The following is a 50,000-nucleotide window of genomic DNA, read 5'->3' on the forward strand; positions in this document are numbered from 1 at the left end:
AACCCGAACACCACGAGCGCACCCAGATTCGTACCCGCGTTCACCACCTTCGCCATCGCCGAGGCATGCACGAAATCCGACCCCAGAACCGCCGTGAACGCCAACACCAGGAACGTGCCCGTACCCGGCCCGATCAACCCGTCATACAGAGCGATACCCAGACCCGCCACCCCCACCGCCACCACCACCCGCACCGGCGTGCGCCGCTGCGGTGCCGCCACCACACCCAGCGACGGCCGCGCCAGCACGAACACCGCCACCGCCACCAGCACCACCAGCACCACCGGCCGGTACACGCCACCCGGCACCGCACCCGCCAACGCCGCACCCAACCCCGCCGTCAACACCGCCAACCCGGCCGCCGGCCCCGCCACCGCCCAGTCCAGCCTCGTCCGCCGCGCATACGTCACCGCCGCCGTCGACGTACCGAAGATCGCCGCCACCTTGTTCGTCCCCAACGCCGTCGCCACCGGCACCCCCGGCGCCGCCACCAACAACGCCGGCAACAACAACAACCCACCCCCACCCACCACCGCATCCACCCACCCCGCCAGGGCAGCCGCAGTCAGCAGAGTCGTCAACGACACAGGATCCACGGCCGGCCATTCTCCCCGCCCCACCCGGCCACCCACCCGCCCAGGTGGCCCACCTCACCGCCCACGCCGCCGCCGCAACCACACCCCCACCACACCCACCGCCACGAACACCAGCACCGAACAACACAGCAACTTGATCATCCAGCAACTGTCCCACGCCACGTAGGGTGCACACGTGCGCCTGGCCACCTTCAACCTGCTCCACGGCCGCTCCCTGACCGACGGACTCGTCGACCCCGACCGGCTCACCGCCGCCGTCCACGCCCTCGACGCCGACATCCTCGCCCTCCAGGAAGTCGACCGCGACCAGTCCCGCAGCGGCCACCACGACCTCACCACCATCGCCGCCCACGCCCTCGACGCCCCCGAACACCGCTTCGCCGCCGCCGTCGTCGGCACCCCCGGCGAACACTTCCGCCCGCTGCGCCACGACGACGACGGCCACGGCGAACCCTGCTACGGCATCGGCCTGATCAGCCGCCACCGGGTCCGCAGCTGGCACGTCACCCGCCTCAACCCCGCACCCGTACGCTCACCCCTCTACGCCCCCGGCCCCGGCGGCGGCCTCATCCTCCTGCGCGACGAACCCCGCGTCGTCCTCGCCGCCGTCCTCGACACCCCCCACGGCCCCCTCACCGCCGCCGCCACCCACCTGTCCTTCGTCCCCGGCTGGAACGCCTACCAACTCCGCCGCGTCGTGCGCGCCCTGCGCGCCCTACCCGCCCCCCGCATCCTCCTCGGCGACCTCAACCTCCCCGCCGGCCCCGCCCGCCTGCTCACCGGCTGGCAACCCCTCGCCCGCCACCCCACCTACCCCGCCACCGCCCCCCGCGTCCAACTCGACCACATCCTCGCCGACCCCCACGACCGGCACCGGCTACCCCCGGTCACCGCCACCGCCACCCCCCGCTCCACCATCTCCGACCACCGCCCCCTCGTCGTCGACCTCGGCTGAACCGCCCCCACCCGGTCACCCCCGTCCCACCGCCCGCTGCGCCGCCCGCAACGCGTTACGGAACAACATCGCCACCGTCGTCGGACCCACCCCACCCACCCGCGGCGTGATCGCCCCCGCCACCCGCGCACACGACTCGTCCACATCCGGCAACAACCGACGACCCTCATACCGCACCCCACCACCCACCACCACCGCACCCGGGCGCACATGCTCCGGCCGCACGATCCCCGGCACCCCCGCCGCCGCCACCAGGATCTCCGCCCGCCGCGTGTACCGCGGCCAGTCCGCCACCCCCGTGTGCACCACCGTCACCGCCGCGTTCGCCGTCGGCCGCTTCTGCGCCAACAACATCGCCAACGGACGCCCCAACGTCGCACCCCGACCCAGCACCACCACCTCCCGCCCCGCCACCGGCACCCCGTGGAACGCCAACAACGCCTCGATCCCCGCCGGCGTACACGGCAACGGCCCCGGCAACCCCAACGCCAACCGGCCCATGTTCACCGGATGCATCCCGTCCACGTCCGAATCCGGATCCAACACCTCCAACGCCCGGTCGTAATCCAGATGCCCCGGAACCGGATGCTGCACCAACACCGCGTGCACCCCGGCGTCGTCGTTGAAATCCCGCAACACCCGGTGCAGATCGGCCTGCGACGCCGACCCGGGCAGCCGCACGTGCGGCGACGCGAACCCCAACTCCGCCGCCTGGCGAGACTTGATCCGGATGTACCCGACGCTCGCGTCGTCGTCACCCACCAGCACCGTCGCCAACGCCGGCACCACCCCGGCCGCCCGCAACGCCGCCACCCCCTCGGCGACCTCGGCGAGAATCCGCTCCGCCACCGGCCCACCCGGCAACAACCGGGCCGTACCGGACATGGGGGAGAAGGACGAGGAAACAGACATGACCCACCTCGACCACGGAGGCCCAGGCGGTCGACCCCCGCGACGAGCTCCCCGATGGTTGACCCATCCCCGTGCCGCCAGTCGCATCCACCACCACCATGCCACAAACCCGCCGCACACACCGCCCGCCACCACCACACGCGCCGGGCCCGGCCGCCACACGACGACCGGGCCCGGCTGACCGACCCGCTACGAGACCGTGATCTGCGCGACCCCACCAGCCGGATTGCTGATGATGCCGACCATCGACCGGCGACACGACCCGATGAGCGGATCGTTCGCACACCCCGGGGCGCTGTAATCCACCGCCACCACCTGGATCCGATGATTGGCCACCGTCGGCGAGTAGTTGAACGGCGAACCCACCGGACAACTACTGCCGCTCCACTGCGAACCCAGCAGACCCAGATCCGTCCAGACACCCCCGGCATCCATGTCGTTGATCCAGATCCGCAGCGGCCGCCGGTCGTTGTGACAGTTGTACGTCAACAACGTCCGCACCCCGGTCACCCCCGAATCCGGCGGCGTGACCATCGCATCACCCGACCAGATCAGATTGACCCCCCACGGCCGACTGCCGTACACCACATAGTCGTTACGGCTGCGGTTGAACAACGCCTGACCACCCGCCGTGGTGATCAGATTCCACTCGTACACCGCGGTGGCCGACCACACCAGGTCGATGCCGTAACTCTGCGCACCCCACCGCAGGTAACCACCGCCCGGAACCCGCAACGCCACCTTCGTGGTGCTCGTGATCGGCGCATTCGTCGGCAGACCCTCCCCGTACACCTCCCACCGGGAATTCGGCCAGTCGGTCCAGTTCAGATTGATGCCGTAGTCGCGCTCCGCATACCGCAGCGCCTTCAGACCATTGCTCTGGTTACGCATCGGGCCGTACCCACCACTCCACGTCGGCAGGCCCTCCCAGTCGACGACCGCACTCGGCGGCGCCGCCGCCGACACACCCGACGCCGGAACCGCCGACACACCCGACCCGGCCGACGCCGGCACCGCACCGGTCAACCCGGCGAGGACCACCGCCACCACCAGGCAGAGCACTCTGTGAACACGGGACATGTCTCCTCCGAATCAAGACACCAGCACGGACACCCCTAACGGCGTTCCACCCCGTGCCATCCCGTTCCACCTCCCTCAGTACGCCGCACCCACCTCCTCCGGCGCCCGCCGCGCCATCGCGGCCAACAACGCCACACTGCCCCGCAACGTCTCCACATCCGGCGACGACGTCGACAACCGCACCGCATCCGGCACCGGCACCCCCACGACCGCATAGTCGGCCGCCGGACTGATCACCACCCGCTGCCGGGCCGCAGCGGACACGAACGCCCCCGCCGACCACCCACCCGGCAACCGCCACCACACGTGGTACGACCCAGGATCAGCACGCACGTCGAACCCGGCCAACACCTCCGCCACCACCGCCTGCCGCAGCCGCGCATCCTGCTGCTTGAGCCGCACGATCCGCTGCGCCGTACCATCGGCCAACACCGCGGTCGCACACGCCAACGCCACACCCGGCACCCCCCACGTACCGGAACGCACCGCCGCCGCGACCCGCCCGCTCAACCTGGCCGGACACACCAGCAAACCCAGATTGAGCCCCGCACCCACCCGCTTGGACAAACTGTCCACCAGGATCGTCTGCTCGGGAGCATGCGCGGCCAACGGCAACTCCCCGTCGCACAGAAACGAATTGATCCGGTCCTCGATCGCGACCAGACCCAACCGCGCGAGCCGCCCACCCAACTCGGCCCGCCGACCCGCCGACATCGTCATCCCCAACGGATTGTGCAACGAGGGCTGAAGGTAGACCGCCGCGAGCGGAGCCCGACGATGCGCCTGCTCCAACGCCGACCCACTCAACCCCTCCCCATCCATACCGATCGGCACCAACGTCACACCGTGCCGCGCCGCGATCGTCTTCACCACCGGATACGTCAACTCCTCCACCCCGAGCCGCTGCCCCGGCGCCACCAACGCCACCATGGCCGCCGCGATCGCCTGCCGCCCACTACCGGTGAACAGCAACCGCGCAGGATCCACCACCCACCCCGGCCGAGACAGGAAGGACGCACCGACCCGCCGCGACTCCCGCGTCCCGTCCACCGGCACCGGATGCATCGCCGCCTCCAAGCCCGCCGGCACCAGCACCCGCCCCAACGCCCGCGCCACCATCGACGACTGCCCCGGCAACACCGGAAAGTTGGCCTCCAGATCGACCAGGCCCACATCCCCCGACCACACCGAGGAATCCGCCACGAACGTGCCCCGCCCCACCGCCCCGGCCACCAGACCCCGCCGCGCGAGCTCCTGATACACCCGAGCCGCCGTCGACACCGCCATACCGTGACGCCGGGCGAACTCCCGCTGGGGGAGCAGCCGCTGCCCCGGCCGCATCCGCCCCGACCGAATGTCGGCCGCCACCGCATCGGCCACCAGCCGGAAATCGTCGCGCACCGTCACCCTCACCTCCACCGGACCAGGCACACCCACGCCCCCGCAGCGCCTCCGATCAATCCGACCACAACCTCGGTGCAATAAACAGACGCCCAACCACGGAAAACCCCCGAATGTCAGATTCCCGGCCGCAGACGCCGTTGACGCCACCAACCAAACCGATGCGAGACTCACCTCAATCACCCCATTGACTCGGTTCATTGAGAGGTGTGACCCGTGAGGACACCCACCACCACCCACCCGACCGAACTGCTCCGCCGCGCCACCGACGCCCTGTGGACCGACGGCGACCTCACCACCAGCCGCATCCACTTCGACGCCGCCTACCGCGCCGCAGAAGCCGCCGACGACCACCACACCCGCACCCTCGCCGTCACCGGCATGGGCGGCCTCTGGGTCCACGAACACCGCACCACCAGCGACGCCACCCTCCTCCTCCACCGCCTCCACCACGCCATCGCCACCACCGACCCCCACACCCCCCTCGGCATCCGACTACGCGCCCGACTCGCCGCCGAACACGACTACCGCACCGCAACCCACACCGACACCCTCACCCTCGCCACCCAGGCCCGCACCACCGGCGACCCCGTCACCATCACCGAAACCGCAAGCCTCGCCCACCACTGCCTCCTCGGCCCCGACCACACCCGACTACGCCACGAACTCAGCCAACACGCCCTCACCGCAGCCCTCGCCACCGGCCGCCGCAGCGACCTCCTGGTCGCCCTCCTCTGGCGCACCGTCGACCAGTTCCTCGACACCCACCCCCAAGCCGAACGCAGCCTCACCGAACTCCACACCCACCTCACCCACCGCGACCACCTCGCCGTGTCCTACGTCGCCCACGCCATCGACGTCATGCTCACCATCCGCGCCGGCAAACTCACCGAAGCCCACGCCCGCGCCGCCACCTGCGCCCAACGAGGCATCACCGCCGGCGACGCCGACACCACCGGCTGGCACGGCGCCCACCTGACCACCATCGCCTGGTACCAAGGCCACCTCGCCGACCACCTCCCGACGCTGCGCGAACTGGCCGTCTCACCCACCCTCAGCGCCGTCGACCACTCATACCAGGCAGCACTCGCCGTCGCCTCCGCCCTCGCCGGACACCGCCGCGAAGCCACCGCCGCCCTCGCCCGCCTCCGCCAACCCGACCTCACCACCCTGCCCCGATCCAGCAGCTGGCTCGTCACCCTCCACGGCATCGTCGAAGCAGCCCACCTCCTCGACGACGGCCACCTCGCCACCGAGGCCTACAACCTCCTCACCCCCTACGCCGACCGACCCATGCTGGCCAGCCTCGCCATCACCTGCTTCGGCAGCACCCAGCACGCCCTCGGCACCGCCGCCCTCACCGCCGGCGAAACCGACCGCGCCATCACCCACCTCCACGCCGCCGTACACGACAACCTCAGGCTCGGCCACCTCCCCGCCGCCACCCTCTCCCGCGCCCGCCTGGCCCAGGCCCTCGACCAGCGCCCCGGCCAACACGACCGCCGAGAAGCCGAACGACAACGCCACCTCGCCCACACCGACGCCACCGAACTCGGCATGACCCTCCCCACCCCACCACCACGCCCCCGCACCCCCCACCGCCCACACATCCGGTGCCACCGCCACGGCCGACACTGGCAGCTCAGCCTCGGCCACCGCACCGCCACCATCGACGACTGCGTCGGCGCCCGATACCTCGCCACCCTCATCGCCAACCCCGGACACGACATCCCCGCCATCCAGCTCGCCGGCGGCACAGCACCCACCACCGACCACCAACCCGTCCTCGACGACACCGCCAAACGGGCCTACCAGCGACGACTCCGCGACCTCACCGCCGCCATCGACGAAGCCGACGACGCCCACGACCCGCGCCGCGCCGAACAGGCCCGCACCGAACGCCAGTGGCTCATCGACGAACTCGCCGCCCACACCGGACTCCACGGTCGCGACCGCACCTTCACCGACAACACCGAACGGGCCCGCATCGCCGTCGGCAAGGCCATCCGCCGTGCCCTGGACCGCATCACCATCAGCGACCCCGTACTCGGCGACCACCTACGCACGACGATCAGCACCGGCACCCGCTGCTCCTACCGCCCGAGCTGAACCCGACACCAACCCCACCAACACCCGGTTCGTCCGGTTCGACCGCACCGCCGCCCGCTGCTGACCCGCCGTCACCTCGATGTACGTCTGCGACGACGCCAACGACGCATGCCCCAACAACCGCATGATCTCCGCCGCCCCCGCCCCGTCCTCGGCCAACCGGGTGGCGAACGTGTGCCGCAACGCGTGCAACCGGGCCCCCGCCGGCACCCGGTCGGTGATCCCCGCCCGCCGGTAACAGGAATCCACGAGATACTGCAACCCGCCCCGCCGCAGCGGCTCACCCCGCCGGTCCACCAACAACACCCCGTCCCGGCGTACGCTGCGCGCCCCGAACCGCCGCCGCCGACTGTCCAGGTAGGCCGACACCACCTCGTCCAGCTCCGGCTCCACCGGCACCACCCTCGGCCGGCCACCCTTGCCGTCCACCGCCACCCGCCGCTCACCGACCCGCCCCGACACCGACGACACCCGCAACGCCAACAGCTCCGCCAGGCGCAGCCCCGCGCACAACGCCAACGCCAGCACCGCCACGTCCCGCTCCGGCCACGGATCGCGCTGCCGCGCGTCCTCCCGCGACACCGATTCCAGGAGCACCTCCGGCGTGTCCTCACCCCGCAACGGCTTGGGCTGGGGGAGCGGGGTACGGGGACGCCCCACCGCCGGCATCGGGTTGCCCGCCACCACCTGCTCGGCCACCAGGAACGAGAAGAACCCGTTCCAGCTCGACCAGGCCCGGTGCACCGACGCCGCCGCCCGGGGCGCGGCGAACCGGGCGAACGCCGCCCGCATCAACCGCGGGGAGAGAGCGGAGATCGTCAGCTCGTGGGGGGACAGGGGAGGGGTGCACTCCTCGCCGGCCAGCGCCGCGACGGTCCGCAGATCCCGCCGGTACGCCTCCTGGGTGTGCGGTGAGGGTTTGCGGGCGGCGCGCGCGGTCAGGAACTCCTCGATGAGCAGCCCTACCGATTCGTCCTGTTTGTCATGCATAAGGGATATTATGCAGCTTTCTCGGGTTGTCGGCGACCGAGGGGAGGGGAGCGACGTCAGGCTGCTCCGCGGTGCGTGCGGACCGGGTCGCACCCGCCGACATCGCCCACGCTCTCGGCGGAGCACCAGCGCGTGGGGTCCTACGGCTGGACGTTGGTCCGGTCGGCAGTGGAGGCCGGCCATGCGCGGCCAACTGGCGCGTCCTGCCGCCTGGAAGACCGACGGCTCGCCCGTGGGGCCGGCGGCGGTGCGACCCCGCTGCTGCGGGTTTCCATCGCGCGGGTGTGAGAAGCAGCGGGGCGTGGCTGTGGAGACGGGCAGTCCGCCACCCGGGGGTCCGAATGCCGGCAGGGGCCCCTCTCCCGGTCAACTTTACATAATGTACATTATCGAATCGAGGCCATGGTGGTGGCGAGGGCGGTCGGGTGACCGTTTGCTCACCACGATGACCCGGCAGCCGCCGGGTCGACGGTCTCGGGGTCGGTGCCGGCGAGCACGCTCGATGATCACCTTGGCCAGGTCGAAGTAGCTCCACCACAGCGCGAAGACCACGGTGATGCCCAGCACGGCCCCGACGGCCAACTGTGAGGTCACCGGGCGGTCCACGCCGAGCCCTTCGCTGGCGCCGATCGAGATGATCGTCTCGCCGAGCGCGATGAGCACGATCAGGGCGTGCCGTTCGGCCAGGTGCCACGGCGAGACCACCCGCCAGCCGCCCCTGCTGGCCACCACGAGGATGAGAGAGTCGATCAGCAGAGCGCCCGCGAACAGCGCCACCTGCACCAGGGCGGCGTCGACGGTCGTCGGCAGCAGGGGTGGCACCAGGGCGGAGGCGAGCAGCACCAGCCCACCGGTGATGAAGATCAACCAGGCGGCGACCACCGACCGCCGTCCGCCCTCGCCCCGGTGGCTGACGAACGTGAGGACGACCATGGTGACCGCCCGGATCAGCAGGTATCCACAGATCAGCACCAGTGGGCCGGGTAGCCCGCCCGGACGGTCGGTGAACGCCTCGGGTATCGCGACCCCGATCACCAGCAGGGCGGCGGCGATGCCGAGCATGATCGGGGGCATGATCCCCCGGTCGAGGTGCACCACGTTGCCGAGCCAGACACACGGCGTCCAGCAGTGCCAGATGAGCAGGACCACGAGCGCGCCCTGGACCAGCCCGAGCGGGCTGAAATGCTCACCCATCAGGGTGGTGACGGCCAGGAACGCGAACACGAAGAGCAGATCGACGAAGAGTTCGACCCAGCTCACATCGCCGATGGCCTCAGGGTCACGGGCCACCAGACGCCGACCCCCGGCCGTCGGGTGTGGCGCGGGATCATCCCTCCGCACCCGATAAGCCTCGCAAACCGGACACGGCTTGTCCCGCCAACGTCGATTAGCGCAGCGAACGGTCGGAGCCGAGCGGACGTCACCTCCGCCGCGTACGCCACCGGGGGCGGGCCGGTGCCTCCCCGGGTGTGGGAGACACCGGCCCGGTCCGCGTGGTGCGGGAGCGGTCGCCGCTCGGGCCGTCAGGTCAGGGGCGTCAGGGTGAACCGCTGGTTGGTCTGCCCGTGACAGTCGTAGAGCTGGACCTGGGCCCCGTTGGCCGTGCTCCAGACGTCCAGGCACCGCCCGGACTGCACGCTGCTGACGGTGCCGTTGGCGTTGATGTTCCACTGCTGGTTGGTCTGGCTGTGGCAGCCGTAGATCTGGACCGCCGCACCGTTGCCGGAGCCGGCCGCGTCCAGGCACATGTCGCCGTACACCCGGAGTTGTTTGTTCGTGGTGTACGTCCACGACTGGTTGGCCTGCCGGTTGCAGTCCCACAACTGCACCCGGGTGCCGTTGGCGCGGGAGGCGTTGGGCACGTCGAGGCACCGGTTGGACTGCGCGCCGACGATCAGGCTGGCCGCGCCGGGCGGGTTGCTCGGCGGCGGCGTGGTCGGTGGCGGGGTGGTCGGGATCGGCGGCGGGGTGTCCGACGGGATCGGCGGCGGGGTGGTCGCCGTCGGCGGCAGCAGCGGGCAGGTGCTGCGGTAGCTGACCACGCCGTTGTTGTCCGCCAGCGGGCAGAGGAACTGGCTGTACCGGGCGTCGTTGTCGACGAACATCTTGAGGAACGGCAGCATGGTCCGGATCAGCACCGGGTTCGACCGGCCGACCATGAACCCGTGGTCGGCCCCCGCGACCTCCAGGTAGGCGCTCTCGGTCGTGGCCGGGAGGCTGTTGTACAGGCCGGAGGCGTAGGACGGCGTGACCACCGTGTCCGCCTGCCCGGCGAAGACCATCGTGGGCACCCGGTCGTTGGCCAGGTTCGACGACGGCGAGTACGGCGCGATGCCGACCGCCGCCTTCAACGCAGGGCGGCGCAGGGCCGCACTGAGTGCCCCGCCGCCACCCATCGAGTGACCGGAGACGGCCAGCCGGTTGGGGTCGATCCGGTCCCGGACCGGGCTCTGCTGCACCAGGTAGTCCAGCGCGGCGAGCAACTGGGTGCCCCGGGCGGTGTCGAAGTCGTTGCGGCTGTTGGTTTCGATCCCGATCACCACGAAGCCGTGCGAGGCCAGCCACGGCCCCATCCAGGCCAGCTCGACGGAGAACAGCGCGGTGTAACCGGGTGAGATGGCGACCGCTCCGAAGGTGCCCTGGCTGGTGTCGGTCGGGTAGTAGATCCGGCCGCCGTTGAAGCCGTACCCGGTCGGGACGGCGACCGAGGTGTTGGCGAACGGGCCGGTCACGGACGCGACGCTGCTCCGGGTCGGGTCCGGGCCCCGCTGGTACGGGTTGTCGGCGGCCGACGCCGTCCCGGTCGTCACCGTCATGGTGAACAACCCGACGACGGCGGCGGCGATCCCGGCCGCGGCGAGCGTGACCAGCCGGCGTCGCCGACGGGGGGAGACCCGGGCCGGGCGGGGCTGTGCCGGGGGCGGGGAGTGCGGTGCGTGTCCTCGCACTGTCGGTACCTCCTGGTGGTCGGTGGTGGTGGGTGGCCCGTGCCGTGCTGTGAACGTTCACTTCCATCGATGGATTTCAGGTTGGCAGGTAATCCCGGGGTTTTCAACCGGTAGTTTCGAGCAGGTGACCCGATAGTTTCGGGTCACCGCGCCGGGCGGTTACGCACCGGCCCTCCCCGGACGCCGTGACGTCCGGGGAGGGCCGGTGGTGGGGGCCCCGTCGGGTGGCCGCCCGTCGCTCAGCCGGTGGTGCAGGAGCGGATCTGCGGCCGGGCGCTGCTGTTGCCGTTCATCATCGTGGTGAAGCCGAAGGTGTTGCCGCTGCCGTTGGACCGCATCGTCATCACGTAACCGGAGCTGTCCCAGCTGGGGGTGCCGTTCCAGGTGGTGTTGACCCGCTGCGGCGCGGTCAGCGCCACCACCACCGTCCAGTTGCTGCCGCCCTGGACCGTCACCGAGGTGTTGTACCGGTCGCCCCACACGTTCGGGTACGTCGCCGTCGCGGTGCACCCGCCACCGGCCGGCGGGGTGGTCGGGGTGCCGGTGGGCGGGGTGGTCGGGGTGCCGGTCGGCGGGGTGCCGTCCGGGGCCACCGCCCGGCCGGTGCTCGGCGAGATCATGCCCGGGCAGAGGCCCCGGCTGTTCAGGTTGGCCATGATCTGCGGGATCGCGTCGCGGGTGTTCTGGATGCCGTCGTGCATCAGGATCACCTGGCCGTTCTGGAGCCGGCCCGCGTTGGAGACGATCTGGCTGACGCTCGCGCCGTTCCAGTCCTGGGAGTCGACGTCCCAGATCACCTGGCGCATGCCGAGCGACGAGGCGACCGACTGGAGGGTCGAGTTGGTCTCGCCGTACGGCGGGCGGAACAGTTGCGGCCGTACGCCGGTCGCCGACTGGATCGCCGAGTTGGTCTGGGAGAGGTCGGACTGCATCTGGCTCTGACCCATCGAGGTCATGTGCGCGTGGTTCCAGCTGTGGTTGCCGATCCACATACCGGCGTCGACCTGGGCCCGGGCGGCGGACGGGTTGCCCTGCACGTTCTGCCCGACGTTGAACATGGTCGCCCGGACGTTGTTGGCGCGCAGCACGTTCAGCAGCGCGCCGGTGCTGCCGGTCGGGCCGTCGTCGAAGGTGAGACCGACGTAGCCGTTGCAGGCGGCGGCGCTGGACGGGGTGGCGGAGACCGCGACGCCGACGGCGCCCAGCGCCACGGTGGTGGCGAGCACCGCCAGCCGGACGGTCAGGCGGGAGGCTCGGGAGCGGGACGGGTGACCGGAGCCACCGGTGCTGGAGATCATGCGCAGGTCCTCCTGGGGGTGGTGCTGCCTGGGAATGCGGGGTTCTATCGAGATGCGTTGATGTCGCTGTGGATCGGAGTATTGCAGCGGCATTTCGAACGCGTCAACGACTTTCGGAAACTTTCGGAAACGTGTCAGATTCGGGCCGCCCGGTACCGCCGTCGTGACTGGCAGAGCGCCCCGCCGCCCGGGGTCGCTCCGTGCCGGCTACTGCCGGACAGTGGAACCGTGGACACCGTCGCGGAGCTGACCATCGTCCGGCACGGGCAGAGCGTCGCCAACGTCGCGTTCGCCGACGCCCACGCCCGGGGTGTCGCCACCCACGGGCTCACCGGGCGCGACGCCGACGTCCCGCTGTCACCGCTGGGCCGGCGGCAGGCCACCCGGCTCGGCCGCTGGCTCGCGGCGCAGCCCGCCGACCGACGTCCCGACCACGTGGTCTGCTCGCCGTACCGGCGGGCCCGGCAGACCTGGGCCCGGGTGGCGGACACCGCCGCCGACCTCGGCGTCACCCCGGTCGACCTCGACGGGCGGCTGGTCGACCGGCTCATGGGCGAGCTGGAACTGCTGACCCCGCTGATGATCGCCGAGCGGTTCCCCGCCGAGGCGGCCCGGCTCGCCGCCGACGGCCTCTACGCCTACCGGCCACCCGGTGGCGAGACGTTCGACGACGTCGCCGCCCGGGTCCGTGCCGCCCTGGCCGACCTGCACCGCCGGCACGCCGGCCGCCGGGTGTGGGTGGTGGCCCACGACGCCGTGGTCGTCGCCGCCCGGCACGTCCTGGAGGGGCTGTCGTTCGCCGACCTCGACGCGATCCTCGCCACCACCCCGGTCGCCAACACCTCGCTCACCCGCTATGCGTTCACCCACGGCCGCCTCGACCTCGTCGAGTTCGCCGCCGTCCCGCACACGCCGTGACCGGGTCGGGCCACGACCGGACGGCGTCGGGCACCCCGGCCGGCCGGGCGAACGCCGCCCTTGCGTGGTCGGGCCGTCGAGCAGGGTCCACCCCCGCCGGACCGGGCCGGACACCTGTCGCAGATCGAATCCATTCGATATAGCATCACGGCAGGGCAGCGTCACCCCGCACGGGCGTAGGGCGCGGAGTGTTCGCCATCCACCTGTCGGACCGGGCAGCCGACCGGTGGTCACCGATGAGGGCGCGGCCGGATAGACACCGGCTCGACGTCCCCTGTGACGTGCTGGTCCCGCCGCAGGCGCGGTGTCCCGGTCGTCGATCCCACGAGCGGTCGACCGGTCGCGTGCCCGTCCGGCGGTGACCGGACGGAACACCGAGGAGGAAACGCACAGATGAACGACGTACCCGCTCGACCGCAACGCCGTGGCAGGAGGGCCACCCGGCTGCTGCTGGGTGGCGCCTGCGCCCTGGCGATCACCGTGTCGTCGATGGCCGTGGCGACCCTGGCCCACGCCGACCTCAGCGGACCGCCCGGGACCACGCTGAAGGCCGCCGCCGAACGCAGCGGCCGGTACTTCGGCGCCGCCATGGGGTCGGACCGGCTCAGCGACTCCGGCTTCCTGAACATCGCCGCCCGCGAGTTCGACATGATGACGGCCGTCAACGAGATGAAGCCCGACGCGACCGAGCCCAACCCCGGGCAGTTCGACTTCAGCAGGGGCGACGCGATCTACAACTGGGCCACCCAGCGCGGCATGCGGTTCCGGGGCCACACCCTGGCCTGGCACGCCCAGCAGCCGAGGTTCTGGGGCAGCCTGAGCGGCAGCGCCCTGCGACAGGCGATGATCAGCCACATCAACGGCGTGATGGCCCACTACAAGGGCAAGCTCTACGCCTGGGACGTGGTGAACGAGGCGTTCGCCGAGAACGGCAGCCGACGGTCGTCGAACCTGCAAGCCACCGGCAACGACTGGATCGAGGTGGCGTTCCGCACCGCGCGGGCCGCCGACCCGTCGGTCCAGCTCTGCTACAACGACTACAACATCGAGAACTGGACGTACGCCAAGACGCAGGGCGTCTACAACATGATCAGGGACTTCAAGGCGCGGGGCGTGCCGATCGACTGCGTCGGTCTACAGACCCACTTCACCGGCGGCAGCTCGCTGCCGGGCAACTTCCAGCAGACGCTGTCCAGCTTCGCCGCCCTCGGGGTGGACGTGGCGCTGACCGAGGTCGACGTCACCAACGCCTCGACCAGCCAGTACCAGGGCCTGACCCAGGCGTGCATGAACGTCCCGCGCTGCGTCGGCATCACCACCTGGGGCATCCGGGACAGCGACTCCTGGCGGGGCAACGAGAACCCGCTGCTGTTCGACCGCAACAGCAACCCGAAGCCGGCGTACACCGCCGTCCTCAACGCGCTCAACTCGGCCTCCACCACGGTCCCGGGGACCTCGACCCCGCCGCCCACCACCCCGCCGACGACGCCACCGACCACGCCGCCGACCACCCCACCGACCACCGCTCCGCCGACCACGCCGCCGCCCACCGGACAGCCGGGCGGCTGCACCGCGACGTACCGCACGGTCAGCAGTTGGAACGGCGGCTTCCAGGGTGAGGTCGTCGTGGCCAACACCGGCTCCGCCGCCATCTCCGGTTGGACGGTGCAGCTGACGCTGGCCGGCGGGCAGACCATCGCCAACGTCTGGAACGGCAGCAACACCGGCACCAGCGGCACGGTCAGCATCCGCAACGCCGCCTACAACGGCTCGGTGAACCCCAACGCCTCGACCACCTTCGGGTTCCTGGTCAACGGCAACAGCAGCACCGCGCCCGGCAACCTCTCCTGCACCAGTTCCTGACGGCTGGTGCGGCGCGCCGCCGGCCGGGCCCGGAGCATCCGCTCCGGGCCACGGTCGGCGTCGCGCCGCCGGTGCGATTCTTGCCGATGCTTCTGCCTGTTCCCGGGGCGGCGGAGTCACTTGACTCATGGTCATGACGCAAACCTGGAACGCGACCCGCCGCTCGGTGGTCGCCGGCGTGCTGCTCGGCACCACGGTGGTGGTCGGTCCGCTGACGGCACCCTCGAATGCCGCCCCCAGCCAGCCGTTCGGCACGTCGGCGACCGCGCCGACCGCCGAGAACGACCGCTCCATCCTCGACCTGATCCCGGCGCAGGCCCGGGACCGGATGCTCGCCCAGGCCCCGCTGGTCGACGCGGCCAACGTCGTGCGCACCGCCGTCGAGGCCGGCGCGCCGCGTGGCTACGCCGGCATCGGACTGGTGGACGACCACGTCACCCTCTGGTGGAAGGGCACCCTGCCCGGTGAAGTCGCGGCGGCGGTGGCGACCGCACGCCGTACCGCCCCGGTGGAGGTCGTCGGGGCCACGTACTCGCGCACCGAGTTGAAGAAGGCGGCGGCGAAGATCACCCCCGTCGTCGACGCCGACCCGAAGGACGCCGCGCACGCCGTCCGGCTGCGGACCGACGGCTCCGGGATCGAGGTGGCCGTCGACCCGAAGATCAGCGCCAGGCAGCCGAAGCTGCCGGCGACCGGGGTCAGCACCCGCACCGTCGTCCGCCAGCGGATGGTCGAGCGGTCCCGGTACAACGACTCCGCGCCGTACGACGGTGGGATCGGCATCGGGCTGACCACCTACGCCTGCACCGCCGGCTTCGGCGTCCGCAACCACACCACCAACGTGGGCTACCTGCTCACCGCGGAACACTGCGGCCCCATCGGTCAGCCCTGGCACGTCGGTTGGAACACGAACACCAACACCGGCACGCTGATCGGCTACGGGGTCGCCAGCAACGACGACCACGACACCATGCTGGTCTCCACCTCCTCGCCGGGCAGTCACATCTACGTCGGTGGGCAGAACGACGAGGTACGCGCCCAGGTGACCGGCTGGACCGAGGTCTTCCCCGGGCAGCTGCTCTGCCAGTCGGGGTACACCTCGGCCGGTGAGATCGGCGGGCCGGTCTGCAACCTGCGGGTCGACTTCCACTACGACGACATCGAGGACCTCGTCGAGGCCACCCAGCTCGACGGCGACGAGTCGGCCCGGGGCGGCGACAGCGGCGGACCGGTCTACTACGTCAACGCCAACGGCACCGTCCTGGCGGCGGGCACCACCACCCGGTCGGCCGGTCCCGGCTTCGGCTTCCAGGACTTCGCCACCGCCCGGGACGACTACGGCGACATCCGGCCGGCGACCGCCCTGGCGAGCACCTGCCGGGTGTCGTACGTGGTGACCAACTCGTGGGGCACCGGCTTCAACGCCAGCGTCACCGTCTACAACGACGGCCCGGCCGTCAACGGCTGGTCGCTCGGCTGGACCTTCCCCGGCAGCCAGCTCATCCAGGGGCACTGGAACGGTGTCTTCCAGCAGACCGGCGCGGCGGTCACGGTGGGCAACGAGAGCCACAACGCCAGCATCCCGACCAACGGCGCGGTGAGCTTCGGCTTCACCGCCGACGGTTCCCCCGCCGTCCCGGTGCCCTTCACGCTCAACGGCACCACCTGCAACTGACCGGCCCGGCTGCGGTGGGACGCCGCAGCGGATGAGCACCTGAGGGCCCCGCCGGGCTGACCGGCGGGGCCCTCAGCCGTGCTGCCGGTCAGCCCGGCCGGCCGCCTCGCCGGGATGAGCTGTGCTGATGGTTGTCGATATTGCTAGGGCGGGACGGCCGTGCTGGAATGGCTCACAGCACCGCAGCACGGGGGCAACCGCGCTGGGGAACCGGTGTACGCGGGAGCAGCGCGGTGCCGGCCGCACGTCGTCTCGGCCGGCGCGTGCCGTACGCCGGGCCACCGCCACGACGCCGGGCCGTCGACCCGCCGGCCGGCAGTTCCACCGGCCCGCCCACCCGGCAGCGACCACCCCCTCATGGAGGACGACCATGCGCAGTTCCCTCGCGGTACTCACCGCGGCCCTGATCCTCGGCGTCACCGCCGGCAGCGTCCCGGCCGGTGTCTCGGACGCCGCCCCGCGCTCGTGCCACCGCGACCTGTTGTTCTGCGAGGACTTCGAACACCTGCCGCCCGGGGGCCCCAGCACGCTGAAGTGGGGCGTCGACACCCGCCACGGCTCGCTCACCGTCGAGCGCGCCAGGCACGGCAACCAGGTGCTGCACGTCCGGACCGTCGACAACGGCCGGGCCTTCCTGCGCGTCGACGACTTCGCGGCGCCGGGCAACCGCTTCTACGGCCGGATGCGGCTGCGCGTCGACGCGTTCCCCACCGCCCCGGACTGGGCGCACTTCACGCTGGTGGAGGCGACCGGCAGCGGCAGCTCGGAGGTCGTCCGCCCGATCGGCGGCCAGTACGCACCCACCGTCCCCGGCACCTTCTGGGGGGTGGGCGCGGACGGCGGCCCGACCGGCGACTGGACCAACTGGCGGGAGTCGGCCCCGGTCACCGAGGACACCTGGCAGTGCTTCGAGTGGAAGCTCGACCCGACGGACAACCGCGTCGCGGTGTGGATCGACGGGGTGGCGAACCCGGAGTTGACCGCCTCCACCACCGACCACGGCGGCAACGACGTCCCGTTCGTCCTGCCGGCGGTGGACACCGTGAAGATCGGCTGGCAGCTCTACCAGGGCGGCACCACGCCCAGCGAGTTCAACCTCTGGATCGACGACATCGCGCTGTCCACCAAGCGGCTCGGCTGCTGACGACCGGTCGCGGCGACCGCCGACGGGCGGACCGGCCGGGGACCGATCGGTCCCCGGCCGGCACCGTCCGATCCGGAGGGTCGGGGCTCCGGTTCCGTGCCGGAGCGGGTTTCCCGACCGGGGCGACGGGGGTAGAGACGGCACCGTCCGTCAGCCCACCGTCGAGGAGAGTGTCATGTCGGTACAGGCGTTCCTCTATGTCGTCGCGGTCATCCTGCTCGTGCTCGCCGCGCTGCCCATCCCCAGCCGTGGCGTCTCGCTCGCCCTGCTCGGGGCGGCGTGCGCCCTGCTGGCGTACGCCTGGCCGGTGATCACCGGTTGACCGGCGGCGGGTGGTGGTGCGGGCCCAGGTGACTGCGCCCACCCTCGTGGTCGAGGATGCAGAGGATCTCGGCCGGGCCGTCGTGCGCACCGAACGCGTGCGGGACCAGGGTGGAGAACTCGGCGGCCTCGTTGGTGCCGACGAGGATCGTCCGCTCGCCGAGGCGCAACTCGACGGTGCCGGAGAGCACGGTGAACCAGTCCCGCCCCGGGTGCACCCGCAGGTCGGTCGGGACGTCCCGGGTGATCCGCAGCTTGGCGACCGTCTGGTTGCTGTCCCGGGACAGCAACCAGGTGGTGACGCCCCGGTTCTCGTCGCAGTGCGGGCGGATCACGACGTCGTCGTCGGCGTCGGACCCGACCAGCCGGTCGAGCGTGATGCCGAGCACCCGGGCGATGGTGGCGACCTGGTCCAGGGCGATCCGGCGGTGCCCGGTCTCGATCCGGCTGAGCGTGGAGGGGCTGATCAGGCAGCGTCGGGCCAGCTCCTCCAGTGACCAGCCGCGGGCCAGCCGCGGGCCAGCCGCAGGCTGCGTACGCGCTGGCGCACCAGGTCCTCCAGATCCCTGTCTTGCCTCATACGCAAGATGCTATGCCGTACGGGCATGACCCGGCTACCGTCGTCGCATGGCACACGACCACCTGATCGAGCTGCTCGACCTGGACGCCGAGGTCCTGCACGACCACTTCCGCGACGTGATCGGCTGGGTCGGCCGGGAGGCCGGCGGGCAGCCCCACGTGGTCGACCTGGGCGCCGGCAGCGGTACGGCCTCCCTGGCCCTCGCCCGGGAGTTGCCCGACGCCACCGTCACCGCGGTCGACCTCTCCCCGGAGATGCTGGCCCATCTGCGTTCCCGGGCCGACGCCGCCGGGCTGGGCGACCGGATCCGGACGGTGCAGGCCGACCTCGACCAGCCCTGGCCCGACCTCGGGCCGACCGGGGTGATCTGGGCCGCCGCGTCCCTGCACCACCTGGCCGATCCGGCGACCGCGCTCGCCCGCGCGTTCGACGCGCTGCGGCCGGACGGACTGCTGGTGGTCGCCGAGGTGGACGCGTTCCCCCGCTTCCTCACCGGCACGCCGGACGAGCAGGTCGAGCGGCGGGTGCACGCCGAGGCGGCGAAGCGCCGGCACGAGGCGGGGATGCACATGCACGAGGACTGGGGCGAGCGGATGACGCAGGCCGGCTTCCGCCCGGTGACCGAGCGACGCTTCGACATCGACCTGCGTCCGCCGTTGCCCGCCGCCGCCGTCCGCTACGCGCAGGTCTCGCTGGGCCGGGCGCGGCACGGGCTCGCCGACCGCCTCTCCCCGGCCGACCTCGCCGCCCTCGATGAGGTCGTGGCGGGGCTGCCGGGCCGGGACGACCTCAGCGTGCGTACCGAGCGGACGGTCTGGCTGGCCCGCCGCTGACCACCGGCCCGTGCCGCCGGGTCCGCGCCGGTTCGACGGTGGACCGGCGCGGGCCCGCTGCGGGATCGGTGCCCGCGGCGACCGGGCGGGTCAGGCGCAGCCGCGGTACTGCAACGCGGCGTCCTTCATGTAGGCCCAGAGCGGCAGGCCGTTCCAGTAGTCGTAGGTCAGCGTCCAGCCGTTGGCGGTGTTGCCGGTCGGGCCGGTGACGACCTGCCCGTAGCGGCGGGTGCCGTACAACGTCGACTCGTTGGGCGCGGTGTACATGCCCGCGTAGTCCCAGACGACGGTGAAACTGCTCGTCGTGCAGGCCGCCTGCGCCGTCCCGGCCGGTGCCAGGGCGGTCAGGGCCGTCGCCGCCACGCCGGCCGCGAGCGTACGCAGCAGGTGTCGTCGTGCGGTCATCGTTTCCTCCACCGGATCGTCGGGGATGGATCTGTCACTGGGAGGCTAGACCATCGGACCGAACGGAGGAGCCGCTCACAGCCGCCCTCCCGCGTGGGCGCCCATCACTATTGTCCGGCCATTATGATCAATTGTGCCGACGGCAGGATCGGCCGGTGTTCCAGTGGTCGAGCCGGGTAACTGGTCGGGACTCGTCGCGGTACCCGGAGACCGAGCTGATGGCGGCGCGCGACGAGTCTGCCGATGCGCGCGCCGTGCAATCATGGCGTCGAGACCGACCCTTCAGGAGATCCTGTGACTACCGCCGTACCCCAGACCGAAGACGCCGGTGCCGCCGCCGCGGCCGGGCCGACCGACGCGCTCGGGACGTCCGCCGCGCAGGCCCGTAGCGCCGTGCTGGAGGAGCTGATCCGCAAGGACCCGGGGCGGTTCCGGGTGCTCACCGGGGACCGCCCCACGGGCCGCCTGCACCTCGGTCACTTCTTCGGCACGCTGCACAACCGGGTCCGGCTCCAGGAACTCGGCGTGGAACTGTTCGTGATCATCGCGGACTACCAGGTCCTCACCGACCGCGACGTGGCGGACAATCTGCTCCAGCACGTCGAGGAACTGGTCCTGGACTACCTGGCCATCGGGGTGGATCCGGCCCGCAGCACGATCTTCACGCACGGGGCGGTGCCGGCACTCAACCAGTTGATGCTGCCGTTTCTCAGCCTCGTCTCGGTCTCTGAACTCAACCGCAATCCCACCGTCAAGGACGAGATTTCCCACTCGCGGCAGTCGGCGGTCAGCGGGTTGATGTTCACCTATCCCGTCCACCAGGCCGCCGACATCCTGTTCTGCAAGGCGAATCTGGTTCCGGTCGGCCAGGACCAGCTTCCGCACCTCGAACTCACCCGGACGATCGCCCGTCGTTTCAACGACCGGTACGGCGCCGGTTCGGTGGTGTTCCCCCAGCCCGACGCGTTGTTGTCGAGCGCCCCGCTGTTGCTCGGCACGGACGGCACCAAGATGAGCAAGAGCCGGAACAACGCCATCACGCTCGCCGCCACCGTCGACGAGACCGCCCGGCTGGTCAAGGGGGCGAAGACGGACTCGGAGCGGCACATCAGCTACGACCCGGCCACCCGTCCGGAGGTGTCGTCGCTGCTGCTGCTGGCGGCCCTGTGTCAGGGGCGCAGCCCGGAGCAGGTGGCCGCCGACATCGGGTCGGCGGGGGCGGCGGCGCTCAAGAAGGTCGTCACCGAGTCGGTCAACGAGTACCTGGCCCCGATCCGGGCCCGCCGGGCCGAGTACGGGCAGGACCGGGCCCACCTGCGGGCCGTCCTGAGCGAGGGCAACGAGCGGGCACGGGCGGTGGCCGACGCCACCCTGGCCGAGGTGCGGGCGGCGATGAACACCTGCTACTGACGTCGGGGTCTCCGCTGGGCCGGCGGCGGGAGGGACCCGCATCGTCGGGGTCGCCACCCGTACCGGTGAACCTGTGGCATCACCGCCGGGACGCCGACGTCCCGCGGGCTACGTTGCCTGTGGCGGGGTGTCCGCCCAACCCATCGGAGCCACGAGCATGTCACCTGTCGGCCAGGACCTCGCTCTCTTTCGGGCGCGCAGCGAGCTGGGGAGCAAAGGTGAACTCGACCTGGGCCTCGCGGGTGGCCGACGGGGCCGCATAACGTCGGCCGTCGTACGGGAGCTCTGCCTCAACCCCGGCGAGAAGCCCAAGCAGCTGAAGCTGAGCAACGCTACGGTCGACGGCTGTTTGGACCTCTCGGGCAGGCTGATCGAACATCCGCTGACCTTCGTCGACTGCACGTTCGGTGACGGAGTGCGCCTGTTGCGGGCCCGCGCCGAGAAGCCCGTCGAATTCCACGCCTGCGAGATCGAAGACGTCGAGGCCACGCTGCTGAAGAGTGAGTGCGACCTCGTGCTCCGTCGGTGCAGTACCCGCGTCACACTCACCGGTGCCGAGATCAAGGGCGACCTCGTCCTCACCGACAACCTGCTGCGGGCCGCCGGTGGCGCGGCGCTGAACGCGGCCGAGATGCTTGTCGAGGGGAGCCTCCATCTCAACGGGACCGAGGTCCACGGCGCGGTGAACCTCGCCTCGACGCGGATCCGGCAGGTGCTGGACTGCCGGGGCGGCCAGTTCCACAACCAGGGCGGCCTCGCGTGGGACGCACCCCACCTGGATGTCGGCGACGACCTGGTCTGCGAGGCCGGATTCGCCGCGTACGGCGCGTTGTCGATGCCGTCCGCGCGGGTCAAGGCGCTGCGCTTCGGCGGTGCCACCCTCGTCCACCCGGAGGGGGTGGCGTTGCACGCGGACAGCGTGACGGTGGACACCAGTGTCTACCTCAACCACGGCTTCCACGCCACCGGATCCGTGCGCCTGGTCGGCGCGCGGATCGGCGGCGAACTCCTGTGCAGCGGCGGCGTTTTCGAGAGCCGGGCCCGTAAAGCGATCGAGGCGGAACGTCTCGACGCCGGGGACATCTACCTCGACTGCGGGTTCGTCGCCCGGGGCGGTGTCGGCCTCGCCGGCGCAACGGTGGCCCGGCAGCTGACCTGCACCGGTGGTCAGTTCGACAACCCGGGCGGGTACGCCCTCGATGCCGACGGGTTGTCGTGTGGACGCAGCGTCTTCCTCGACGCGTACCCGGACGGCAGGGGCTTCACCGCCAACGGTCAGGTCCGGCTCATGGGCGTCAGCGTCGGGGACGAGCTGAACTGCACGGGTGGCTACTTCAACTGCCCGGCGGGGATCGCGCTCAACGCGGACGGCCTGACCACCGAGGGAAACGTCTTCCTCGACGGGCAGTTCCGGGCGGTCGGTGAGGTACGGCTCGCCCGGGCGACAGTGGGACGGCAGTTGCGCTGTACGGGTGCGTCGCTGGACGGGTGCGGCGGTCTCGCGCTTGACCTCTCCGGCGTGGTGGCACAGGGCGACGTCGAACTCAACGACGGCTTCCAGGCAGACGGCGAGGTACGCCTCTACGGCGCCCGGGTGGCCCGTAACGTCGACTTCACCAACGGTCGACTCACCCGGGTGGGGAACCGGGCACTGCAGGCGAACAAGCTCCGGGTGGGGGGCAGCCTGTACTGGCGGCTGGTCGAGGCGCCGGCCGGGCTGGTGGATCTGTCCTTCGCGGAGCTCAACACCCTCGCCGACGACGGCAGGAGTTGGCCGACCGGCAGGGACCAGGTGATCATCGAGGGGTTGACCTATCTCTCCCTCGACAGCGGGATCAGCCTGACCGACCGCCTCACGGTGTGGAACAACACGAAGATCTACTCGTTGCAGCAGTACAAGGAACTCGCCAGGGCGTACAGCGCAGCCGGCCGGGAGTACGACGCCCGGGACGTCCTGATCGCCGGGTTTCAGCAGCAGCGCGCCCGGGGGTCACTGAGGTGGCCGTCGAGGGTGTGGAACTTCCTTCTCGACCATTCGGTCCGGTTCGGCTACAAGATGTGGCGCCCGGTCCTTCCGCTCGTCGTGCTCGGCGCCATCATGGGATTCGTGTTCCAGGCGGCGTTCGATCCGTCGGACCAGTTCACCCACTCGCTCGTCGTGCCCATCAATCATCAGGTTCATGATCCGAACGACACGCAGCGACCCCCCTACTCGGACTATCCCGACTTCCACCCCTTCATCTACTCGTTCCAGTTGCTGGTTCCGATCATCAACGTGCGTCAACTGGACTTCTGGATAGCCAGCGGCAGAGGGTTCTGGGGAACGGCGCTGTTGTACTACACCTGGGGCGCCATCGTGCTGGGCTGGCTGGTGGGTATCGCCTTGGCGGCGGGGGTGAACCACGTCCTGCGGCACCGGTAGGCCGGCCGGCGGTGGGCCGGACCGCACCCGGAGCCGGCCGCCGGCCGGGGTCGTCCCCGGGTGGGGGCCGGATACCCGGCCGGCGGCAGCGCCGGGTCTCAGGGCTTACGGGCCACCCCACCGACGATCGTGTGGTAGGTGGCGGTCTGCCGGGAGTCGTCCTCGCCGTCCGGGTGCCACTCGGCCAGCGGAACCAGCCCGGGCGGGATCAGCTCCAGGTCGCCGAAGAAGCCGAGAATCTCGTCCCGGGTACGCCACCGGCCGGTGCCCAGCGTCTCGTTGAAGACCTTCTCCACCGCCCGCGCCCTCGCCGAGACCTCCGGCTGGGCCGCGCCCGGGTCGTAGAAGTGCGAGATGGCCAGGTAGCTGCCGGAGGGGAGGGCGTCGATCAGCCGGCGGGCCACCCCGGCGGGGTCGTCGTCGTCGTGCAGGTGGTGCAGGATCGCCAGGAGCAGCAGCCCGACCGGCTGGTCGAAGTCGATCAGCTTGCGGTCGCGCATCTCCGCCAGCAGTTCGTCCGGCTGCCGGACGTCGGCACCGACCACGGTGGTGGTCCGGGCGTCGGCGAGCAGTGCCCGCCCGTGGGCGAGGGCCATCGGGTCGTTGTCCACGTAGACCACCCGGGCGTCCGGGTCGACCTGGTGGGCGATCTCGTGCACGTTGCCCCGGGTGGGCAGGCCGGAACCGAGGTCGAGGAACTGGCGGATGCCGGCCTCGGCGGCCAGGTAGCGCACCGACCGGCGCAGGAAGGCCCGGCAGGCCCGCCCGGCCTCCGGGCCGTCGGGGGTGACCTGCATCGCCATCTGGGCGGCTTCCCGGTCGACCGCGAAGTTGTCCTTGCCGCCGAGGTAGTAGTCGTACACCCGGGCGATGCTGGGTCGGGTGGTGTCGACGCCCGGCGGCGCCGCCTTGTCGCTCGTCAACGCTTCGATCCCTCCGAACAGGGCCATGGTCGGTGAATACTGGCGGGGAGACCACGACACCCATGGCTGCCGAACCGGTGCCGGCCCACGACGTGGGTCGGATCTGCCCTGAGGGTAGATGAGCGCGCTCCCAACGTCGATTCCGCCTCTGTCGGGATCGCGGCAGGTGGGCACGAATCGGAACCGTCGGTGGGCCACGCGGCCCGTCCGGGGTCCACAGTCGAGCCGTCCACGGTGGCCGGTGACGGAACGTCGTACCGGCGGCGGCGACAGGTCGTGTCGGAAAGGCCGGACGGCCCCGGGCGGCTCCATCGATCAGCCCCGATCAGCATGTGGACTCCGCCGCCGGTCGGTTCTCGGGGGGTGGCGGACAATCCGACTGCATTGACCAGCATCTTAGTGAGAAATCCGGATCCCGGCCGGGATCGGCTGATCGCCACCCATGCGGTGCGGTGGTTCCTAATTTATGCTCCCCCATGATGCATCGATGTCCGTAGATTAGTTGCCACCACCCCGCGACCGCCGCCGACGACGGCGGATCCGCTCGCCGATCGGAGTTCCCGATGGTCCTGCAACCGGCCGCCACCGCGCTGGCCAGCCTGCTGCTCGCCCTGCCCGCCGCCGTCCCGGCGGGCCCCGACACCGCGCCCGCGCCGTCCCTGCGGGCCGTACCGTCGACCGGGCAGTCCGCCACCCTCGCCGGCCCGCCCGGCGCGCCACCCGGCGTCTGCCCGGCCGGCACCGGCTACGGCCCGCCGCTGCCGTCGACCTCGGTCACGGCCACGAAGATCCGTGGCGGCTTCGCCTTCCTGGAGGGGCCCGTCTGGATCGCCGACCGGGGCTACCTGCTCTTCTCCGACATGGCCGCACCGACCGGGTCGGAGTACGTCCAGCCGTCGACGATCCGGCGGTTCACCCCGCCGGCCACCTTCGACACCTTCCTCGGCAACGCCGGCAGCAACGGGCTCGCGCTCACCCCCGACGGGCAGCAGCTCGTGGCCGCCACGCACGACCAGCGCAGCGTCTCGACGTACCGGCTCGACAACCTGGCCCGGGGGGTGGTCGCCGGCAACTACCAGGGCCGGGCGTTCAACTCTCCCAACGACGTGGCGGTCCGCTCGGACGGTGTCGTCTACTTCACCGACCCCAACTTCCAGCGGGGCAACCGCCCCGACCAGATGGGCGGGCGGACCAGCGTCTTCCGCGTGTCCAACGGCCAGGTGTCGCTGGTCGACGACGCGCTGCGCCAGCCCAACGGCATCGCACTCTCCCCGGACGGCGGCACCCTCTACGTCGGCGCCTACGGCGAGAACAAGATCTACAAGTACGCCGTCCAGCCCGACGGCAGCACCGGCCCCCGCAGCGTGTTCGTCAACTACGTCGGCGGCCCGGACGGCGGCACGATCGACTGCGCCGGCAACGTCTACTGGACCTCCGGCGGCGACGGGCTGGTGCACGTCTACTCGCCCACGGGCAGCCAACTCGGCACGATCCGCTCCGGCGTAAGCGGCACCACCAACGTGGCGTTCGGCGGGTCCGACCGGCGCACCCTCTTCGTCACCTCGGGCCGGACGAACGACTCCGGGCTGTACAGCGTGCGGCTCAACGTGCCCGGCTACCCGTACTGACCACGACCGGGCTTCCAGGAAGGGACCACCGCGTGCGAACCAGTTACCGCCATCCCCGTCGCATCGTCGGCCTCGCGCTGCTGACCAGCGCCTGCACCGTCCTGGCCGGCGCCCCCGTCACCGCCGGCCCGCCGGCCGCGCCGGGCGGGACGACCCTCGTCCGGGCCGCCGCCGACACCCGGCCGCCCACCGCGCCGGGCTACCTGCGCAGCACCCGGCTGACCTGTCAGTCGGTCACGCTCGCCTGGTCGGCGTCCCGGGACGACGTCGGGGTCGCGTACTACGACATCTACCACGACGGCCAACTGGTCACCTCGGTCGCCGGCAACACGCTCACCGCCACCCTCACCGTGGCGCAGGGCGTCACCTGGGGGTGGTACGTCAACGCCCGGGACGCCGCCGGCAACGTGTCGCAGGCCAGTGCCACGCTCTCCGTGACGCCGCCGTTCTGCCAGGCGGACACCCAGCGGCCCACCACCCCGACCAACCTCGCCGCCACCGCCAACGGCACCGACGTGACCCTGACCTGGACGGCGTCCACCGACAACGTGGCGGTCACCCGGTACGACATCCTGCGCGGCGGGGTGACGGTCGGCTCGGTCACCGGCACGGCCGGCAACCCGCCGGCGACCTCGTTCACCGACACCGCACTGGCCGCCGACACCGAGTACCGCTACACGGTCGTCGCCCGGGACGCGCAGGGCAACACCTCCACGGCGAGCAGCGCGGTGACCGTGCGTACCGGGTCGGCCTGCACCAGCGCGGTCTGCGGCACGACGGTGGTCACCACCGAGCGGGACCTGCCGTGGGGGCTCGTGCAACTGCCGGACGGCACGGTGCTCTACGGCCGGCGCGACCTGTTCGACGTCGTCGCGATGAACCCGGACGGCAGCAACAAGCGCAGCATCGGCACGGTGCCCAACGTGGCCGGCACCAACGGCGAGGGCGGGGTGCTGGGGCTTGCCGTGTCGTCGAGCTTCAGCACCGACCGGTGGCTGTACATCTACCACACCACCACGACCGACAACCGGATCGTCCGCATCCGCTACGACGGGACGTTGCAGACCGGCACGGTGCAGGTGCTGCTGACCGGCATCCCGCGCAACAAGTACCACAACGGCGGGCGACTGCGGTTCGGCCCCGACGGGATGCTCTACGCCGCCACCGGCGACGGGCAGAGCCCGGACCGCGCCCAGGACGTCAACGACCTGGGCGGCAAGGTGCTCCGGATCCGCCCCGACGGCACCGTGCCGTCGGACAACCCGTTCGGCAACGCGGTCTGGAGCTACGGGCACCGCAACCCGCAGGGGCTGGCGTTCGACTCCCGTGGCCGGCTCTTCGAGCAGGAGTTCGGCAACAACGTCATGGACGAGACCAACATCATCGTCCGGGGCGGCAACTACGGGTGGCCGGCCTGCGAGGGCACCACGGGGTCCTGCGCCAACCCGAACTTCATCGCCCCGATCCGCACCTACCCGGTGGCCGAGGCGTCGTGCAGCGGCCTGGCCATCGTCCGGGACGTGCTCTACCTCGGCTGTCTGCGGGGCAACCGGATGTACCGGGCGGTGATCAGCGGGAACACCCTCACCGACGTGCAGCAGTACTTCGTCGGCACGTACAGCCGGCTGCGGACCGTCGAGCCGACCCTCGACGGGAACCTGTGGCTGACCACGAGCACCGGCGGTGACAAGGACAGTATCCCCAACAACAGCAACGAGCGGATCCTCAAGGTGACCCTGGGCAGGTAGCCCACTTTCCCGGTGACCGCCCCCGGCCCACCCGGGGGCGGTCACCGGGTGTGGACCAGGTCCGTGCCAAGAATTTACAATGGTCGTTGTTAACGCTCACAAACCGTCCCAGTGTCGAGGGCGTGGTGGTGCCGAAGCGGCGACCGGCGTGACCGGTGGGTCCGGGTGGCCGTAGGCCGCCGTACCCACCGGCCGGCCCGCCCGGACGTGTCGCCAGACCACCATGGCGGCCGACCGGCCACGTTCCCCGGCCAGCTCCACCGATCCAGGGGAGAAAGTCCATGCGAACGAGGGCACGATGGCTCGCGGCGCTCGCCGTACTCGGTGTCATGACCGCCGGGGTGGTGACACCCACCGGCCCCGCCCACGCCGAATCCAACGGCGGGGTACGGGTCATGCCGCTCGGCGACTCCATCACCGAGGGCACCCAGGTGCCCGGTGGCTACCGGATCGGGCTCTGGCAGCGCCTGGCCGCCGGCCGGTACACGATCGACTTCACCGGATCGCAGTTCAACGGACCGGGCAGTCTCGGTGACCACGACCACGAGGGGCATCCCGGCTGGCGCATCGACCAGATCGACGCCAACATCGTCGGTTGGCTGAACAGCCAACGGCCGCAGAGCGTGCTGCTGCACATCGGCACCAACGACATCCTGCAGAACTACAACGTGGGCACCGCGCCGAACCGGCTCTCCACCCTGATCGACAAGATCACCACCACCGTGCCCACCGCCGAGGTGTTCGTCGCGCAGCTCATCCCGCTGTCCAACAGCAACCAGGCGGCCGCCGTACGGACCTTCAACGCGGCGCTGCCCGGAATCGTGTCGAGCAAGGTGAACGCCGGCAAGCGGGTGCACCTGGTCGACATGTACAGCGCCCTGTCCACCGCCGACCTGATCGACGGCATCCACCCCACCTCCGGCGGCTACGACAAGATGGCCGCCCGCTGGTACAGCGCCCTGCAGTCGGTGCCCGGCAGCATCGGCAACCCGGGCAACAGCGGCGGACAGACCACCACGATCGTCGGCACCCCGTCGGGCCGGTGCGTCGACGTGCCCGGCTCCGCCACCACCAACGGGCTCCAGGTGCAGCTCTGGGACTGCCACGGCGGCACCAACCAGCAGTGGACGTACACCTCCGGCCGGGCGTTGACCGTGCTCGGCACCAAGTGCCTGGACGCCGCCGGCTACGGCACCACCCCCGGCACCCTGGTCACCACGTACGACTGCCACGGCGGCACCAACCAGCAGTGGAACGTCAACGCCAACGGCACCATCACCGGCGTGCAGTCCGGCCTCTGCCTCGACGCCAACGGCGGGGCCACCGCCAACGGCACGAAGCTCGTCCTGTGGACCTGCAACGGCCAGGCCAACCAGCAGTGGAGCCGGCGGTAGCCCGCAGCCCCGTCCAGCGAAGGAGATGCCTGAAGTGACGCTACCGACAGATCGACCCCCCACCCCACCCCCGGCCGGCCGCCGGACCTCCGTAGCCCGGTCCGTGAGCTGGCTCTCGGCCGGCCTCGCGGTGCTCCTCGGCCTCGTGGTGACCGCGAGCACGCCGCACGCCGCGGTGGCGGCGGCGGACAACCCCTACCAGCGCGGCCCGGACCCGACCCCGGCCAGTGTGGCCGCCACCCGGGGTCCGTTCGCCACCACGCAGGCGACCGTGCCGGCGGGCAACGGCTTCAACGGCGGGTTCGTCTACTACCCGACCGACACCAGCCTGGGCACCTGGGGCGCGGTGGCGATCGTGCCCGGGTACTCCGCCCTGTTCGCCAACGAGGAGGCCTGGATGGGCCCCTGGCTGGCGTCCTTCGGGTTCGTGGTGCTCGGGATCGAGACCAACAGCCGGACCGACGGCGCCGACGCCCGGGCCACCCAGCTGCTCGCGGGGCTGGACTACCTCACCCGGACCAGCCCGGTGCGCAGCCGGGTGGACCCCAACCGGCTCAGCGTGATGGGCCACTCCGCAGGCGGCGCAGGCACGCTGCTGGCCGCGCTGCGGCGGCCGTCGCTGCGGACCGCGGTCGGCCTCGCCCCCGGTACGCCCGGCAACAATCTGAACATGTCCACCACCCAGGTCCCCACCCTGCTCCTGTCGGGGCAGAACGACGGCACCGTCACCCCGTCCTACGTGCAGGGCATCTACAACACGCTGCCCGCCGGGGTGGAGCACGCCTGGGCGGAGCTGGCCGGCAACGACCACCTGTCGTTCACCCGGCCGAACCCGACCGAGATGCGGCTGCTGATCCCCTGGCTCAAGATCTTCCTGGACTACGACACCCGCTACACGCAGTTCCTCTGCCCGTTGGCGAACAGCACCGGCGTCTCCCGGTACAGCTCCACCTGCCCCCTGGTGCCGCCGGGCGGGCCGACGATCCCGCCCACGACCACCCCGCCGCCGACGACCCCGCCCCCCACCACGCCGCCGCCCACCACGCCCCCGCCCACCACGCCGCCGCCGACGACCCCGCCGCCCGGAACCGCCTGCACCGCGACGTACCGCACGGTCGGCTCGTGGTCCGGTGGCTTCCAGGGCGAGGTCACGGTGACCGCGGGTAGCGCCGCCGTCAACGGCTGGACCACCCGCTGGCAGTTGGGCAGCGGACAGGGCATCAGCCAGGTCTGGAACGGCACGCTGAGCACCAGCGGCACGACCGCGACCGTGCGCAACGCCGACTACAACGGCACCCTCGCCCCCGGCACCTCGACGACCTTCGGCTTCCTCGGCACCGGCACGCCGGCCAGCCCGTCGCCGACCTGCACCAGCCCCTGAACGCCGCCGCCGCCCACCCGACGCCACGTCGGGTGGGCGGCGGCGGGCGACCGTCCGGTCGTCGGTGGCAGGTCGTTCACAGCTGATCCACAGCCGACTGCGAGGCCGTTCCCCACCATGTCCCGTACGAACAGTGCGTGATTTCCCCGATGTCCAGGGTGCTCGTCGTGGACGACGATCCGAACCTGCGGATGCTGCTCTCGGCGACGCTGGGCAGACACGACTTCGAGGTCCGGGTGGCCGCCGACGGCCGGGAGGCGCTGGTCGTGGCAGCGGACTTCGACCCGCACCTGGTGGTGCTCGACGTGATGCTCCCGGACGTGGACGGTTTCCAGGTCGCCCGCAGCCTGTGGGCCGGACCGGGCCCCGGGGTGCCGGTGCTGTTCCTCACCGCCCGCGACGAGCTGGCCGACCGCATCGCCGGGCTGGCCGCCGGGGCCGACGACTACGTCACCAAGCCGTTCAGCCTGGAGGAGCTGGTGCTCCGGGTGCGGGCGGTCCTACGGCGGTGCCGGGCCGACCAGGAGGCGCGGGCCGACGGCCTGCTGTGCTTCGCCGACCTGGAACTGGACGAGGAGGCCCACGAGGTGCGCCGGGGCGGGCACCCGGTCCCGTTGTCGCCCACCGAGTTCAACCTGCTGCGGTTCCTGCTCGCCAACGCGGGCCGGGTGGTCAGCAAGGCGCAGATCCTCGACGGGGTGTGGCAGTACCGCTTCGGCGGCGACGGCCGGATCGTCGAGTCGTACGTCCACTGCCTGCGCCGGAAGATCGACCGTTGGGACCCGCCCCTGATTCACACCGTCCGGGGCGTCGGATACGCGTTGCGGCTGCCGCCGGGGCCGGCGGCGACGGCTCCTCCGGGGTGAGGCGTCCCCTGCCCGGCGGGTGTGGGGTGGAAGTGCCGGCGCAGGGTGCGTCGCCAGCGTCCGGCAGGTAGTTCGGGGTCGAGCGCGGCCAGCCCGGTCGCGTACTTGGAGATGGCCACCGGGCGGTGACCCTGCCGCCAGAGCAGCCGGTCGACGTGGGAGGCGGTGGAGCCGGTCTTGGTCTCGATGATGGCCAGGTCGGGCAGGGCCAGCCGTCGGCCGCGGTGGTCCTCCCAGCGCAGCGCGACGTCGATGGTCGCCCGGCTGGCGGTCGCCGGCAGGTAGAGCGTGCTGCGCAGGTAGCTGGTGGTGAGGGTCGGCGCGAAGGTCAGGTCGGGACCGGTGCTCAGCGCCGCGAGCACCCCGTCGACGAACGGCCGGCCGGGGGCGAGGGTGCCGCTGTCGTCGGGGCGGTAGGGCAGCCGTTCCTTGACCGTGCCGCCCCGGGTGCCCTCCGTCTTCACCTCCAGCCAGCACAGGCCGGAGTCCAGGTAGGTCCGTGTTCTGATCTTGAAGCGGCGGCGGCGTCGGCGGGCGGTGAGCCGGAAGCTGACCAGGTCGGCGGTGTCGAAGTAGATCGACTCGTAGCGGAACGCGCGCCTGCCGTCGATCTCCAGCACCTGGTCGGTGTGGTCGAGCCCGGCGAGCAGGCGCGGCAGCTCGGCGAGCGGCAGGAGGTACTTGCGGTCGAACCGGGTCTGTAGCGCGGCGCGCTCGGTCAGTTCCGCGAGGCCGATCGGCGTGAGCTGGGTCAGCGCCGTGGCGGTCGGGTCGACGGCGGTCACCGTACGGCCCTCGCGTCGACCGGCCGCCGCCCGCCGGTGGCGGTGACCCGGGGTCGCGAGTAGCGGACGTCCACGACCGTGGTGTCGTTGACCAGGTCGACCCGCTCGACGTTGACGTTGTGCACCCGGGCGCCGAGCAGCTGCTCCAGGTGCGCGGTGAGGGCGACCGAGTCGGTGACCGCGCTGTCCAGCACGATGACGTGCCGCCGGTAGCGGCGCAGCAGCCGGGGGTGGTCCCCGACGAACATCACGGCGAGGATCAGCGCCGTCAGCGCGCCGACCGTCCAGACCGAGGTGCCGGCGAGCGGGCCGAGGATGCCGAGCGCGAGTGCCGAGAAGTAGTACGCCACCTCGTGCTGGTCGAGTTCCGTGGAGCGGAGCCGGATGATCGACAGCACTCCGAACAGGCCCAGCCCGAGCCCGGCGCCGACGGTGCTGCTGCTCAGTGAGCTGGCCACCGCGAAGACGCCGACGTTGACGCCGAGGTAGGCCACCACCAGGTCCCGCCGTCGGTGGCGCGGGAAGTACAGCGCGAAGACGAGCAGGACCACGGCGACCAGGTCCATTGCGGCCAGGACCAAGCGGGACATGTTTGCTCCTTGGGGGTGTCCGCCGGCCGGTTCCCGTGTACGGCGTCCGGCGGTGGGCATCGGATCTGGCAGTGGTGCACCGGCGGGGCCGACGGCGGACACCGTCGGCCGACCGGTGCGGTCCGGGCCCGGTCGGACCCGGACCGCAGGGCCCGGGGGCTCAGAACCGCCCGTACCGGCCGGCGGTGACGCCGGTCAGCACCCGGGTGGCCCCGGTGATGCTGCCGCCGGTGTAGAGACCGCCGACGTTGGTGCCGGTCACGCTGCCGCCGGTGTAGATGTCGTACCGCTGGCCGTTGGTGATCCGGTTGGACGAGAAGACGACCTCCCGCACGGTGGCCGAGGTCCGGTACGAGCCCAGCACCGTGCTGCCGGACACCACGTGCACGATGGTGTTGGCGGCGAGGTTGGCGTTGAACCGGGGGGCCACCCAGCCCTGGCCGGTGTTCGGCACCGCCTGGAACACGGCCAGCGAGGTCAGCGCCGCGCCCACCACGGTGCCGCCGGTGAAGGCGATCGGGCCGTCGGCGTCGATCGCGCCCTCGCCGCCGCCCCGGGTGCTGGAGCCCCGGGCGACCACGGTGCCACCGGCGAAGGTGAGCGACCCGTTGGAGTCGAACCCGTCCGTGCCGCCGGTGGCCACCACCGTGCCGCCGGTGACCTTGATGAACGCGATCGCGGACGGCTCCATGTGGCCGAGTCCCTCCTCGGCGGCGTTGACCGCGTCGTCGCTGGCCACGACGGTGATGTTGCCGCCGCTGATGGTGGTCCGGAGCCCTTCCAACGCTTCGTACGACCGGGTGACGTTGATGGTGCCGCCGGAGATGTTCAGGTCGTTCTCACCCTTGATGGCGTCGTCGGCGACCGAGGCGGTGATCGTGCCGTTGGTGATGGTGAGCACGCCCTTGCCGGCCTCGGTGTCGTTGGACTTGAGCCCGTCGCCGCCGGACGAGGTCACGGCGATCGTGCCGCCGTTGACGGTGAGCGAGTCCTTGCCCCGGATCGCGTCGTCGACCGCGTTGACGGTGATGGTGCCGGACTGGATGACCAGGTCGTCCTTGCTGACGATGCCGTCGGCGTGGTTGGCGCGCACGGTCAGCGCGCCGGTGCCGCCGATGGTCAGGTCGGCGGCGCTGAACAGGGCGGCGTCCGGCTCGCCGGTGTTGGTGTACGTCGCCGCGTCGGTGAGGGTGTTGCTGGTGCCGGCGGCCAGCGTGAGGGTGACCGCGCCGGCGTTCGTCACGTACAGCGGCGAGGAGGTGGTGTTGGTGATCGAGGCTCCGGCGAGGACGAGTTCCACGGTGCCGGTGACGGCGGTGTCGACCTTGACGTAGCCGTTGTTCAGCGTGCCCCTGATCTCGTAGGAGCCGGGCGCGGTGATGGTGACGGCGCTGCCGGCGACGGTGACGTTGCTGCCGGTGACGCTCGCGCTGGAGCCGTTGAGGGTGATCGTGGCGGTCGCGGCGGCGACGGCGGCGACGGCGAGTGGGCCGGCCAGCAGCGTGGCGGTGAGTCCGGCCAGGACGGCGGTACGGCGTGCGGTGGCTGTCATGGGGGTCCTGTTCCTCGGTGCGGGCGGAGGGGGTGCGCGGGGCCCGGGCGCGGTGCGGACGCCTCGACGACCGGCCGTCGGCAAGGTGAACGGCGGGTGAACGAGGCTTGGCATTGACGATGCTAAATGAAATACGCCGCGTGTCGACAGTGCTGGAGCGGGAAATCGAAGCGCTTTCACGATTGCCAGCTGATTGACAGGTGACATTGACGAAACTCTGAGCCGGGCGCACTTGACCGGGGAATCGGGACCTGCCCGCACGGGCGACGGTCAGAGGGTGACGACCACCTTCGCCCGGGCGTGTTCACCTTCGAGATAGGCGATGGCGCGGGGCACCTCGGCCAACGGATAGGTCCGGTCGATCACCGGCGTGAGGTGGCCGGCCTCGGCGTACGCGCGTAGCGCGTCGAGGTGTTCCCGGCCGGGGGTCGCCGTCAGCACGACGATGCGCTGCCGGACGAAGGGGGCCAGCAGCCGCCCCCGGGCGATGAGCCGGACCGGGCCGAGCAGGCTGCCGCCCCGGTACACGCCGCCGCCGGAGAGCACCAGCGTCCCGGTCGGGGTCAGGGCCTGTCGCAGCGCGCTCAGGGACCGGTTGCCGACCAGGTCGAACACCACGTCGTGTCGGCCGCCCCGGGTGAAGTCCGCCCGGGTGTAGTCGATCACGTGGTCGCAGCCGAGGGAGCGGACCAGCTCGACGTTGCGGGTGCTGCACACCCCGGTCACCGTCGCGCCGAGCGCCCTGGCGAGCTGGACGGCCAGGGTGCCGACGCCGCCGGAGGCGCCGTTGACCAGCACCCGCTGGCCGGGCGCGACCCGGGCCGCGTCACGCAACCCCTGGAGCGCGGTGACCCCGGCCAGTGGCAGGGCGGCCGCCTGCGGCGCGGTGAGGGTGGCCGGTCTCGCCGCGACCAGGGCGGCGGGCGCGCACACGTACTCGGCGAACGCGCCGTTGGCGTCCCCGAGGTCGCCGAAGACCGCGTCGCCCGGACGTCGGTCCCGCACGTCGACGCCGACCGCCTCGATCCGGCCGGCGAAGTCACGGCCCCGGATCCGGGCCCGGGGCCGCGTCGGGCCCAGGGCCAGCCGCGCCATCCGGGGGTCACCCCGCATCACGTGCCAGTCGTACGCGTTGAGCGCGGCGGCCTCGACCCGGACGAGCACCTCGTCGGCGGCGGGCACCGGCACGTCGACGTCGGCGAGGGTCAACGTCTCCGGCGGCCCGTACCGGTCCTGCACGATCGCCCGCATGGCTCCTCCTCCAAAGGTGTACGGCGTACACCGCCGCGTCTCCACGGTAGGTGTACGCCGTACACCTGTCAATGCGGTTATGGTTTCCCTCGCCGACCGAGGACGGGAACCGAGATGGCCGAGCAGGCTGAGACGCTGCGCCGGACGCCGCTGAGCAGGGAACGCATCCTGCGCACCGCCGTCACGCTCGCCGACGGGGCCGGCATCGAGTCGCTCAGCATGCGCAACCTCGCCCAGGAGTTGGGCGTCGTGCCGATGGCCCTCTACAAGCACGTGGCCAACAAGGACGAACTGCTCGACGGCATGATCGACGTGGTGGTCGGCGAGATCGAGCCGCTCACCCCGGGCGTCGGTTGGCAACCCGCCGTCCGTCGGCGGGTCCTCTCGGCCCGGCAGGTGCTGCTCCGACACCCCTGGGCGTCACTGGCCATCGAGTCGCGGAGCACGGCGACACCGGCCGTCCTCGGCTACCTCGACTCGATGATCGGGGCGCTGCGGGCCGGCGGGCTCTCCGTCGACCTCACCCACCACGTCATGCACGCCCTCGGCAGCCGCATCCTGGGCTTCAGCCAGGAACTGTTCGACGCATCCCGGCAGGCCGGCCGGACCGGACCGACCGCCCCGACGCCCCCTGCGCCCCTGCCGCCGGAGGTCGCGGCCCGGTTCCCGCACGTCGCGGAGATCGCCACCGCTGCCGCGCACGACACCGGCTCCGTCGTCGGGGTGGGCTGCGACGACCAGTTCGAGTTCGAGTTCGCGCTGGACCTGCTGCTGGACGGCATCGAACGGCTGCGCGCGCAGGGCTGGACGTCGACGCACTGATCCGCTGAGGTCGGCGGGCCGGTCACCGGCGTGTCGCGCCGCAGCGCACCCCGTCCGGTATCGACAACCGACCTGGTGGAAACGTTTTCGCCGGGCGCGTTCACCATTCTCTCGCGCCCACCATTTCCTGCTCTCCCAACATATAGCGCACGGGGGGACTTGCCGCAAGACCCGGGTCACCCCGCAGAATCGTCAACCGTGGTCGCCACCTGCGTAAATGCATCACGACGGTGCGCCGGCGACCCCATCACGGGCGGAAGGCGAAATGATGTCCACGTACCCGACGACATATTCGGGACCGCTGAACCACCCGGCCGCCGTCCGGCGGCCGGGTCCGACCCTCCCGGGGTCCCTGCGATGAGCGGGCGGTACGTACGGGGGCTGCGTGAGGTCGACCCGACGCAGCGGGAACTTCTCGGCGAGTACGGCCTGCCGGCCGTCGTCGGGGTGGTGGACGCCACCCGGCTGATCCCGGACGGGCGGCGGATCCGCGTGCACGGCACCGACGGGTACGTCGAACTGCTCCCGTGAGCGGCCGCCGGTCGGGTGCCCGGGTCACGGGGCCGGGCACCCGACCGGCGCGGCGCGAACGGAGCTGGCGGACGTCCACCCCGTACCGTCAGCCGATCCGGATCGCCCCTGCCGGGCAGAGGTCGACGGCCCGCTTCACGCGGTCGTGCAACGCGGCCCGAGGGGCGGGGTCGCGCAGCAGCACCAGGCCGTCGGTGTCGTCCTGGTCGAAGACCTCCGGGGCGGTCAGGACGCAGTTGCCCGCCCCGCAGCACCGCTCCCGGTCGACGGCCACCCGCGTCGTCGCCTGCCCGGGTGGCCGTCGTGGGACGGGCGTCACCAGGTCACCGGGAGGGTATCGAGGCCGAACACGACCGAGTCGTTGCGGGTGGTCAGCTCCTGCGGGTCCGCCGTGACCCGCAGGCCGGGGAAGCGGCGGGCCAGCTCCACCAGCGTGATGCGCAGTTCGGCCCGGGCGAGGGGTTGCCCGATGCACTGGTGCACCCCGAACCCGAAGGCGACGTGCTGGTGGGCCTCCCGGTAGGGGTCGAACCCGTCCGGGTCGTCGAAGACGTCGGTGTCCCGGTTGGCCAGGGCGATCAGGGCGATCACCCCGTCGCCGGCCCGGATCGTCCGGCCGCCGATCTCGACGTCCCCGGTGGCGACCCGGAACAGTCCGGTCCGCACGATGCTGAGGTAGCGCAGCAACTCGTCCACCATTCCCGGCGCGAGTTCGGGCCGGTCGCGCAGGAGCGCCCACCACCCGGGTTCGCGGGTCAGCAGCAGGACGCTCAGCCCGAGCATGTTGGCGGTGGTCTCGTGCCCGGCGATGAGCAGCAGCAGGGCCATCCCGACCAGCTCGTCGACGTCGAGCTCACCCGGCTCGACCCGGTCCCGGACCAACCGGCTGAGCAGGTCGTCCCCGCCGTCGGGGCGGGCCCGCTTGGCGTCGACAAGCGTACGGAGGAACGCCCGTAGCTCCTCGGCGGCGTGCTGGAGCTGCTCCACCGGCACCCGGCGGTCGAGCAGCAGACGGCTGCGCGACTGGAAGAAGTCGTGGTCGGCATAGGGGACGCCGAGCAGGTGGCAGATCACCTTGGACGGCAGGGGCAGGGCGACGGTCGACACGAGATCGGCCGGCGGGCCGGCGGCGGCAAGGTCGGTCAGGGCCTCGTCGGCGGTCCGGTGGATCAGCGGTTCGATCCGCCGGACATTCTTGATCATGAACTCGGCGGTGAGCATCCGCCGCAGGCGGGTGTGCGCCGCGCCGTCCATCTGGAGGAACGCGCCCCGGGAGTTCCGCATGGTCTCGGGTGGCAGCGGGCGCAGCAGCGGGAAGCCGGGACGGTTCAGGTCGGAACTGAACGCCGGGTGGCGCAGCAGTTGGCGTACCTCGGTGTGTCGGCTGACCAGCCAGGCGGTGGCGCCGGTGGGCAGCAGCACCCGGGTCACCGGGCCGGGGTACCGCTGTCGTTCGGTGTCGTCGAGGAGGGTGAACGGGCTACGGGGGGAGGTGACCGGCGGCCAGTGGGGCAGTTCGGTCTCCGTGGACTGGGTCATGTGGAACATCTCCTGCCATGACGCTGAGTAGTCACATCAATGCGTGACGTTACTCACCGACCGTGGTCGACACAACCCTCGGCCGTCCGGCGGCCGGCGACGCCACCGGCCCCGCGGTCCCGCGCCGACGGGTGGCACGGGGCGCGGAGCCGGTGACAGGGGCGGCGACGGTCGACGCTCAGGTCGCGCAGACGGCGTACGCGCGCACCTTCCAGTTGCCGCTGAAACCGTTCTCGTCCTCGGCGGCGCGGACGGTCGCCGTGGTCGACGAGGTGGGCCGCATCTCGGTCAGCCGCACCTGGCCCTCGCCACCGACGACCTCACCGCCGACCCCGTGCAGGCTCTTCCCGGCCGGGCAGGTGGCGGTGACCGCACGGCTGGCCGTGGAGTTGTCGGCACTGTCCACGATCACCCGCTGCTCGCCGGGGAGCGGGTCGACGCAGATCACCGAGGCGTCCACCGACCAGGTGCCCGCGAAGGCGTTGCCGGCCTCGACCCCCGCCACCGTCACGCTGTTCTGACCGATCCGCAGATCCTCCAGGAGCACGTCACTCGCCCCCGAGCCGACGGCCGCGCCACCGCCGCCGATCGCCCGCTTGCCCACCGGGCAGAACAACTCCAGGAACTTCGGGTTGACCGAATTGACCGCCGAGTGGCCGGTCACCACCTCCAGGCCCGACGGCGTCGGGGCGCAGATCGCGGTGGCGGTGAGCGACCAGTTCCCGGCAACACCGTTCGGGTCCTCCCGGCCGGTCACCGAGTAGAGCCCGGCGTTGGCCAGCGGCTGCACGATGTCCATGCCCACCTGGCCGAGGCCCGACCCGCTGATCGCGCCGCCACCGCCGATGACCGTGGTGCCGGTCGGGCAGACCGCGTTCTGCGACTTGGCGACGCTGTTGCTCGGCCCGACCGAGGTGCGGAACAGCAGTCCGGGCACCGCCGCCACCGGCCCGCTGAGCGCGACCTGCCCGAGCACGACCGCGCTCAGCAGGGCACCCCCCAGGGCGACCGTCCGTCGCGTCCACGTTTGTCCACGCATGATGTTCTCTCCTTGAGTGCGTACGGTCCGGGAACCGGCCGGTCCCCGGTCAGGGTCGGATCGGGGCGGGGGCCGGCCGGTTCCCGGCCCCCGCCGTCACAGGTCGGTCAGCCGACGAGGTGCCGGATGCGGACCGGCACGGAATCCGTGCCGACCAGTCCTGTCGCGTCGAAGACCTCCAGCCACACCGACCAGGTGGTGGTGTCGGTCCCGCTGGTCAACTGGGCCAGCGCCGCGGTGAACGAGGCACAGTTCTTCGGGGTGCCCTTGTCGTCGACCGGCTCGCCGGTGGGCACCCCGCCGCCCTGGCACAGCACCTGCTTGACGCCACCGTCGCCGTACGCGGTCCACCGGAAACGGGTCCCCGAGACCGTGCCGTCCTCGGTGTCGGTGCCGGTCCCGGTGAGCGCGACGGACTTCGGCCCGGCCTCGGTCGTGGTCAGGTCCAGCGCCGTGGCCGGCTTGGTGATCGTGGCGGTCGGCCGGGACTGCCCGGCCGGGGCCGAGGTGACCGAGAAGGCGCGCTGCACGCTGGACCCGGCCGTCGCGAACGTGACCGTGTACGCCCCCGGCGTGACCGCGTTCGCCGGCAGCACCGCCTGGTGGCCGGTCTTCTCCAGGACGACCGTGTCGCCCCGGCGCACCGTCCAGGTCACCTGGGCGTCGGGAACCGGCCCGAACTCGTCCGGGTCGTTCGAGGTGCCGAGCAGCCCGACCGACTGCCCCGCGACGAGGGTCAGCCCCGGCGGCGGCGAGATGATGGCCACCTTGGTCGGGCTGTCCACCACCGTGACGGTCACCGACGCCGAGCCGGTACGCCCCAGACTGTCGGTGGCGCTGGCGGTGACCACGTGGGTGCCGGCGGACAGCGACGGCACGAACGTCTGCGACCCGGTCGCCAGCTCACCGTCGATGCTGCTGGTCCAGGTGAGCGGGATCTCCTTGCCCAGGAAGTCGGTCGCGGTGCCCCACAGGTCGACCGACTGGCCCACCGCGAACTTCTGCTTGGTCTTCGGGGTGCTGATGCTCACCGCCGGCTTGCCGACGGTCACGCCCAGCGCCCCGGCGACGGCGGACAGCGCGTCGATCCGGCGCTGGCTGCCGGTCACCTTGCCGCCCAGCCCACCGACGTGTGCGGTGTCGTTGAGGATCTGCCGGACCTGCTCGGAGGTGAGCGTCGGGTCGGCGGCCATCACCAGGGCGGCCACCCCGCCCACGAACGGCGAGGCGACGCTGGTGCCGCAGGTGGTCTTCGTGGTGTTGACCGCCGGCGTCCCCGGGTCGGTCAGGCCCGGCACACACATCGGACCGTAGATCTCCACCGACGTGGTGAGGTCCTTGGTGCCCCAGTTCGACCCGCCGGCCACGGTCGCGTCCGGGTTCATCCCACCCACGCACATCACGTGGGTGCTCTCGCAGGGCACCCAGAGGGTGTCGCCGTCGACGTTGGTGCCGTTGTTCCCGGCGGCGGCGACGATCAGCGCCCCGGTGTCCCGGACGTGCTTCATCCGCCGGTCGGTCCAGGTGCGGGCGTGGCTGACACCGAGGTCCACGTCCCGGGTGAAGCTGAGGTTGACCACGTCCGGGTGGGTCGACTCGGCGGCCTTCTCCAGCCGCCGCAGGACCGTCCAGTAGTCGATGCCGTTGCGGACGGCGACCAGTTCCTGCACCACCGGCCCGGCCGGTCCGGCGGTGCCGTAGTCGTTGTCGACCCGGCCCATCCCGGCGAGCACCACGTCGGTGGCGTGCCACGGGCAGGGCGTGCCGCCGGTGCAGTCGTTGGTGTTGGTCTCGCCCCACTCCGCCTTGTGCAGGGACACCTTGCTCGGGAAGTCGGAGTTGAACTGGAATCCGCCGTCCTGCACCAGGTACTTCACCTGCTTGGTCAGCCGGCCCTTGCTCTCCAGCAGCTGCCAGGCCGGCGCGACCCCGACGTCCAGCGCGCCACCGGCCCGCATGAACGACCAGTCGAAGACGTTCTTGCCGATGTCCGGGGCCTCGAAGACCTGGCCGTCGGCGATGCCGGACGGCTCCACCAGCCAGTCGAGGACCACCTCGGTGCCCGTCCGCCACTCGGCGGCGGCCAGCGCGAGCAGCCGCAACGCCCGCTCGTCGCCGACCCGGTAGCCGCCGGACTGGCGTGGTTCGGCGGCGAGCAGGTCGGCGACGAGCCCGGCCGGGTCGGCCCTGGCGACGTCCACCCGGACCAGGTGGTCCTGCCCGTCGGCGTCCGGTGCGAACGAGTCGAGCACCTGGCCACCCCAGCGGGCCAGGAAGGCGTCCAACTCGGACTGACCGGCGGTGCGCACCATCACCTCGTCGAGGACCAGACCGGCGGGCTTGCCGTCCGGCCCGGCCACCACGCCGACCTCCCGGTCGGTGCCGGTCCGACCGACCGGGTCGAGCCGCAGCCGGGGCGCGGCCAGGCCCGGGTCGACCCGGAAGGCCAGCGGCTCGGCACCGGCGGCGTCGGCCCGCCCGGTCGGGCCACCCGGTACGGGTGCGGCGTCGGCGTCCGTGGTCGCGACGAGTCCGGCGGCGAGCGTCGCCACCACTACGGTGGTCAGGTACCGGCGGACGCGGGTCCGGTGGGTCGCGGAGCGTGTCGTTGTCATGGGTGTCTCCCGGTGTCGGCGGTGCGATGACACCGGTAGGAGCGCGCCGGGGTCGGCATGCCAACAGAAACTTCCCGGGGAATTTTTTCTTCGCTGTACTGGACCGGTCGACGAGCGGTGGGGGCACGGATGAACGTGATGGCGCAGGACGACCGGGCGTTCGTCGAGGCGCTGCGGCGGGGCGACCGGATCGGCCTGGAGGGCATCTACCGGCGCTACGCCGACCGGCTCTACACGTACGCCCGGACGATGCTGCACGAGCCGGAGGCCGCCGCGGACGCCGTCCACGACGCGTTCCTCACCGCCGGCCAGCGCATCGACCAGCTCCGCGACCCGGACCGGCTGCGTTCCTGGCTGTACGCGATCGTGCGCAGCGAATGCCTACGGCAGTTGCGGGAGCGGGCCCGGTCCGCGCCGCTTTCCGAGGCGGCCGAGCCGGTGGCCGACACCGGTGATCCGGCTGCCGCGGTCAACGCCGACCAGGTACGCGCCCTCGTGCACCTGGCGGTCGACGCGCTCAACCCCGGCGACCGCGAGGTGGTGCACCTGGCGATCCGCCACGACCTCTCCTCCGCCGACATCGGTACGGCGCTGGGGGTGCCCACGAACCATGCGCACGCCCGGTTGTCCCGGGCCCGGTCGCAGCTCGAACGGGCGCTCGGCGCGCTGCTCGTCGCACGCAGCGGGGCGCAGGACTGCCCGGCCCTGGCCGAGCTGCTCGGCGACTGGCAGGGGCGGCTCACCCCGGTCCTGCGTAAGCGGCTCGCCCGGCACATCGACGACTGCGCACGGTGCGGGCTGCTCCGGCGCGAACAGTGCAACCCGGCGGCACTGCTGACCGCGTACACCGCGCCGGGGTTCCTGGTGGTGGCCGAGACGGTGTGGTCGCGGCTGGCCGAGGCGGGCTCCACCGCCGTGCAGGCCACCGCCGGGCTGCCGGCCGGCAGCGGTCCGGCCGCCACCGACCCGTCCGGGCCCACCGCCGGCAGCGACGCCACCGCAGCCCACGGGCCGGACTCTCCGACCGGTCCCGCCGATCCGTCGTCACCGGCTGACCCCTTGTCGCCCGATGGTCCGTCGTCGCCCGATGGTCCGACGCGCCCGGCCGATCCGGTGCCGACGGCCGATCCGGCTTCGACGGCCGGGTCGTCCGTCGTCACCGGTCGGTCGGATGCCGCCGGGCGGGCCGGGTCGGCCCCGGCCGGCGTCGCGGCGGCCCCGGCCGGCGCGACGGCGACGTCCACCGCGACCCGGGACCGCGACCGGCGGCGTCGGCGGCGGATGGCCGTGACCGCCGGGCTGTTGCTGCTCCTGGTGGTGGCCGGCACCTGGGCGGTGTCGGCGGCCGGGCGGGACGCCGAGCAGGTGTCGGTGACGTCCGGCGTCCCCACCGGTGCGGCGGCGGTCACGCCGTCCGTCGTCGCCACTGCGGTGCCCTCGGCCCGGACGACCCCGGGGCCCGACACGAGCGGTGCCGGTGACCCGTCCGCGCCCGGCGGTGCACCGACCGACGCCGCGACGGGTGCCGTCCCGGGCCCGACGCCGGCACCCTCCCGGCCGCCGACCGCTCCCCGCCCGACGACGGGTGCGCAGCTCGCCGCGCCCTTCACGGTGTCGGCGAACGCGCACGTCCGCTGCGGCGCGGACGCCTACGCCCTGGTGGTCCGGGCCACCGGCAGCGGTGCGCTGGCCAGCGCACAGGTGCGGTACACCCCCGCCGGGGGCGTCCCGACGAGCCGGGCGATGACGGTGGACGGCTCGTCCGCCCGGGTTACCGTGGGCCAGCTCCGGGCGTCCGCCGTGACCTGGACGGTACGGGTGACCGCCGTCGACGGCCGGAGCGCGCAGAGCCCGCCGTCCACGGTGGCCGACCCCTGCGTCCGGCCGGGCTAGGCGGGCGGGGGCGACCCCTGGTCGGGTGCGCGGATGCCGGCGAGCAGCACGGCCAGGTACAGCTCGACCCGCTCGTCGGGCGCGTCGGCGATCCGGGCGGCGAACGCGGTGCCGCAGACCAGGTGTTGCAGGTCGTCCAGGGTGAGTCCGGGGCGTAGCTGACCGGCCCGCGTCGCCCGCTCCAGCACGGTCGCGGCCAGCGCGGCCAACTCTCCCCGGCGGGTCGTGGTCGGTGCGGTGGCGTCCTCGTCCGGGCTGGTCGAGAGCACTTCGGCGAGGGGCGGCTCGGTGAGCTGGCCGAGCAGGATGCTGCGCAGCAGCCGTTGCAGCCCGGCCCACGGGTCGTCGTCGCGGCTCGCCGCCTGTGCCTGGTCGAGCAGGGCGGCGAAGGCGTCGGCGGCGAGCGCCTCCAGCAGGGCGCGCCGGGTCGGGAAGTGCCGGTAGACGGTGCCGACCCCGACCCCGGCCCGCCGGGCGATGTCGTTGAGCTGCAACGACAGGTCACCCTCCGCCACCAGCGCACGGGCGGTGGCCAGCACCCGGCCGCGGTTGCGCGCGGCGTCCGCGCGCAGTGTCGTCGTCACCACGCCAGCCTAACGCAGCGGATCTCTCATCCGATCGGATTGACAATCCGTTTATTCCGGGCTTGAATCGGATAGGTAATCCATTCATCCGTCGGAAGGGCACTCGCCATGCACCGCGCACCCGGTTGGACCGCCGCCGATCTCACCGACCAGTCCGGCCGGACCTTCGTGGTCACCGGCGCCAGCAGCGGCCTCGGCACGGCGATCACCCGCCACCTGGCCGCCCGGGGCGGCCGGGTGGTGATGGCCGTCCGGGACACCGCCAAGGGCGCCCGGGTCCGGGCCGAACTGCTGCACGCCCACCCGCGGGCCGATCTCGTCGTCCACCGGTTGGACCTGCTCGACCTGGACTCCGTCCACGCCTTCGTCGAGGGCCTCGGCCGCGACGTCGACACGGTGGACGCCCTGGTCAACAACGCCGGCATCGGCACCGTCCCCCGGCGGTTGAGCCCGCAGGGGGTGGAGAGCCAGTTCGCCACCAACCACCTCGGGCACTTCGGCCTCACCGTCCGGCTGCTGCCCACCCTGACCGCCGGCCGGAACCCGGTGGTGGTCACCGTCTCCTCCGGTCTCTACCGGCTCGGCCGGCTCGACCTGACCGACCTGGCCGCCGAACGCCGCTACTCCGCCGCCGGCGCCTACGCCACGTCCAAGCTGGCCAACGTGCTGTTCGGGCTGGAACTCGACCGTCGGCTGCGGGCCACCGGCTCGCCGGTACGCAGTCTGCTCACCCACCCCGGGATGACCAGGACCGACCTCTCCCGGGACCTGCCGCCACTCGCCCGCCGGATCGAGACCGTACTCGCGGGTCCGCTGCGCCGCCCGCTCGACGAGGCCGCCGCCCCGATGCTCTTCGCCGCCACCGTCCCGACCGCGCCCACCGGCCGGCACATCGGCCCTGGCCGGCGCTTCCGCCGCGCCGAGCCCACCTTCGCGCCGCTGCGGGGCCGCGCCACCGACCGGCAGCTCGCCGCCGACCTCTGGGCCCGCTCCGAGGAGATCACCGGGGTACGCCTGATGCCCACCCCGCTGCGCTGAGTGGGGGGCCGCCTGGGCAAAAGCGTAACCTTTAGGTTACGCTTCCCCGGTGGACGAGGTGGCGGCGGCGATATCCGACCCGGTGCGTCGCCACATCCTCGAGCTGCTACGCGACGGCGACCTTCCCGCCGGGGAGATCGCCGACCGGTTCCCGATCAGCAGGCCGGCGGTCAGCCGCCACCTGCGGGTGCTGCGGGACAGCGGCCTGGTCCGCAGCGAGCTGGTGGGCCGGCAACGGCGCTACCGGCTCGACGCCGACCGGTTCACCGAGCTCGCCGACTGGCTCGCCCGGTTCCGCCGCCCACGCGGCTGGGCGCAGCACCTCGACGCGCTCGAGACCGAGGTCCACCGCACCCGCCGGGAGCGTCGCACGCGCGACAACCGGGCGGACCGACCCAGAGGAGAGACCGCGTGACCGGCACCCCCACCGGACGGCTGTTCCGTACCGCCACCGGCACCGACCTGGTGCTGGTACGCACCTTTCGCGCCCCCGTTGCGGACGTCTGGGCGAGCGTCACCGAACCCGAGCGCACCGCCCGCTGGTTCGGCCCCTGGGAGGGCGACGCCGGCCCCGGCCGGACGATCCGGTTGCAGATGGTGTTCGAGGACGACGCCCCGTGGACCGAGCTGAGGATCGAGACCTGCGAGCCGCCCCGGCACCTGGCCGTGTCGTCGGCCGACGGGTCGGGTGGCTGGCGGATCGAGCTGCTGCTCACCGAGACGGCCGGCCGCACCGAACTGCGGTTCATCCACCACCTCGACAGCGAGGAGCACGTCGGCGAGATCGGCCCCGGCTGGGAGTACTACCTCGACCTGCTGGTGGCCGCCGGGACGGACGCCCCGAAGGCCGGGTTCGACGACTACTACCCGGCGATGAAGCCGTACTACGAGGGGCTGCGCGGTCCGGCCGCCTGAGCCCGCCGGGCCGCGTCCGGTCGACCCGGCGCGGCCCCGGCGTCGCGCTCACATCCGGTCGAGCGTGCGGATGCCGATCAGGTCCAGTCCCTGCCGCAGGGTCCGTCCCGTCAGGTCGGTCAGCAGCAGCCGGCTCGCCCGCAGTTCCCCGTCCGCCCGCAGCACCGGACACCGCTCGTAGAACGCGCTGAACCGGGTGGCCAGCCGGTGCAGGTAGCCGGCGAGGTGGTGGAACTGTGCCGTCCGGGCCACCTCGTGGACGACCCCGGCGAACCCGAGCAGCTCGACGGCCAACGCCCGCTCCGCCGGGGTGCCGAGGACCACACCGGTCGTCGCCCCCGGCACCGCACCGGCGCGCCGCAGCACCGACCGGGTCCGGGTGTACGCGTACTGGAGGTAGGGGGCGGTGTTGCCGTCGAGGGCGAGCATCCGCTCCCAGTCGAGCACGTAGTCGCGGGTCCGCTCGGTGGCCAGGTCGGCGTACTTGATTGCGCCGATGCCGACGGCCCGGCCGATCTCGTCCGCCTCCGCCCGGTCCAGGTCCGGGTTGCGGGTCAGGGCCAGTGCGGTCGCCCGGGTGACCGCTTCCGTCAGCAGGTCGACCAGCTTCACCGAGCCGCCGGCCCGGCTGCGCAGCATCCGCCCGTCCGGGCCGAGGACGGAGCCGAAGCCGAGGTGTTCGGCCCGGACCGGGGGACGCAGCCAACCCGCCTGTCCGGCCACCGCGAACAGCATCGCGAAGTGCTGCCGCTGCGGTAGGCCCACCACGTAGAGCAGCCGGGTCGCGCCCAGCTCGTCGACGCGCTGCCGCAGCGCCGCCAGGTCGGTCGCCGGATACCCGTACCCACCGTCGCCCTTCCGTACGATCAACGGCAGCCCGACGCCGTCGCGTCCGACGAACCCGGGCGGGAAGACGCAGGTCGCCCCGGCGCTGTCGGTCAGCAGCCCGAGCCGGTCGAGGTCGGTCACCACCGCGCCGAGCCGGTCGTTGTACGCGCTCTCACCCCGGAAGTCCTCCTCGGTCAGGGTGACGTCGAGCAACTCGTACACGGTCAGGAAGTACCGCTGGGACTGCCCGACCAGCAACCGCCACAGCCGGCGGGTCTCCGAATCGCCGCCCTGCAACGCGACCACCCGTTGCCGGGCACGTTCCCGGAACGCCGGGTCGGCGTCGAACTTCGACCGGGCCGCCCGGTAGAATCCGTCCAGGTCGCCGATGGACAGCTCCTGTGCCGCCTCCGTCTCACCGAGGTCCACCAGGTGTGCGATCAGCATCCCGAACGGGGTTCCCCAGTCGCCCAGGTGGTTGACCCGTACGACACGGTGCCCGAGCCAGCCCAGCACCCGGACGGCCGCGTCGCCGATGACCGTCGAGCGTAGGTGCCCGACATGCATCTCCTTCGCGACGTTCGGCCCCGAGTAGTCGACCACCACGGTCTCCGGCTCGCCGGTCACCGGCACGCCGAGCCGCTCGTCGCCGGCGAGCGCGGCGACCATCCCGGCCAGCGCCCCGTCGGCGAGGGTCAGGTTGACGAAGCCGGGGCCGGAGACCTCCGCCACCGCGCAGACGTCGTCGAGGACCGCGCGGTCCAGCACCGCCTGGGCGATCTCGCGCGGGGGCCGGCCGAGCCGCCGGGCCAGCGCCAGTGCCGCGTCGGACTGGAAGTCCGCCCGCGGCGAGCGCCGCACGGTGGGCGCGACCGGTTCGCCGGCCACGGCGGCGAACGCGGGCGTCAGCCGGTCGGTGAGCAACCTTTCAAGATCCATTGGTACGCCGATCTGCTCGGATCCGTCAGCCAGGCGGATCCCCGGACGGGGAGCCTGCGGACGGACCGAGGACAGCGGCGGTGACCGGCGGCTCGATCCGCCGGTCGCAGGGGAATGGGTCAGCGCGGGCGGGCGACGGATCGCCGGCGTCGCTCCGCACCGACCACGACGTCGTACGACGTCCGGGTGTGCTGAGCGGTCGCGCTGGTCATGCCGGCATCCTACCGGACCGGCGGCGTGGCCGATCCGCCCTGCCGGCCGCGTCCGGTCCCGGCCTGGTGGGTCGGCTCTGCCGGCCGGGTCCGGTCCCGTCCCCGGCGGTACGCCGCGAGTGCCCGTCGGGGCGAACCGGGGTGCCCGGCCCGGCCGTCAGCTCCGGCGGTAGCTCTGCGCGTAGTAGTCGCCGACCTGGTCGCGGTAGTCTGGCCGGGCACCGTCCTCGGGGTCGAAGGCCGGGGAGTCCTTGACCTGTTCCCGGCTCCGGTCGACGTGCACCACCCGGTCCCCGTGGTCCACCCGGGCGACCGTGCCGACGGGCAGCAGGACCTTCCGTCCGAAGATCCACGGCCCGGTGTCCACCACCAGCCAGCGGGCACCCGCGTCCTCGCTCGCCTCGTCGATCGCGCCAATCCGCCCGTCGGTCGCCTCCACCCGGTATCCGGTCAGGTCGAGCGGCGTGCCCGGCCCGGGCGCGTCCGGCCCGTCATGCGACTCCCGGTCTGGCCGCTCACCCGGCTCGGTCTGGTCGTATCCGCCGGCCAGCGCCGCCGGGTCACGCCACGCCCACGGGTTGAACGGCTGCATCCGGGCCACCTCCATTTCGTCGTCGACCCCTGCCAGGTGCCCCGGCCCCCACCAGCGGAAACCCCGACCGCCAGATCCGGCAGCCCACCCCCGACCAACCCCGACCGCCCCCGGTCGTCGCTTGACCGTGTTGATCAAGAGGTTTGCGTCACGGATGTCCCCCGAGGGTGACGCAAACCTCTTGATCAACACGCTTCGGTGGCGGGGGAACCGGCACCGGGGACGGGAGTGGGGTGGGGCGGCAGGCGGTGGCGCGCTGGGATACTCGTCGACCATGGTGTTGTCGCAGGGTTGGTCGTTGTTCCTGGTCGGCGTCGGAGCGTGGACCTGGGTGATCTGGCCGAGGTTCGGCCTCGCCATCTGGAACGACACGCGGGCCTGGTCGGGGGACGCGGTCGGCGTGGGCGCTCCGACCGGATTCCTCTGGATCCACGCGGTGCTCATCGCTGCCTCGTTGGCCATCGGCTCCACGGCC

Annotated in this window: 44 protein-coding genes, 1 pseudogene and 1 riboswitch (1 of these 46 running past the window's edge); of the genes and pseudogenes, 22 read left to right on the forward strand and 23 right to left on the reverse strand. The window is 72.0% G+C overall.

The features are described from left to right. A partial coding sequence (locus tag ACN260_RS00005; RefSeq protein ID WP_422756881.1) for a sulfite exporter TauE/SafE family protein occupies positions 1–542 on the reverse strand: 542 nt, incomplete at its 3' end. Between the two features lie 229 nt (positions 543–771). On the opposite strand from ACN260_RS00005, the gene ACN260_RS00010 reads away from it, so the two are divergent. Continuing rightward, entirely contained in the window at positions 772–1,551 is a 780-nt protein-coding gene (locus ACN260_RS00010; protein WP_422754194.1) for an endonuclease/exonuclease/phosphatase family protein, read from the forward strand. Positions 1,552–1,566: 15 nt separating this feature from the next. Here ACN260_RS00010 and ACN260_RS00015 read toward each other — a convergent pair whose 3' ends face one another. The 3 genes from ACN260_RS00015 to ACN260_RS00025 form a co-directional block, all read right to left on the reverse strand. Further along, complete coding sequence (locus tag ACN260_RS00015) at positions 1,567–2,463, reverse strand: bifunctional 5,10-methylenetetrahydrofolate dehydrogenase/5,10-methenyltetrahydrofolate cyclohydrolase (RefSeq protein ID WP_422754195.1); 897 nt, start codon at positions 2,461–2,463, stop codon at positions 1,567–1,569. A gap of 13 nt (positions 2,464–2,476) precedes the next feature. Then, a riboswitch (ZMP/ZTP riboswitch) is annotated at positions 2,477–2,558 on the reverse strand. 94 nt (positions 2,559–2,652) lie between these two features. Further along, positions 2,653–3,543 carry a hypothetical protein gene (locus tag ACN260_RS00020; protein ID WP_422754196.1) on the reverse strand — a complete coding sequence of 297 codons (891 nt, stop codon included), beginning with the start codon at positions 3,541–3,543 and terminating at the stop codon, positions 2,653–2,655. 75 nt (positions 3,544–3,618) lie between these two features. Next, complete coding sequence (locus ACN260_RS00025; RefSeq protein WP_422754197.1) at positions 3,619–5,118, reverse strand: PLP-dependent aminotransferase family protein; 1,500 nt, start codon at positions 5,116–5,118, stop codon at positions 3,619–3,621. A gap of 42 nt (positions 5,119–5,160) precedes the next feature. Between ACN260_RS00025 and ACN260_RS00030 the strand changes: the two genes are divergently transcribed. Continuing rightward, positions 5,161–7,053, forward strand: a complete 1,893-nt coding sequence (locus ACN260_RS00030) for a hypothetical protein (protein ID WP_422754198.1) — start codon at positions 5,161–5,163, stop codon at positions 7,051–7,053. Here the strand turns inward: ACN260_RS00030 and ACN260_RS00035 are convergent. The 4 genes from ACN260_RS00035 to ACN260_RS00050 form a co-directional block, all read right to left on the reverse strand. Further along, complete coding sequence (locus tag ACN260_RS00035) at positions 7,003–8,043, reverse strand: tyrosine-type recombinase/integrase (protein WP_422754199.1); 1,041 nt, start codon at positions 8,041–8,043, stop codon at positions 7,003–7,005. The genes ACN260_RS00030 and ACN260_RS00035 overlap by 51 nt on opposite strands. Before the next feature lie 372 nt (positions 8,044–8,415). After that, positions 8,416–9,333, reverse strand: a complete 918-nt coding sequence (locus ACN260_RS00040; RefSeq protein WP_422754200.1) for a low temperature requirement protein A — start codon at positions 9,331–9,333, stop codon at positions 8,416–8,418. Positions 9,334–9,566: 233 nt separating this feature from the next. After that, positions 9,567–10,991: a ricin-type beta-trefoil lectin domain protein gene (locus tag ACN260_RS00045; RefSeq protein WP_422754188.1), complete on the reverse strand. Its 1,425-nt coding sequence runs from the start codon at positions 10,989–10,991 to the stop codon at positions 9,567–9,569. A gap of 239 nt (positions 10,992–11,230) precedes the next feature. Next, positions 11,231–12,289 carry a polysaccharide deacetylase family protein gene (locus ACN260_RS00050; protein WP_422754189.1) on the reverse strand — a complete coding sequence of 353 codons (1,059 nt, stop codon included), beginning with the start codon at positions 12,287–12,289 and terminating at the stop codon, positions 11,231–11,233. Positions 12,290–12,517: 228 nt separating this feature from the next. On the opposite strand from ACN260_RS00050, the gene ACN260_RS00055 reads away from it, so the two are divergent. The 5 genes from ACN260_RS00055 to ACN260_RS00075 all read left to right on the forward strand — a co-directional run bounded on the left by ACN260_RS00055 (position 12,518) and on the right by ACN260_RS00075 (position 18,211). Further along, positions 12,518–13,207 carry a histidine phosphatase family protein gene (locus ACN260_RS00055; protein WP_422754190.1) on the forward strand — a complete coding sequence of 230 codons (690 nt, stop codon included), beginning with the start codon at positions 12,518–12,520 and terminating at the stop codon, positions 13,205–13,207. A gap of 393 nt (positions 13,208–13,600) precedes the next feature. Next, positions 13,601–15,070 carry an endo-1,4-beta-xylanase gene (locus tag ACN260_RS00060; protein WP_422754191.1) on the forward strand — a complete coding sequence of 490 codons (1,470 nt, stop codon included), beginning with the start codon at positions 13,601–13,603 and terminating at the stop codon, positions 15,068–15,070. Positions 15,071–15,203: 133 nt separating this feature from the next. Next, a complete protein-coding gene (locus ACN260_RS00065; protein ID WP_422754192.1) occupies positions 15,204–16,745 on the forward strand; it encodes a cellulose binding domain-containing protein in 1,542 nt (513 codons plus the stop codon). A gap of 370 nt (positions 16,746–17,115) precedes the next feature. After that, entirely contained in the window at positions 17,116–17,889 is a 774-nt protein-coding gene (locus ACN260_RS00070; protein ID WP_422754193.1) for a hypothetical protein, read from the forward strand. 175 nt (positions 17,890–18,064) lie between these two features. Then, positions 18,065–18,211 carry a hypothetical protein gene (locus ACN260_RS00075; protein ID WP_169733029.1) on the forward strand — a complete coding sequence of 49 codons (147 nt, stop codon included), beginning with the start codon at positions 18,065–18,067 and terminating at the stop codon, positions 18,209–18,211. Here the strand turns inward: ACN260_RS00075 and ACN260_RS00080 are convergent. Continuing rightward, a complete protein-coding gene (locus ACN260_RS00080; RefSeq protein WP_422754201.1) occupies positions 18,201–18,599 on the reverse strand; it encodes a cupin domain-containing protein in 399 nt (132 codons plus the stop codon). The genes ACN260_RS00075 and ACN260_RS00080 overlap by 11 nt on opposite strands. A 33-nt stretch (positions 18,600–18,632) precedes the next feature. After that, positions 18,633–18,722: pseudogene (locus ACN260_RS00085) on the reverse strand (helix-turn-helix domain-containing protein); the annotation flags it as partial. A gap of 115 nt (positions 18,723–18,837) precedes the next feature. On the opposite strand from ACN260_RS00085, the gene ACN260_RS00090 reads away from it, so the two are divergent. Next, complete coding sequence (locus ACN260_RS00090; RefSeq protein ID WP_422754202.1) at positions 18,838–19,623, forward strand: class I SAM-dependent methyltransferase; 786 nt, start codon at positions 18,838–18,840, stop codon at positions 19,621–19,623. Between the two features lie 90 nt (positions 19,624–19,713). Here ACN260_RS00090 and ACN260_RS00095 read toward each other — a convergent pair whose 3' ends face one another. Continuing rightward, positions 19,714–20,028 (reverse strand): hypothetical protein, encoded by a 315-nt coding sequence (locus ACN260_RS00095; protein ID WP_422754203.1) that lies wholly within the window; start codon positions 20,026–20,028, stop codon positions 19,714–19,716. A 294-nt stretch (positions 20,029–20,322) separates the two neighbouring features. Between ACN260_RS00095 and trpS the strand changes: the two genes are divergently transcribed. Both trpS and ACN260_RS00105 read left to right on the forward strand, forming a co-directional pair. Next, positions 20,323–21,438, forward strand: coding sequence for a tryptophan--tRNA ligase (trpS, locus tag ACN260_RS00100; protein WP_422754204.1), 1,116 nt, complete (start codon positions 20,323–20,325; stop codon positions 21,436–21,438). Positions 21,439–21,595: 157 nt separating this feature from the next. Beyond that, positions 21,596–23,860, forward strand: coding sequence for a hypothetical protein (locus ACN260_RS00105; protein WP_422754205.1), 2,265 nt, complete (start codon positions 21,596–21,598; stop codon positions 23,858–23,860). Positions 23,861–23,958: 98 nt separating this feature from the next. On the opposite strand, the gene ACN260_RS00110 is transcribed toward ACN260_RS00105, so the two are convergent. Further along, positions 23,959–24,810: an SAM-dependent methyltransferase gene (locus ACN260_RS00110; protein ID WP_422754206.1), complete on the reverse strand. Its 852-nt coding sequence runs from the start codon at positions 24,808–24,810 to the stop codon at positions 23,959–23,961. Positions 24,811–25,346: 536 nt separating this feature from the next. Here ACN260_RS00110 and ACN260_RS00115 point away from each other — a divergent pair. The 5 genes from ACN260_RS00115 (at position 25,347) to ACN260_RS00135 (ending at position 31,800) form a co-directional block, all read left to right on the forward strand. Beyond that, positions 25,347–26,411, forward strand: a complete 1,065-nt coding sequence (locus tag ACN260_RS00115) for an SMP-30/gluconolactonase/LRE family protein (protein ID WP_422754207.1) — start codon at positions 25,347–25,349, stop codon at positions 26,409–26,411. 32 nt (positions 26,412–26,443) lie between these two features. Further along, a complete protein-coding gene (locus ACN260_RS00120) occupies positions 26,444–28,159 on the forward strand; it encodes a PQQ-dependent sugar dehydrogenase (protein WP_422754208.1) in 1,716 nt (571 codons plus the stop codon). A 281-nt stretch (positions 28,160–28,440) separates the two neighbouring features. Continuing rightward, positions 28,441–29,553 (forward strand): ricin-type beta-trefoil lectin domain protein, encoded by a 1,113-nt coding sequence (locus ACN260_RS00125; protein WP_422754209.1) that lies wholly within the window; start codon positions 28,441–28,443, stop codon positions 29,551–29,553. Between the two features lie 103 nt (positions 29,554–29,656). Continuing rightward, entirely contained in the window at positions 29,657–30,934 is a 1,278-nt protein-coding gene (locus ACN260_RS00130; RefSeq protein ID WP_422754210.1) for a cellulose binding domain-containing protein, read from the forward strand. A 149-nt stretch (positions 30,935–31,083) separates the two neighbouring features. Then, on the forward strand, positions 31,084–31,800 hold the full coding sequence (locus tag ACN260_RS00135; RefSeq protein ID WP_422756882.1) for a response regulator transcription factor: 717 nt from the start codon (positions 31,084–31,086) through the stop codon (positions 31,798–31,800). On the opposite strand, the gene ACN260_RS00140 is transcribed toward ACN260_RS00135, so the two are convergent. From ACN260_RS00140 to ACN260_RS00155, 4 genes are all read right to left on the reverse strand, one after another. Beyond that, positions 31,728–32,585, reverse strand: a complete 858-nt coding sequence (locus ACN260_RS00140) for a polyphosphate polymerase domain-containing protein (RefSeq protein WP_422754211.1) — start codon at positions 32,583–32,585, stop codon at positions 31,728–31,730. The genes ACN260_RS00135 and ACN260_RS00140 overlap by 73 nt on opposite strands. Further along, positions 32,582–33,175: a DUF4956 domain-containing protein gene (locus tag ACN260_RS00145; RefSeq protein WP_422754212.1), complete on the reverse strand. Its 594-nt coding sequence runs from the start codon at positions 33,173–33,175 to the stop codon at positions 32,582–32,584. Before ACN260_RS00145 ends, ACN260_RS00140 begins: the two co-directional genes overlap by 4 nt. Positions 33,176–33,335: 160 nt before the next feature. Then, positions 33,336–34,727, reverse strand: coding sequence for a carbohydrate-binding domain-containing protein (locus ACN260_RS00150; RefSeq protein ID WP_422754213.1), 1,392 nt, complete (start codon positions 34,725–34,727; stop codon positions 33,336–33,338). A gap of 270 nt (positions 34,728–34,997) precedes the next feature. Next, positions 34,998–35,978: an NAD(P)-dependent alcohol dehydrogenase gene (locus ACN260_RS00155; protein ID WP_422754214.1), complete on the reverse strand. Its 981-nt coding sequence runs from the start codon at positions 35,976–35,978 to the stop codon at positions 34,998–35,000. 114 nt (positions 35,979–36,092) lie between these two features. On the opposite strand from ACN260_RS00155, the gene ACN260_RS00160 reads away from it, so the two are divergent. Both ACN260_RS00160 and ACN260_RS00165 read left to right on the forward strand, forming a co-directional pair. Then, complete coding sequence (locus ACN260_RS00160; RefSeq protein WP_422754215.1) at positions 36,093–36,800, forward strand: TetR/AcrR family transcriptional regulator; 708 nt, start codon at positions 36,093–36,095, stop codon at positions 36,798–36,800. A gap of 357 nt (positions 36,801–37,157) precedes the next feature. Next, a complete protein-coding gene (locus ACN260_RS00165) occupies positions 37,158–37,331 on the forward strand; it encodes a hypothetical protein (protein WP_422756890.1) in 174 nt (57 codons plus the stop codon). An 88-nt stretch (positions 37,332–37,419) separates the two neighbouring features. Here ACN260_RS00165 and ACN260_RS00170 read toward each other — a convergent pair whose 3' ends face one another. The 4 genes from ACN260_RS00170 to ACN260_RS00185 all read right to left on the reverse strand — a co-directional run bounded on the left by ACN260_RS00170 (position 37,420) and on the right by ACN260_RS00185 (position 42,524). After that, positions 37,420–37,650, reverse strand: a complete 231-nt coding sequence (locus ACN260_RS00170) for a ferredoxin (RefSeq protein WP_422754216.1) — start codon at positions 37,648–37,650, stop codon at positions 37,420–37,422. Next, the gene (locus tag ACN260_RS00175) at positions 37,647–38,870 is read right to left on the reverse strand and encodes a cytochrome P450 (RefSeq protein ID WP_422754217.1); all 1,224 of its coding nucleotides are present in this window, start codon (positions 38,868–38,870) and stop codon (positions 37,647–37,649) included. The genes ACN260_RS00170 and ACN260_RS00175 overlap by 4 nt, the downstream gene beginning before the upstream one ends. Before the next feature lie 178 nt (positions 38,871–39,048). Further along, positions 39,049–39,909 carry a hypothetical protein gene (locus tag ACN260_RS00180; RefSeq protein ID WP_422754218.1) on the reverse strand — a complete coding sequence of 287 codons (861 nt, stop codon included), beginning with the start codon at positions 39,907–39,909 and terminating at the stop codon, positions 39,049–39,051. A 107-nt stretch (positions 39,910–40,016) separates the two neighbouring features. Next, on the reverse strand, positions 40,017–42,524 hold the full coding sequence (locus ACN260_RS00185) for a S8 family peptidase (RefSeq protein ID WP_422754219.1): 2,508 nt from the start codon (positions 42,522–42,524) through the stop codon (positions 40,017–40,019). Positions 42,525–42,662: 138 nt separating this feature from the next. On the opposite strand from ACN260_RS00185, the gene ACN260_RS00190 reads away from it, so the two are divergent. Beyond that, positions 42,663–44,417, forward strand: a complete 1,755-nt coding sequence (locus ACN260_RS00190) for a sigma-70 family RNA polymerase sigma factor (protein WP_422754220.1) — start codon at positions 42,663–42,665, stop codon at positions 44,415–44,417. On the opposite strand, the gene ACN260_RS00195 is transcribed toward ACN260_RS00190, so the two are convergent. Continuing rightward, a complete protein-coding gene (locus tag ACN260_RS00195; protein ID WP_422754221.1) occupies positions 44,414–45,001 on the reverse strand; it encodes a TetR/AcrR family transcriptional regulator in 588 nt (195 codons plus the stop codon). The genes ACN260_RS00190 and ACN260_RS00195 overlap by 4 nt on opposite strands. A gap of 108 nt (positions 45,002–45,109) precedes the next feature. Between ACN260_RS00195 and ACN260_RS00200 the strand changes: the two genes are divergently transcribed. The 3 genes from ACN260_RS00200 to ACN260_RS00210 are packed head-to-tail and all read left to right on the forward strand — an operon-like array spanning position 45,110 to position 46,954. Continuing rightward, positions 45,110–46,039, forward strand: a complete 930-nt coding sequence (locus ACN260_RS00200) for an SDR family NAD(P)-dependent oxidoreductase (RefSeq protein ID WP_422754222.1) — start codon at positions 45,110–45,112, stop codon at positions 46,037–46,039. Positions 46,040–46,088: 49 nt separating this feature from the next. Beyond that, the gene (locus ACN260_RS00205; RefSeq protein WP_422754223.1) at positions 46,089–46,454 is read left to right on the forward strand and encodes a metalloregulator ArsR/SmtB family transcription factor; all 366 of its coding nucleotides are present in this window, start codon (positions 46,089–46,091) and stop codon (positions 46,452–46,454) included. Beyond that, positions 46,451–46,954 carry an SRPBCC family protein gene (locus ACN260_RS00210; protein ID WP_422754224.1) on the forward strand — a complete coding sequence of 168 codons (504 nt, stop codon included), beginning with the start codon at positions 46,451–46,453 and terminating at the stop codon, positions 46,952–46,954. The genes ACN260_RS00205 and ACN260_RS00210 overlap by 4 nt, the downstream gene beginning before the upstream one ends. Before the next feature lie 48 nt (positions 46,955–47,002). On the opposite strand, the gene argS is transcribed toward ACN260_RS00210, so the two are convergent. Further along, positions 47,003–48,721, reverse strand: coding sequence for an arginine--tRNA ligase (gene argS, locus ACN260_RS00215; RefSeq protein WP_422754225.1), 1,719 nt, complete (start codon positions 48,719–48,721; stop codon positions 47,003–47,005). A gap of 369 nt (positions 48,722–49,090) precedes the next feature. Further along, a complete protein-coding gene (locus ACN260_RS00220; protein ID WP_422754226.1) occupies positions 49,091–49,525 on the reverse strand; it encodes a PRC-barrel domain-containing protein in 435 nt (144 codons plus the stop codon). A 274-nt stretch (positions 49,526–49,799) separates the two neighbouring features. Between ACN260_RS00220 and ACN260_RS00225 the strand changes: the two genes are divergently transcribed. After that, a protein-coding gene (locus tag ACN260_RS00225) for an SCO4848 family membrane protein (protein WP_422754227.1) crosses the window boundary here: on the forward strand, positions 49,800–50,000 show its 5' portion. Its footprint extends 93 nt past the window's final position; the window shows 201 of its 294 coding nt (coding positions 1–201); the start codon lies at positions 49,800–49,802; its stop codon lies off the right edge, out of view.

It is taken from the genome of Micromonospora sp. WMMD708 (assembly GCF_049315245.1).
Taxonomy (GTDB): Bacteria; Actinomycetota; Actinomycetes; order Mycobacteriales; family Micromonosporaceae; genus Micromonospora; species Micromonospora wenchangensis.

What these genes read in the sequence shown, in the direction of transcription:
- ACN260_RS00190 (WP_422754220.1), top strand. Translation starts at nt 42,663, where the DNA reads ATGGCGCAGGACGACCGGGCGTTCGTCGAGGCGCTGCGGCGGGGCGAC.
- ACN260_RS00050 (WP_422754189.1), bottom strand. Translation starts at nt 12,289, where the DNA reads ATGATCTCCAGCACCGGTGGCTCCGGTCACCCGTCCCGCTCCCGAGCC.
- ACN260_RS00200 (WP_422754222.1), top strand. Translation starts at nt 45,110, where the DNA reads ATGCACCGCGCACCCGGTTGGACCGCCGCCGATCTCACCGACCAGTCC.
- ACN260_RS00015 (WP_422754195.1), bottom strand. Translation starts at nt 2,463, where the DNA reads ATGTCTGTTTCCTCGTCCTTCTCCCCCATGTCCGGTACGGCCCGGTTG.
- ACN260_RS00035 (WP_422754199.1), bottom strand. Translation starts at nt 8,043, where the DNA reads ATGCATGACAAACAGGACGAATCGGTAGGGCTGCTCATCGAGGAGTTC.
- ACN260_RS00060 (WP_422754191.1), top strand. Translation starts at nt 13,601, where the DNA reads ATGAACGACGTACCCGCTCGACCGCAACGCCGTGGCAGGAGGGCCACC.
- ACN260_RS00155 (WP_422754214.1), bottom strand. Translation starts at nt 35,978, where the DNA reads ATGCGGGCGATCGTGCAGGACCGGTACGGGCCGCCGGAGACGTTGACC.
- ACN260_RS00220 (WP_422754226.1), bottom strand. Translation starts at nt 49,525, where the DNA reads ATGCAGCCGTTCAACCCGTGGGCGTGGCGTGACCCGGCGGCGCTGGCC.
- ACN260_RS00070 (WP_422754193.1), top strand. Translation starts at nt 17,116, where the DNA reads ATGCGCAGTTCCCTCGCGGTACTCACCGCGGCCCTGATCCTCGGCGTC.
- ACN260_RS00095 (WP_422754203.1), bottom strand. Translation starts at nt 20,028, where the DNA reads ATGACCGCACGACGACACCTGCTGCGTACGCTCGCGGCCGGCGTGGCG.
- ACN260_RS00075 (WP_169733029.1), top strand. Translation starts at nt 18,065, where the DNA reads ATGTCGGTACAGGCGTTCCTCTATGTCGTCGCGGTCATCCTGCTCGTG.
- ACN260_RS00110 (WP_422754206.1), bottom strand. Translation starts at nt 24,810, where the DNA reads ATGGCCCTGTTCGGAGGGATCGAAGCGTTGACGAGCGACAAGGCGGCG.
- ACN260_RS00065 (WP_422754192.1), top strand. Translation starts at nt 15,204, where the DNA reads ATGACGCAAACCTGGAACGCGACCCGCCGCTCGGTGGTCGCCGGCGTG.
- ACN260_RS00165 (WP_422756890.1), top strand. Translation starts at nt 37,158, where the DNA reads ATGAGCGGGCGGTACGTACGGGGGCTGCGTGAGGTCGACCCGACGCAG.
- ACN260_RS00150 (WP_422754213.1), bottom strand. Translation starts at nt 34,727, where the DNA reads ATGACAGCCACCGCACGCCGTACCGCCGTCCTGGCCGGACTCACCGCC.
- ACN260_RS00115 (WP_422754207.1), top strand. Translation starts at nt 25,347, where the DNA reads ATGGTCCTGCAACCGGCCGCCACCGCGCTGGCCAGCCTGCTGCTCGCC.
- ACN260_RS00175 (WP_422754217.1), bottom strand. Translation starts at nt 38,870, where the DNA reads ATGACCCAGTCCACGGAGACCGAACTGCCCCACTGGCCGCCGGTCACC.
- ACN260_RS00180 (WP_422754218.1), bottom strand. Translation starts at nt 39,909, where the DNA reads ATGCGTGGACAAACGTGGACGCGACGGACGGTCGCCCTGGGGGGTGCC.
- ACN260_RS00090 (WP_422754202.1), top strand. Translation starts at nt 18,838, where the DNA reads ATGGCACACGACCACCTGATCGAGCTGCTCGACCTGGACGCCGAGGTC.
- ACN260_RS00105 (WP_422754205.1), top strand. Translation starts at nt 21,596, where the DNA reads ATGTCACCTGTCGGCCAGGACCTCGCTCTCTTTCGGGCGCGCAGCGAG.
- ACN260_RS00160 (WP_422754215.1), top strand. Translation starts at nt 36,093, where the DNA reads ATGGCCGAGCAGGCTGAGACGCTGCGCCGGACGCCGCTGAGCAGGGAA.
- ACN260_RS00020 (WP_422754196.1), bottom strand. Translation starts at nt 3,543, where the DNA reads ATGTCCCGTGTTCACAGAGTGCTCTGCCTGGTGGTGGCGGTGGTCCTC.
- ACN260_RS00135 (WP_422756882.1), top strand. Translation starts at nt 31,084, where the DNA reads ATGTCCAGGGTGCTCGTCGTGGACGACGATCCGAACCTGCGGATGCTG.
- ACN260_RS00145 (WP_422754212.1), bottom strand. Translation starts at nt 33,175, where the DNA reads ATGTCCCGCTTGGTCCTGGCCGCAATGGACCTGGTCGCCGTGGTCCTG.
- ACN260_RS00125 (WP_422754209.1), top strand. Translation starts at nt 28,441, where the DNA reads ATGCGAACGAGGGCACGATGGCTCGCGGCGCTCGCCGTACTCGGTGTC.
- argS (WP_422754225.1), bottom strand. Translation starts at nt 48,721, where the DNA reads ATGGATCTTGAAAGGTTGCTCACCGACCGGCTGACGCCCGCGTTCGCC.
- ACN260_RS00185 (WP_422754219.1), bottom strand. Translation starts at nt 42,524, where the DNA reads ATGACAACGACACGCTCCGCGACCCACCGGACCCGCGTCCGCCGGTAC.